Genomic DNA, 40,733 nt, shown 5'->3' with positions numbered 1-40,733 from the left:
GAAAGAATGATTGACGAATAACTCACAGAGATAGATTCTTTTTTAGTTATTTACTAACTTCCACTACGAATGGAACTATAAAGACTTTGTTACTGCGCTGAAACTCTCCCCAAATTTTATAGACGCCAGGTGAAGGAAATGTTGTATGGAACATAGCATTAGATCCTTTTACCCTTTCATCCATTGGGTGTACGTGCAGATATTTTGTTGCGTCTTGATTTAGAATGACAACGTGTCCTACAGCTCCAAGGTATGGTTGTAAATCCTGAATAGGCTGTTTAGTTTTAGCGTCTTCAAAATGAAAATTTAGCATAGTTTCCTGATTCGCTTTTAGCTGGCTATCTATTTTAAGAGACACTTGATTCCCATTCGCAGTTTTTACCAATGTCTTATCAGGTGTAAGGCTAACAGGAGCTGGTGTATTTCCTTTAACAGAAACCGTATGCATTTGAACTGTATCCGATTGTCCTTTCGGTACAAAGTCAGCAATTAACTGAAATGATCCTCCCTGAGTAAACGTAACAGGTACTGTGAACACACCTTTTCCCTTATAAGTAGGATGGATGTGTTGATATTTTGACAAGTCTTTGCTTGCAACAATCAGATGCATTTTCTTTTCGTGATTTACCTCAAATTCAGAAATAGGCTTCCCTTTATTATCTTTGATTGTGATTGTTAACTGGTTGGTTGTATTAGCCTGAGGATAATGTTCAAACTTCCAATCGGTTTGTACTGCAACTTGTTGTTTTTCTTTTGAAGAATCGTTATGGTCCATGTTTGCCATGTCGTGTTTCATCTGCTTATGTTCAGAATCCTTATTACATGCTACCAAAGCAATCATAGTTAAGAGAGATACCACGATAAATAGTAACTTTTTCATATCTACACCCTTTCATTGTATTAAGTACTGCTGTCCACTATTTATACCAAATAGATGTGGAGAAACTATGCAGACCTATCCATACAAGTATAGCCTCTATACTCAAACACAGAATTAAGTAACAACCGATAAGTAATTACGTAAACTTACTTATAATAAATTGTGTTTAATAAAAATAAGAAATCTTAAAAGGCATGCGTATTAATACGCATGCCTTTTAAGTGAGCTTTCATAAAAAATCCCAAAGTATAAATATCAGATAATGCTTATAGGGTTCGTCAAAAATTATTTTATCAAATAAATGCTGACTGTTAAATATGGAAATATAATCAATTAAATAGGTTTATTTGGATAATATTAGTGAATTAGATACAATTACATAACTAGAAAGGTGTGTAAAATGACTATAAACTATACTTCTACCGACAGTATATTTGATACTGTTTCACAACGTTAACGAAATTAAATTTACTCCTTCTTACGAACTTCCACTAGAAATAATTTTTTATCAAAGACTCCTCTTTTATCAGCTTTATGTTGTCTAACTCTCTCTAAATCTTCGATGGAAAATCCATGACACTTTGTTAATCCATAGATTACTTCTAATAAATCTGCAAGTTCTTCTATAGCCTCATTTGAGTTAGAAGCTGCTAAATCCTCATTTAATTCTTCCTGACTTTTCCTTTGAAGTTCTTTTAAATAATCCTGTTCTGTTAAAACTTCAACCACACACTCGCCTTCGGATTCTTGGATAATTTCGGGTATGCGGTCTCTAATTAGTTTATTGTAAATGGTCATTTATCTTATCTCCTTTATAATTAGAATGTTTACTATATAGACGCAGCAGAACTATCTAAACAAAAAAACAAGCCTTTGAAAACAAATGCTTGTTTTTGTTTAGAACTTATTAATATAAACTGTTAGAAGGTATTTTTCAGCTGTATCTACATTGATTAGTTTTTTACATTTTCATATTCAACAACACGTTTCATTGCTTGAATGTGGCCTAAATGATTGGATTCATGTAATACGGCCAAACCTGCTAATTCTTCAAAAGTTTCAAATCCCATAAATGGTTTTTGAAGTGTTGCCTTTAATTGTTCATTTGGAATTTGCTGAAGACGAATGGACTGATCCTTGAGCTGAATAATCAATTCGTCTAAGCTAGGCACCTTATCCTTCCAATCATCTGGTTTTGTACCATTACCAAACAATTCGATATAGTTTGCTGGAAGGTAAGTCGTTTTTTCTGGAAAGCCAAACATTAATTGCTCAGTGAATGTTAATACATGACCAACATGCCAATGAATTGTATTGTTAAAACCATCTGGCTGAACACTCGCTACTTCTTTAGAAATAGATTCTACATTTCTTATAAAGTAATCCTTTGCCACTTTAAACTGCTTAAATACTAATTCATTCATATAGTCTCACTACCTTTCAATCATTATTTTTCACTCTAATATTCCTATACAGGTATTTGATATTTAGGTGAGAAAGAACGTAATCTCACAACAGAATGCTTTAAATGTCTAACTAGCTGATTTACTTCATCTTCAGTGGTTAGTGCTCCTATACTTATACGAATTGAGCTTCTAATTTCGTCATCTGTCCTCCCAATTGCTTTTAATACATGAGATAGTTTTGATGACGTAGAACTACATGCGGAAGCAATAGATACGCAAAATCCTAATTCATTTAACATACTGGCTAAGGATTCTCCTCTAATACCAGAAAATTGAATATTTATTGTGGAAGGAACATTCGCATGTATGTCTCCGTTTATTAAACAATCCTCAATTTCTGTATGGAGATTAGTTAAGAATAAGTTACGTAGGTACTCTATCTTTGTAAGATTGAAGTATAGATCTTCTTGAACTATTTTTGCAGCAATCCCAAAACCGACAATACCTGCTACATTTTCTGTTCCAGAGCGCATACCAAATTCTTGAGACCCTCCAAGGATAAGAGGAGGAATATTCACACCTTCACGTAAATATAAACAGCCTACTCCCTTAGGTCCATAAATCTTATGCGCTGACATAGATAAACTGTCAATTGGAAGTTCCTTTAAATTAACAGGTATTTTCCCAACTGCCTGTACTGCGTCGCAATGGAAATGAATATTGTGCTTTTTACACAGATTACCTATTTCTTTTATAGGCTGTATAGATCCAATTTCATTATTTACCATCATGACTGTAACAAGAACTGTTTGGCTAGTCATAGCTCTTTCGATATCATTAACATCCACAATACCAGCCGAATTGACAGGTATTGTGGTAATTTGAAATCCATGATGCTTTCTTAAGTAATCACACGTTTTTAAGATAGCTGGATGTTCAATTGAACTTGTAATAATATGCTTCTTCTTTGAACTTTTTGCTGCAATGCCTTTTAATATAGTGGAATTCGCCTCAGATCCACCACTTGTAAAAAATACATTACCATCCTCAACACCGATAAGATTAGCTATATCTTTACGTGCTATTTCAATGGCCTCTTTAGTACGATATCCTATAGAATAAGTGCTCGACGGATTTCCGAAATGATTATGAAGATACGGTAACATACCTTCTAATACTCTTGGATCAATAGGAGTAGTGGCATTATAGTCAAAATAAATAGGTGTATGCATTGTTAAAATGCACCTTCCCCTTCTATCAGAAACTCTTTCTGTTCAAATTTCTTTTTTGTTGGATTTGCACACTGATTTAGAATATTTAAAGCAATATCCACACAGTGAAGCTGTGAAGGTTCTAACTCACCTAACCATTCAACAACGTTACTTCGTGTAATAGACGAAATTTCAGTTTTAGACATACCAACTATTTTTTCTGAAACAATACTTGCTGTAGCAATAGATGTAGAGCATCCATAAGCTCTATAAGCCACATCGGAGATAACCTCTTGGTTTAACTTTAAATACATGTGTACTGTATCACCACAAATAGGATTACTGATTTCGATCACATAGTCCGCATCTGTAAGTTCACCAATATTCCTAGGATTCATAAAATGATCACAGATTATATCATTGAACATTTTAAATTCCTCCTTTGATAGCCATGCCTTTTTCTTTTTCTTCAATAAACTTTTCAAGGTTAATTGCACAACAACCTACTTCTACGCCTGGCATCCTTGAAATATATACTAGTGTCTGTCCATTACGACCACATTCGCAAGATGTATCTTTTCTTAAATAGCCAACATCTTCTGTCAGAACGAAGCCTGGATAAGAAATAGAAGTTGGATCATAAATAGCAATAACGCCTCTTTCTCCATATTCAACTTCTTCTAAGACATTGTGTGGGTTACGCATAGAAACGTGGACCCATGGTGGAATATGTTTTTCTTGTTTATGGCATTCTACTGCAAGCATATTAGCTTCCACCAATCCATACATATCCCTTACATTGTATGATTGAACACCTAAATATTCATGGCAAAGCTCATTAAATTCTGCTCGTGGAATTTCTTCACCAGTGAACCTTTTCCATCCTCCAAGCGTAATAATAAAGCTATTCTTTTCTAAATTAAGTTTAATATTGCGATCCATACAATATTTAATTAATCTATATACTAAAAATGGGGGACCTACTATATGTCTAGTATGCTTTCCATCCCAACTTTGTAAGACTTCTACAGCTTTTTCGGGGTTGAATGTTATTTTCTTTACTAAATTAACACTACCATCTAATAAACCAGCAAAAACGTTCAGTGCTTTTACCATTCCCATTTCAGGCATTTCTTCTGTAGGTGGAAAAAGGAATAATCCCATTCCTCTAGAAAGCTTAAAAAACTCTCTATACGTTGTTACAACACTATCAAATGCGCTGTCCATCGTTAAACGATCACGACGAGATACACTAGGAATACCACTTGTTCCAGTGCTTCTCATTTCAAATTCGACCTCATTTAATTTTGATGTCATAAGGAGATGGGAATCACATTGTTTAAATGTTTGAACTGGTATTAAAGGGATTTTTGTTAGATCATCAAAACCCTTTACGTCCTCAGGACGAACATCTTTCTTCTTACATAAATCACGATAAAATTCGTTGTTTTCATAATGATAGTGAAAGTTATCTGCTATAATACTGCCTTTATATTCATTTACTGTATCAAAAGGCATTTTATAAAGATTATGAGCACTGCCCACTAAAGTATTTAATGGAGATAGTCCTAGTTCTTTTAACTGAGTAGATAAGTTCATTTAATAGCCTCCTTAGTGTTTAGAGCTTGTATTTGTTTTACTAACACTACAACGTCCTCAATTGTTTTACACCAGCCATAGTCCTCAGTTGGAATGCTAATATCTAACTTTTGTTCTAAATCTAAAACAAGTTCTAAACGATCAGTTGAATCTAGCGATAAATCTCCAGACAAATTGCTATCCATTTTAATATCCGTTTCTTTTAAAGGTGAAAAAACTAAAATAGACTCTCTTATCATCATAAAAATCTTATCGTTTTCCATAGTTAGGACCCCCACTAAAACTTTTCATATTAATTAAGTTATATGATTTGCCAAGAACTTGGCGTCTTCTCCAACCCCTAATAATAAGGCGGAACCTCGTCGGTATTGCCATGATAACCCTAGAAAGTAAAGACCCTTTTCTTTTGTTATGCCTCGATCATGAATCACATTATTGTTTTTATCAATTATATTAGGGACTTCAATCCATTCGTAATCATTGTGGTAACCAGTGGCCCAGATGATATTCTCTGGTTGGACCTTCTCGCCATTTTGAAAAATTAAACTCTCACCGTCTGCCTTTGAAACTTTTGAAACCTTTTTAACAGCTCCTCTACTTAGCAGTGGTTTTAACTCTTTCCCTATAATTGGATCATGTTTTTTCATAAACTGCCCCAATTTTGAATGGATAGTTGCTTTTGATACTCCAAGCACTTGAAACCACCAAAAAATACTCCTGTTCAGTAATGTATAGGGTAGGAATTTCATTCGTTTACCTACAGATAGATAAACTTCTCTGCTTTCAGCTAACTCCGTTGCAATCTGCACACCTGAATTACCAGCACCTACAATTAAAGTCGTTCCTTCTTTTAATTGAGACGAATTTCTGTAATGAGCTGCATGAATCTGAAAAATGTCTTTTGAGACATCTTTCTCAATATCTGGTACAAAGGGTTTTTGAAAGGGACCAGTCGCAACTACTATATTTTTCGCTACGTAATTCCCCTTATTAGTAACGAGGTGGAACTGTTCATTCTCTTTAAATAAATTAGTAACTGCTGTATTCAGTTGAACTGGAAGATTATAATGATGACTATAATTCTCTAAATAATCGGCAATCTCATCTTTGTTAGGGTAACCATGTGGCGATCCTTCTACGTTCATACCCGGCAGTGCACTATGAGATCTAGGTGTAAACAAGGTTAAAGAATCGTAACGATGACGCCAAGAGTCCCCAACTCTACTATTAGAATCTATAATTAAAAATGAAAGAGATTTTTGTTTTAAATAATAACCAATAGCTAGTCCTGCTTGCCCAGCACCAATTACAATTGTGTTATATAAATCTCCCATTTAACATCCCTCCTTCAACAATAGTAAGTACATTATGCATAGTAGGATGAATTTATTAGGAAAAGAGGGAAAAGAACGAATTTAATTATGCCAAACCTCTAAACCATTATTTAAATACGCGTTTTTACAAGCACGCCTTTGGATTTTTCCACTAGATGTTTTTGGTATACTGCTAGTCTTTAAAAGATAAATAGAATATGGCTGAACTTCATGTTCCTCCATTACTTGTTGACGGATGCTCCTTAAAACATTGTCTAAATAACCTTTTAATTCTCTTTCTTTGTGTGGTCTAGGCCTATATTTACGTTCAATTTCAGCAACTATAATCAACTTTTCTTCCCCATTAATATCAACAGAGAACGCAGCGCTGGCTCCTGAAATAATAGCTTCATCTGCTTTTTCCACAGTTAATTCAATATCTTGTGGGTAATGGTTTTTCCCTCTCAATACAATGACATCTTTTAGTCTACCTGTTACAAAAAGCTGGCCTTCATGAAAGAACCCTAAATCCCCAGTTCTAAAAAAACCATTTTCGTTTGTGTCTTTCACTGTATTATTAAACGCATAATTTGTTTCTTGTTCCCGTCCAAAATATCCTTTTGCTATACTGTCTCCTTTAACCCAAATTTCACCTATTTCATTTAATGCACACTTGGATAAGGAATCAGTATTAACAATTTCTACTTTCTGATCAAGCCAAGTCATACCGCAACCAACTAATTTAACTGAATCTTCAGAATTTGTAGGTCGCTCTATAGCTTTATTTTCTAGAAGACTTTCTTTGCAAAAGCCTTTGGAGACAGGCTTTGTTAATTTTTCATTACCTGTTATAAATAAAGTTGCCTCGGCCATACCGTAGCATGGAAAAAATTGATTTAGTTTAAAATCACAATCTTTAAAAGCCCGGGCAAACTTTTGAATAGTTTCATAACGCACGGGTTCAGCCCCATTAAAAGCAACTTCCCAACTACTCAAATCAAGCTGCATCTTTTGTTCATCTGTAATCTTTTTTAGACATAAGTCATAAGCAAAATTGGGTCCACCACTAATAGTTGCTTTGTACTTTGAAATAGCACTTAGCCATCGAAAAGGTTTTTGTAAAAAATCCATTGGCGACATAAATACACATTTAGCCCCAAGATATAGTGGTTGTAGAATGTTACCTATTAACCCCATATCATGATACATTGGTAGCCATCCGAGCATGACTGTATCCTCGTTATGCTGACAAGCTGCTTTAATCATGGCTTCATTGTGCAAGATATTACCATGAGTGACCATCACTCCTTTAGGAGAAGATGTAGATCCTGAAGTATATTGTAAAAAAGCTAAAGATTCTTTATCTACCTTTGGTTGCGACCACTGATCCCGATAATCATGAGATATATCGTCAATCGGAATCCACTTTAGATTCATATTTGAAAGTTCATCTGAGAAATGAAAACTTATTTTTGAATGCAGTTGAGTAGTTGTCAAGATGATATTAGTAGCTGAATCATCCATAATTGCTTTTAAACGTTCCATATTTCTACTTAACCCGGGAAGGTACACAGGTACGGGTGTTACATTCGCATAGATACATCCTAGAAAGGCTTTAACATAGTCTATCCCCGATGGATACATTAAAAGAGCTCGTTGTCCTTCTAAACCTAAATGTTGTAGGTAAGCAGCGATTTGCTGAGCATACATATGAAGTTCTTGATAGGTAATATTAGTTTCATCTTGGTTATCATTAGATAAAAATGTGTAGACTACTTTTTCAGGATGTATCATCGCTTTATGTGATAACAAGTCTATCATTGAAGAATAATTACTATTTGGAATAGTAGGATTGTCTATCAACTTTTCCATGCGGTCTACACCTCTTTTTAGTGTTCTAAAATCACAAAATCAAAAGTTCTACTCTCTTTCAAAGGCATTGATGGCATTTACACTATGACTAATTGCAGCACCAGCTTTAAGTGCAGCTGCTACAGTCACTGCTTCTAAAATCTCATCCATAGTTCCACCTAGTTTTTTATACTTAGCTACATGAGCTTCAATGCAATATGGACATCCTGTTGTATGAGCCACGGCAATAGCAATCAACTCTTTTGTTTTAGGAGGAATCGTACCCGTATTAAAGACTTCATGTTCAAACTGCATAAATTTTGCTGCAACCTTTGGCGACCTTTCCTTTAATTCACCTAATCTATTTAAATATGATTTTTTATATAAAGTATCGTCTGACATCTTTTATTTCTCCCCTCATTGTTTAAATATAAGTAACTATCATAAAGAATAAAACAAACTACTTTAAAATAATAAAAACTTATTTAATCATCGGACGATTTTCCCACCCCTTTTTCATAATGGTGAAATTTAACTACTCTGAAACAGAAGAAAATTAACCTATAATTACCTCTATTTGTAAAAAAAGCAGCTACAAATGGATTCTACAAACAATATTTTGGGTTGTCAATCACTTTATTTGAAATTTAAGAATAATTTAATAACTATTTCACAAGACTTTTAGGAGGTAAAATAAAGGCTATTTATTCACTAGGATAAGTACATTAGTATGCTTAAAATTATATTAATAAAATCAAAGCAAGACTCATTTCAGGAGGTATTTTTGAGAAGTTTTAAAAAAAATAAGTGGAGTATAAGATATAAGAAAGTTTAGATGTTTTTTTAGAGCAGATGAATCTTTATTTAAAAGTGAGATATTCACTATGTATAATATGTCTCTATAACACTCAAACGCTTTTTTGAATGTTAAAACATATGACAACGCTACCATTTTTACCAAAAAAGAATGTCACAAAAAAATTTTAAAAAAAAATGAAGTTTACATTTGGAAATGAAGGTAAAAGATGAGAATGATAGTGTGAGGGATTATATCTATCTGCATTCAAGATCTCTTCTGGAAGTTATCCTAGATATAATCCCATTTTTTATAAAAGCCTAGGTGATGCTGCTGTTTTTAAAATTGCTTATTGAAGTAAGTTTGGAACTCTTTACAAGTTAAATTTTATCTTATGCTTCAATTTCAAAACCTGAAGACTGTAATGGACCAATTGTAATTAAGCTAACTAACTGCACTGCCATATGTTTAGGAGAGTAGACTAAATCATTATTAACCCACCATTCTACAGTACCAATCAATGCTGAAGAAATGAAATGTATTAATAATTCTGGAGGAGTTGAAAATTTTTGTTCTTGTAAATTTATTGTGGCGAATTCTTTTCTGAATTTCTCTAGAATAACCCCTTGCATTTTGCGATTAAATCCATGTACCCCTTTTTCACTTAACATAATTTGATAAAAAGTAGCATGGTGGAAAATATTTGTGAATATAGCTTCAATCATTGATTGAAACTGTGATATTTTCACCCTTTTCTTTTGAATGTATATACAAGGGTTAATAATATCTGTTAGTTCCTCAAAAACTTCGTCAATTAGTTTATCCACCAAATCTTGCTTATCTACATAGTGAAGATAAAAGGTAGCCCTGTTAATTAATGCATTGTCTGCAATATCCCTAATGGTAATAGATTCATAGCCTTTCTCTTGAATTAAATCAATAAACGATTCTTTAATCATTTTTCGTGTTCGAATAACACGCAAATCTGTTTTTTTAAACATTTTCTCATCACCTGTCTATGATTTCATTTTTAATTAACACTCAGGACTCATGTGTTGTATATATAACAAATAGCGCAATATTGATTATTGAGTATGTGAGAATAAGGAATATAATTACATTGTATATAACAAGGCGTTTCTTATGCAACGCCCTGTCAATGAAAACAAGATGTTCAGGAGGGAGATTACGTGTGCGTATTTAAGAGTTTTTTTTCACAAAAAAGATTTTGGGGGAGCTTACTAGGAATTATCATTGTCGTTATGATTTTTAGTATTGCTTTCATAGGATCAATTGTTAATCCCACTCCGAAGGACTTGCCTGTTGCATTGGTGGTAAATGATAAAGCTGCTAAACTGCCTAATAACACAAAACTAAATGCTGGAGAGCAATATAAAGAAGCGTTACTAGATAATAAAGATATTCCCTTTAAATGGTCAGTGATTGACACAAGAGAAGATGCTATCAGTGCAATGAATGAAAAGAAATACTATGCAACGATTGTGATTCCAGAGAATATGTCTCAACAAATTTTGTCACTTCAATCTCCTTCACCTCAAAAGCCAGAAGTAGAGGTAATTATTAATCAAGGAATGCATTACACGGCTGCTAATACAACAAAGCAGGTTATCGATCAATTGCTTTCTAAAATAAATGGTCAAATTCAGGATACTGTTTTTACCCAGTTAGAGACTAATAAAGCTACTATTACTCCTTCGCAAGCGAAACTTTTGAGCAGCCCTTTACTTGTGAAGAATGAAACAGTTAACGAAGTTGGAGATCATACAGCCAATGGAAATGCCCCTGTATTATTTACACAAATAATATGGATCGCAGTCATTATTAGTTCTGTTATTCATTTTGTTATTATGAAGAAGGTTACAAATGGCCGTATAAGTATCCGATCTGTTTTAGCTCAATTAGTTGCAGGACTACTATTTGCAACCGCCATTGCTTCTACAGTCCTTTTATTTACCGATAATGTATTAAACGTTAATATATCTGACTTCCAGACAACATTCTTATTTTTACTCTTTACTGCATTTATGTTTTATTTACTTCAAAACGCTATTTTAAATTGGTTAGGATTAGTAGGAGTTCCATTATTCATCTTACTTTTTCTCTTCTCAATTCCGGTATTAAATTTACCTCCAGAGTTTCTACCTACAGTAACTCAAGATTGGTTTTATTCATGGGTTCCTTTTAAATATAGTGTAGAAGGTCTACGTAATATCTTCTACTTTGGAGGGCATGATATTGAAAGCTATTTATTTGTTCTAGGAATGATAGGTGTGGCTTCATTTATAATCATATCGCTCTCTATACTCAAAACAACAAGTAAAGAAAAAACAATGGTAGCTGTAGAAAAGTAATTTTTATGTATTAATAAAAAAGACCTTGAGAAGAGCAAGATATATAACTTACTCTTCTCAAGGTCCTATTTGTTTTAAGCAATCTTTTGATATCTTTTTAATTACATGTAAGCTAAAAGCCTATACTTGACCTTAAACTTCAGGAGTTGGTGTTGGTTTTGCATAACCACTTTTATATTTTTCATCAATTGATTGACGAATTTGTTTAATTGATTTGCCAGATTCCAAATCAGGAACGGATTGAGCTGCTATTTCGAGACAAACACCACATTTTGTTCCATGGTCATCCCATACTACCTTTCCATCTCTTTTATTCTCATGGATAAAGCAATCATAGTTATTTTTATCCCCTGTCGATTCACCACAGCCACAGTAGTATGGAATATTCTCTAGTAGCTCTTTATTTTGGGCAGCATTCGCGTAAATGGTTTGCACCTCTTCTGGTTTATCCTTCAAAAATTCAGGTAAAACCTCATTACTAGCTGTTTCTTCGCTTGTATTTGAACTTGAACAGGCTGTAGAAACTATGCTTACTATTAGCATGATTAATACGACTAAAGACTTTTTATGCAACTAATCCTATAATAGTAAGGAAAAGTTTGACCTACAAGGTATATCCATCATTCTTGTCGTTTTTAAAACAACTAATAATAAAATCCCTTTAATGACCATGAAATAGTGAAAGTGAATACTGATAAACGTAAATAATTAATACTCTTAAACCTATAAGCATCCATACATGTAGAAGTCTAAAATGAGTTACAGCCTGGCCTATTACTTTATGAAAGATAACCAAGGACAATGTACCGATTGGTCCCCCAGTCGATAAAGCTTGTAATTTAAGTGAGGAGGCTTGTACGCTTTCTCCAATTAATAAACTCCCACCTAAGGATAAAGATAAGAAGGCTACAATTAGTAAAAAGGATAATTGAGGTACTTTTGCTACAGAAAGAACAGTCATGATTGCCCTGCACTCTGGAACCTGGTGTAAAATGGTGGCTACGAACACAGAAATTAATTGGTGTATATCGGTTATACCAAATGTAATATCAGTAATGACATTATGAAAGAATGGTCACTCAATCGTTTTTTCTATATCAATTAATTGTTGTAATAAAATCTTTTCTCCTTCTGAGCTTAGCACGATATTACCTATATACACTTTATTTTTATCACTTACCTTACCAGTGATAGCACAGGGTTTACTTTCACCACATTTTTCGATAATTATTGCTTCATTTTCTATAGACATCTCCACATAACTCTCACTGCCTTTTATCCCTAAGGTTCGTCGTAGTTCACTAGGGAATGTGACACGTCCAAATTTACCCAGACCTTTAATCAGCCCTATTTTTTTCATTTTCTCACTCCTAATTTAAATTATCTTTTTCTTGTTTATTTTCTTTTAATAAAAGTAATATATGAATTTAAACTAATAACAAAGATTTATTAAGCCTCATTTTATGATACAAACTACAGAATTAAACAAAAATCTACATAAAATCAGCCAATAATATCCATTAAATTATTTATATGTAAAAAAGTATTTAAATCCATATATGATAACATTAAATGTTTCTATATATAAATAATGGAGGATACGCACTTCTTACTTATCGAATCATTCACAAAAAATAATTTAGAAAATTTATAATTTTTGTCGTTTTCTGTATGATTATATAGTTCCTATTATAAATTAAAGATACGATTTCGCTGGGGAGAAATGAAAGCGTTTAATAATAGTTTATCTTTTCTTAATTCTACTTCAAGGGATTGAAGATATTTATAAACTAACTACAGAAAAAAATTGCTCTCATTGTATCCTTATTAATGACTTAAAGGAGTGTCACTATCTCTTCAAGTTACGCTGATGTATCAACTCCTTTTGAAGCTAAGCAGACTACGATATCTACTATAATCCTTCCCTTACAAAGAAAGGGAGGAGGATGTAATAGTCTTTCTATAATTACTACAACTTATATGAGAGAGGTTAAAAAAATGAATCATTTACAGCGTAGGATGGGAACTTTTTCTTTAACAATGGTTGGACTAGGTTCAATCATTGGTTCAGGTTGGTTATTCGGGGCATGGAGAGCAGCTCAAATTGCTGGACCTGCTGCTATTATTTCCTGGATTATCGGTATGATTGTTATTTTATTTATCGGACTTTCTTACAGCGAGCTTGGATCTATGTTTCCGGAAGCAGGAGGTATGGTTAAATATACACAATATTCTCACGGATCGTTTCTTGGATTTATTGCTGCTTGGGCAAACTGGATTGCTATTGTATCTGTTATCCCAGTTGAAGCTGTTGCCTCTGTACAATACATGAGTTCTTGGCCCTGGGAATGGGCAAAGTGGACAAGTAGTTTAGTGAAAAATGGCACGCTTACTTTACCTGGATTAGGCATTGCTTCTGTTTTATTACTTATTTATTTCTTACTAAATTATTGGACAGTAAGTCTCTTTTCCAAAGCAAATTCACTCATCACAATCTTTAAGATAGTGATTCCTGGCTTAACAATTGGATCACTTTTATTTGCCGGTTTTCATAGTGGAAATTTTACGTCTGGAGAAGGCATCGCGCCAAATGGTTGGGCAAGCGTACTAACGGCGGTAGCAACGTCCGGTATTGTATTTGCATTTAATGGTTTTCAAAGCCCTATTAATATGGCTGGAGAAGCAAAGAATCCTGGGCGTTCTATTCCATTAGCTGTAGTAGGGTCGATTCTAATTGCTACCGTTATTTATATCTTATTACAGGTTGCGTTTATTGGAGCAGTTGACCCTTCTATGGTTGTTCATGGATGGAGTCACCTTAATTTCAACTCTCCATTTGCTGATTTGGCTATTGCTTTAAGTATTAACTGGCTTGTTATTGTATTGTACGCTGATGCATTTGTTTCTCCTTCTGGAACGGGAATAACCTATACTGCTACCACATCTCGTATGATATACGGTATGGAAAAGAATAAATATTTACCTGGTGTTTTAGGGAAATTGCACCCTATTTATGGTGTGCCACGTCAAGCAATGTTTTTCAATTTAGCCGTATCATTCATTTTCTTATTTCTATTCAGAGGTTGGGGTGTATTAGCTGAAATTATTTCAGTTGCGACATTAATCTCTTATATTACCGGGCCTGTTACAGCCATGACGTTAAGAAGAACGGGGAAAGAGTTGTACAGACCATTACATCTAAAGGGATTAAGTATTATTGCGCCATTAGGTTTTATATTTGCGTCATTAACTCTGTACTGGGCGAGGTGGCCACTTACAGGACAGGTGTTATTCATTATTATGATGGGTCTTCCTATTTACTTTTATTATCAAGCAAAGTTGAAATGGAAGGGGTTCCAGAAGAACTTCCTAGCTGGACTTTGGATGGTTACTTACTTATTATGTATGATGGTTATTTCATATTTAGGAAGTGAAAAGTTTGGTGGAATAAATGTTATTCGATACGGTTGGGACATGCTTATCATTACATGTTTGTCTCTTGCTTTTTATGTTTGGGCTGTAAAGAGTGGATTTAAAACAGAATACCTCAAGGAAGCCACCAAAGTAAATGAAGAAATGAGATTAAGGGAGAGAACAATAAAATCTCAATTAGATAAAGAAAAAGCTGTATAAAAATTGGTTTCTAATACAAGTATTTTATAAGTATGTGGAGATAGTTGTTATGTTGAAAAATAAGGTAGGAAGGTTAAAAACCTTTACGGTAGACTATTCTATATTAAAAAATAATAAAATAATTAATAATTCCATAGTCATGCAATCCATTAATGATCCAGATAAAATTGTAAGGTTAGCTAAATTGGATATATCTACAAAAGAAAGAGTGTTCATTCAAAATGTAAAAATTTTAAGATTTAAGTCCATCCCATCTCATGAACATAATTTAGAATAGAAGAAACTCTTCCAAAAGGGAATTTGCTTACAACAGCAAAAGCTTCTTTTGACGATGTTATTGAGATATTTTACTTGTCTTATTAGATGCCTAGGGCATCTTTTTTCTCTTTTCTCATATGTTCGAGGGCTATAGGAAGAGTCGAATTCCTATCTATCGTAATGCCACGAGAAGTCAAAACATGAAAAGGCCGAAAAGTTTTCTGAAAAACACTGTACATTCTTTCGGTTTCTTGTTTCATTTATATAACAATAGTGAAAGTTGTTATTTTATGGAGGTTTTATATGTCGGATAAAGTGCCATTTTCATTTATAGTAGTTATTGGTTTAATGTTATTTGCTCTATTCTTCGGGGCAGGAAATTTAATTTTCCCACCAATGCTTGGTCAATCAGCAGGAATAAATATTTGGTCAGCTAATGCCGGATTTTTAGTAACCGGAGTTGGTTTACCGTTACTTGGTGTGTTAGCATTTGGTTTTTCGGGGAAAGATGATGTACAGTCACTAGCGAGTCGCGTACACCCTGTGTTTGCTCTTGTGTTTACAACCGTACTTTATTTAGCGATTGGTCCTTTATTTTCCATACCAAGAGCAGGAACCGTTTCTTTTGAGATAGGCGTCAAACCTTTTTTGGCGGAAGATCTAGACCACATACCTTTATTTATTTTCACCATCATCTTTTTTAGCATCACATGCTTTTTCTCACTAAATCCTGTTAAAACTATCAATATTATCGGAAAATTCCTAACGCCTATTAAGTTAACATTTATTGGAATTCTTGTAGTGATGGCTTTTATTCATCCGATTGGGGATTTCCAGGCACCTACGAAGAACTATAAAATTCACTCATTTTTCAAGGGATTTCAGGAAGGTTATTTAACAATGGATGCTCTTGCAGCTTTTGTTTTTGGAATTATTATTATTAATGCTATTAAAGAAAAAGGCGCAAAAACAAAAAAACACATTATGACTATTTGTGCAAAAGCAACAGGAATTGCTGCGATTATCCTAATAACCATTTATACGGCTCTTTCTTACATGGGTGCTTCAAGTGTAGAAAAACTTGGACACTTAGATAACGGAGGTACTGTTTTGGTAAAAGTCTCGAATTATTATTTTGGAGCTTACGGTGGAATATTATTAGGATTAATGATTACTGTAGCTTGTTTAACAACTAGTGTAGGACTTGTTGCTTCTTGTTCTTCATTCTTTCATAAACTATTTCCAAAGGTACCTTATAAAATACTTGCTATTAGTCTATGTGGTTTTAGTGCAATCGTTGCTAACATTGGGTTAACGCAGTTAATTGCTATTTCTATACCTCTATTGACAGCTATTTATCCATTAGCTATTGTATTGATATTCTTAACTTTTTTTCATCCTTTATTTAAAGGAAAAACTGAAGTTTATCAAGGGAGCTTACTTTTGACATTTATTATTAGTCTATTTGATGGATTAAATACGGGTGGTATTCACATTTCATCTATTAATAGTTTCTTTATTAGAGTTCTCCCTATGTACAAATTAGGACTAGGGTGGATTATTCCAGCTATTATTGGGGGATTAATAGGTTTTAGCATAGTACAAGTAAAAATCCTTCTTAATTACAGGTCATCTAGACTGAATAAATAATAAATATTCTGATGTAAAGGTTATATCCATTTGAAAATAGGAGAAAATCATCAAATGAGTGCTTATGTTTGAACATTTTATAAAGACTGTGATATGTTCTACATATACATACTATATATGCAGTAAGAAATGAGGTATTTACATATGAAAAAAGCTGAATTAATCGATGCAGTTGCAACAAAATCAGAACTAACGAAACAAGATACTAAAAAAGCTGTAGATGCATTGTTTGAAAAGATTTCTAATACACTTGCTAATGAAGAAAAAATTCAATTGATTGGATTCGGCACATTTGAAGTACGTGAACGTGCAGCTCGTACCGGGCGTAATCCCCAAACTGGTGAAGAAATGACGATTCCAGCTTCAAAAGTTCCTGCGTTCAAACCCGGAAAAGAATTAAAAGAAGCTCTTAAATAAGTATAGGATGAATACTTTTCAGAAAGCCTCAAGGTTATTCCTTGGAGCTTTCTTTCATTTTTGACATTAAAATAAGCAAAGTTAAACTTGAAAGCTTACTTCGTTGATCCTGACGCTCCATAATCTTTAATCATTAATTTCACATCGTAGTTAATCGGAACTCCACTAAATGTTTGATCCCAATTCTCTTTAACCCTCATCCATACTCTAGGATGCCTAATTCTCAATCGATTTCCGAAACCCGCAACATCGACTTGATATTCTTTTTGCATTTTTTCTAGTACGTTTCTTACCAGATGCTTTACTTTTTTTTCTGAAGTTTTTTGTGCGTTCTGCAAAAATTGATTGTTAAAAGTGCCCCCTGAGGTCATCCAACTTTCAGATAGCCTTCCCACTGATTCAATGTGTACATCAAAAGAGATATTATTTCCTTTCACATGGGGTTGAATGTGACTTTTCATAGACTCTATTTCATATACGATCAGCTGACCGGTATTTTTATCAAAGCTTTTCACTAGCCCGCCTTTCCCTTTTCCTGTGATCCAAGTCAGACCATCCAGTTCTTCCTCATTCAAAAAACCAATCATTTTGTTTGTTTTTCCTTTAATTATACCTGCACCCGCAAATTTGATTTCTCCATTTGCTGATACTACATTTTGCAACAGAAAACTAGACCGTGATTGGATCTGGCTCTCTAGTTTAATAAGCGACATAGGAGGTAAAATTCTCGTTGTTCGATAGGCATTTTCCACCATTGCAGACAAACGAAATGCTGGGATCATTCCTGCTGTTTTTGATTCGAGTGTGTCGCTTGCTATCCCTTTACTAATAAACATCAGACAACTTGGTCTAAAATCATTGTCACGAAGACTTTGATCCACTAATTGTTCCAAACTATACGATCGTGCAAGGGCCTCACCGATAACCATCACTTTCATATGGGGACTAGTTAAAGGAGTATCACTTCTTAAAGATAATTCACGAAGCATTTGAAAAGCAGAATCTCCTGTTTCAGACACATTCACATAAGATTTCTGTTGAGGACCTCCTTGTTTAGTGGTTGAACTTGCCACTTGTGGGGTGATAAGTTGATAGGTTGACGTAATTAGGTTCTTTCTCGCATATCCCCCTCCTTGTTCATCAAATTCTTTTTCAATCATGGACTCCTTCCCCTTATCAAGCGCCACACCTACCCCTAAACTTCTTTCTTCAATTTCATGACTACTCCAGCAGCCCGCCAGAGGAGCGAGCAAAAAAACTGAAAGTAAAACCAATAAGAACTGTACGTGATTAGAGGTTTGTTTCATACTTTCTCCCCTTTACTTTTGAAATGATGAGAAGAAGCAACGGCAAAAAGCCAAATAAAACCAAGGCAGCGTTGCCAACCATATCCCCTACTTTAAATACATCATTGATGTTTTTGGGGATCATGGAAATAAGATAAATAACGGGAAGCACGCCATACATAAATGGATGAATGTTCTTTTGGAAAAGTTGAGATAGTCCTAATGAAGCAGCGTAATGGTTAACAGTAAAAGAAGTAAACATTTGCATAATCCATACCACCAGCAACAAGGAATCAAAGCGTTCAAATATTAACCCAGTTAATTCATAACTTCTTATTAAATCAAGCGTAGGCCACGTTCTCGTAACCACTCCATCCACTGAGAACGCTCCGATCACCATTACAACAGTAATCACATAAATAAATAAAGGAATAGTAATTCCAACTAGTACAGCTTTTCCTGCTTTGTGTGGTTCTTTCATAAACGCTAAAATGATTAACATGATTTCAGGACCCGTGAATGCAAGAGCAGTTGTTTTTATGCCTTTTAGCACCGGTGTGACACCTGAACCTAATACTGGGCGCAGATTGTCTACTTCAAATATTTTGATACTCATAAAGGCAACAAGTAAAAAAAGAATAACCGTAATAGGTAATATAATCTCAAATAGACGAGCAATTGGATTTATCCCTCCTCTGATTAGGTAGAGACTTGCCCACATAAAGGGCATAATAATAGCCCATTTAGGGGTTCCTTCCAGCAATAGATATCCTGTTACTTCTGCCAATGAACGAGCATGAAACCCACCAAGTACTAAAAAATAACCTATTATGAAGAAACTAAATAACTTGCCCATCCATTTCCCTACAATTTCTTGGCTGTATTGATAAAAGGTTTTTTCAGGGAAGTGTTGACTTAATTTCACCATAATTACTCCTGCTATCATGGCAATTATTCCGCCTAAAATAACACTTAACCAAACATCTGGTGTTTTTACTTGTTCCGCAACTGTTCGGGGCAAGGTAAGAATTCCTGTTCCAAGTATAAAATTGATAACAACCACAGTTGCTTGAGGTGTCGTAATACGATCGTTTGAATTGATCATTACCCACAGTTCACTTCCTTTCATCATAAGCTACCCTTTTCGTAAGGCTGTTTCAATTGGGATTCTGCTGAAGAATCAGTCATCAATGATGACAAAATATGTTTATCAATAAGATCTTTATCTGATAGTCCTTCAACTAAGACAATGATGCTCGAATGCCGGTACGTCCTATAATAAACTCCCTAAAATGAACGTCAGAGTTATGACCAATTTCTTTTCTAACTTCCTTTACATTTGAATTGAAATCACGTGTAAATGGATTAGCTAAATTTTTAGATACAGATTCTTGTTTGTTTTCATTTTCATCACTCTTCCTCTGAAGTACGAGTCCAATTAAACAATCTGGAGATTATATATGGGATGAAAAATGCCATTAACGCTTGCACAAAAACTTGCCACTCTGGAAGATAGGAAACCATTGATTTCCACATACTAATCACCCTATTTATCTTTATATTAAGGAGGGTCTAGACACAAACACCCTTAAAATATCGTTATTTACTCCATGGGAAATTCTTTTATTTACCAGGTAGTATTATTCTTCTCTTTATTTCTTATGCAAAGGGAAGTTAATCTGATTTGAATATAGGAGAAATTTATGAAAAGAAGCCTTTGCTCATGTTGAGCAAAGGCTTCTTTTGACGAGTTTCTTCTATATTATATTGTTTTTATTAAGATACAGATTTTAATTTCTCTGTTAAATGTAAAAAAGCTTCTTTATCTTTATTCTTTAAGGAATGATCAATTTCCTCGAGGATTTTACTTCTTTTGAAGTCATTCATCATTTCGTCCAAAAACAATTCAGCCAACATTTCATCACGTAAATTTGGATCAACTCGCTCCATTCCGTTAAGTACATTATTTTCCATAAAACGTCAACCCCTTTATCTTTTCTCTTTTGCAAACAGTATTCCCTTTTGCCGTTTTTTTATGCAAGGTTGATAGATGAAGTGAGATATAGAGTAATATGCATGATTACGTTCCTATATTCCTTTTAGATATTTTTCATATTTCTTCAATTAGAAAAAAAAAGATATGACCACATAATTAATAACTAATTGATTAATGAGAAATAATGGTGATTAACAATTAATTTTATTTATTAGAGAAAGGATAAAAATTAGCTTTTAAAGATTAATGTTTTATTAATTACACTTATTTACGGAAAATAGAGACTTTTGCCTTTTATCATATACCAATCTATCTTCTACTTTCCTTTTAGAAAATCGATTTATTCCTTCTAACTTCAACATAAAATTCAAAAACACTTAATGTTTATATATTTTTAGTGAAATATTTTCAACTTTAAATACATAATCATTGTATTTTATACAAAGAAGTAAATGTATAAACTAACTTATAAAAATAATAGTTTTATTATTTACTCAAAATGACGACAAATATGGAGTTTTTCTACAATGTGTGTAATAGTTAAATCTACTTTTATTAAAATACGTTAACTATTACTCTTATTGATAACATTAAATTATATTTATCTAAAATAATATTGTGTCTTTCATTTTTTATCATTTACAATAGAACTTTATCTCTTATATGTATAAATAGAAAAACATTATATTTGTCGTCATAAAGAGTAAATAGTGAAACCTAAACGATATAATAAATACTTTACTATTTACTTACCTAATTAAGAAACATAGACAAGGTTATTTGTACCAAAAAATAATTACAATATTTATTTTTAAAGGCATATGTATATGAATCTACAAATCTGGCCAAACTAATAACGTATTCCCCCTATTCCAATAAATTTGAAAATCCTTTGCTTATATGAGCAAAGGGTTCTTTTTTTATGTAGATATTTCTCAAGGTGCAAACCCTTGAAAACTAACAGCAAGATAGATACCAAACGAAAGAGCACATAAGGAAACAAAATGTAATGTTAAGAAAGGGATTTTCTGTTTACCTTTGATAAAGAAAGAATAAATAAACCCGAGGATTGTAACTATAGTTAAAATAGGGACAGTAACCTTAATTAAGGTACCAAAAACGCTTGTTGTAACAACTGATAAAAGAAACAAACCAATTATAGCTACATACAAGATTATTGAAGTAACTAAAGAGGCTATTGACACCTTTAAAGCATTTTTAAAGAATTTCTCCATCTAGTTTCCTCCTAATAAATTTTATAGAAAAAAAAGAAGCAAGCATGCTGCACTCGCTTCTTTTAAGTTTCACCAAAATTCATTGCAAAAAATAGCATACCTAACATAATAAGTAGTGGAATTACAACAAAAGAGGTCAAACTAAAATATTTCATTAAACCTTTTTCATGTTTTCCAAAAGCTATTACTCCACATAAAAAGCCCATAAGGTAAATGACAATTCCTATATAAAGAATATTTGAGCTATATATTGGTGTGAAATATTGTCCTACCCCAATAACAATTCCAAGCAACGATAACCACAGTGAATATTGACTAAAACGTGTTTTCAATTTGGTCCCCCAAAAACTAAATATATGGTTAATGATACCATTTATTTATCTGTCAGTTAACATAAAACGAATTTTCTCCGTTTCTAGTCCCTAAAATTCAATATTTATCTACTACTGCTCCTACACTAGCTGCTTTAACATATGGCTTATTTCGCAAGGAAAGTAGTTCTTCTTTTGTTCCTGTAACAACTACGCCTATAATCAATCCATTTTCCTGTCTATTTTTTAGGTTTTTCGCTTCTCCTGGATCTGTTTTTTTGAGCTCATTCAAAAAGTCTGCTTCTGTTTTAACTTTAGTGGTCGTTAGTTTTGCTCCTAGTTGTGGGGATGGTTTAGAAATACCTAATAACCATCGGCCATTTTCTGGCTCACCTCTGTAACCAGTAGATTTTGCATAATTATCTACCCAATACCACGTTTGGTGAGCAGATGTAGGCAGCATCTTTTGTACTTCTTTTAATGTGTAATTTTTATTAAAAGATATGGCCATCTCCATGTATTTGTCATTTGGATAATCTTTAATCATTCCAAAGTCATTAGCATACATCTTATATTTGTATTTTGGTACGTAAAATAGCATCTCACGTTGCCCATTAGGAATATGATAAACTGTCGTGTCATTGACAATTGTACTACTCGTGGAAAATGATGCATTCAAGTTGCCAAGTAAATCATACGTTATATCTTCTGCACCCCAAGGTATCACTTTGTCTTCAATTACTTTAAATACTTCACTTTTAATAGTCCCCTTTAAAACTCCAATTGAAATGGTATCAGTGTTAGTGTATGTGTTTGGTGACATCATCACCTGATTTTCAGTAATTATCCGATCAGCAATCTTGTCTCCTTTTGAGGCAATAAAATAATTATTTCCTTTGACAAATAAAACAATAACAAAGCTAACTACGAGTGCGGAGATAAAAACTGTTCGTAAAATTGCTCTATACTTTGCTTTTTTAAGCGTTCTATGTAAAGACTTTTCATCAAAAATAGAATCTAACTCATCATTCGTTTTCTTCATTACATTCTCTCCTATACATCTCTTTAAATGTTTTTCTAGCACGAGCTAAATACGTTTTCACAACTTCAGGTTTCATATCTACATATTCCGCAATTTGTTTATAAGACCACTCTAGCTCGTACTTTAAAAGAAGTAGTTGCTTAAAGGTGGGAGACACCTTTTGGAGTATGCTTCTTACTAGAAGCTGATTTTCTTGTACAATCATCATCTCTTCAATTAATCGTTCATTGGTAATAAGGTAATCTTCTACTATCACGTACTGAGATTTTTTGTTCTTTCGACAGTAATCGTAATATAAGTTTATAGCTACTTTAAAAAGCCATGATTTATATTTATCGGTATCAATCGATTCAAGATGAAGAAGTAGTTTACAAACAGCTTCTTGGACAATATCTTTAGCTGTTTCTTGATTTGCACCTTGTTTGATTAAGTATAAATAAAGTTGATTCATGACATTCTTTAATTGATCGTTTGATAACCGATTTTTCAAGTGTTTTTCCTCCTTCCTGTCTTATAACGTATTAACAACGAAAAAGTATACAATGATTTCATATTTTTCTATAAAAAAGAAAAAAGTAGTTGCTTTTTAAGCAATTACTTTCTCAAAAAAAATCAATCCAGTTAACATAAAACTTATTATAAGAACCAAAAGCCCTTAGAATTAATGATTCTAAGGGCTTTTGATATATGTGAGTTTGAAAACCAAGAATGTTTAAATATCTATTTGTATAATCACTTATCCTTCTTTAGTTATTGATTTCTGTTTTAAAATTGCTTGATTTCTTATAAATACAATAATGCTTAAAATAAGAACTACTAAAGGGATTAGAGCCATTAATCCTTGTCCCGCATTAAAAAGAGTGAATATCGCACCTATCATGATTAGCCCTAATCCTCCAGAAGCAGCTACTGCAAGTTTTGGCTTCCAATAACCAATAAATAGTCCAAGTGCACCCAAGACTTCAAGAATACCAATAGTATACATAAATCCTAGCGAAAAATTGTAGACCTTTGTAAATTCCTGTACCACCGTATTATTACCTGTTAATTTCATAATTCCAGATAATAAAAAGTCAATAACTAATAGTCCCTGGATAATTCTTGTAAACCACTTCATAACAAACACCTCCTATAATATTCTTTGTTAAAGTTTCTTTGAAAATATATGCTAGATGATTTGTATGTATGTTGCAGACGTTTTTTATTTAAATAAGGAAGGAAGGGACAGATTCAATTAGTCCCTTCCCATCAATTTAATCCATTTCTCTAGAAAAAATGATTTCAAAATATGCGGCAGTACCATACGAAGCAGTGCCAGGAGCGAATATTTGAACTAATTCCCATCCATCCTTTGCAGCCTCATGAATAATCTCGTGATAATCCTCTTTAGGATCACGCGAGAAGGATTTTAGTTCAATTTTTTCAAAACGATATTCTTTCATATTCTAGACCCCCTTTTCTAATAACTACGGTTAAAATTGGAAAAAGTTTCAAAGGATGATGAATTTGACTCCTTTTAATTGGAGGATAACCGTGAAGTACAGGGAAGCACAGGCTGAGTTTCAAAAAGTATTTGACCATCAACAAACAGTTAGTGTTCCAAAGTTAAAGCCGTTGTTCGAGTCATTAAATATATCCGTAAAGAAACCATTAGGAGATTCGAATAAAGAAATATCGTACTTAAAAGGTGAAATATCTAAGTTGAAGAAGAAAAATAAGCTATTAAGGGAGGGGAAGGGGACCTTTTGATAATAAGTATGAGGAAAAAATTTCAATACAAGAGACTGTTAGAAGACAAAAGGTTTCGACAAACCCTTTGTTATAAGTTGGTGATTGTAATGTATATTAAACCCACTATAATATATAAAACTATGAAACTTACAAGACATCCAAATGATCGTTTATTCTTAGTTCGTCTATTCATTATGTTACTCCTTGTGCTATGTACTAAATATTACATTATATACGAATATATGGAATAGTTGCAAGAAAACTAAAAGATTGTCTTATTAGTCTATTAATATAAAATATTCAAATTGTACGCTGTGAAAAAATATTATTGCGGTAGCTCATTTAGAAAAGAACTAATTAAATCGCTAAAGCCAAAAAAAAGGCTGTTGAGGGAGAGATAACAATGGAAATCATGGTTGGTCAAAATTATAAAATCACATCGGATGCACTTAACATCATCTTAAATAAAAAGTATCTCAAAAAGGATAAGCAAGGCAATGTAACAACGGAAGGGGGTTTCAAACAAATCGGTTATTACACCACTCTTGATGGAGCTTTTAACGCTCTCATAGAGAAAGAAATCAAGAGGAGTGATGCAATTAGTCTAGATGAGTTGAAAAAACATGTAGAAAGCATAAAAGAAGGTATCTTTGAGGGTTTGAAGTCGGTGAAGGTTGAAAGTGCGGTAAATGTGTAAAAGGCGGTCTTATTGCTCACAGTTTAATGGGAGATCCTAACGCTTCGATTCCAACACCACAGTCACACTTGTGACTTATAACGACTTAGCTTTCGGTTGCTCTCATGTAGGGATAAATAAAAAAGACGCTCTGCCAGGAGCATCTGTGTGATAAAAAAGAATTTGTTACAAGGTAGTCTCATTATACACTACCACTTGTGAAATTGAACTAGGAATCTCTTCCCAGTAAACCTAATGCAAAAGACTTAGCCACATCCTTTAACACGTTTGTTTCTTTTTTCTTCTCCATATTCTTCCCTTCTATAATCTATAGGAATTAACTGTATGAAAGCTCCATGCACACTGTCTATATTAGTATATCCTTCAAAAAATTAGTGTATATTATATACACTCTTATTTAACATAATCACAGTTACAGGAACCAAAAATCCCTTTAAATAAACAAAAATATTTTCTTCTAATGTAAAAATATATAGTTTTTATTTGTTAAACAAATGAAGGGGAGTGGTTGAATGAAAAAGGAAAATAACTATATATAAGAGAATGTATGTCAGTGGAAAGAAAATAGATTTATGACATTTTCAACAAGGCATCTTTACATAATTTTGATTTTTCTTGTGAATAGATCGGGAATTTTTTATAAAGGGGATGGAAATCATGTTTCACGCGAAGGATGTTTTAGCCGATCAGCTGTTAGCAAATGCTAATGACCCTAGCTGGTACCAGCCATTTTCAGCTTCAATTGAAAACTTGTCAGAAGAAGAAGCTTTTTGGAAGCCTAACAAGGATAGTAATAGTATAGCTGAGGTTGTGCAACATCTACTTTACTGGAATGAAACATGGCAAACTAGGTATCAAAAGTCTCATGTCAATGCAGTACCTTCTATAGGAAATAATAATAAAAGCTTTATAATTGCCGAAAATCAAACATTTGATCATTTAAAAGATCGACTATTAGAAGTACTGTTACAATGGCAAGAGTTATTAACTGAGGAAAAAGTCGAAAGAGATGTAAATGGTTTTTCTGCACATGTGAAGTGGTGGGAGGTACTTGGAAATTTAACTACTCATAACGCATATCACATTGGTCAAATCATTTATATTCGGAAACTACAAAAAAGTTGGAAAGAAAATAGTGGTGAAGAGGATTAATCGAAGTCGATAATTGATGTCTCTGAATGAAATGGAGCATAAAGTTCTCCTTTCTTATGTAGAACGTATTATTTAGCAAAAGCTCGAAATGTTAATAAATCAACGATGTATAAATGATAAATTTAGGCGAGCCCTTATGCATCAAGGGCTCGTTTGCTTGCTTAGTTCCGTAAAGAGACATTATGTTATGTTTACATAATGTCTCTTTACGGAACCCAAGTCCTAGAGTAATTAACCTAGTTCTTTTTCTTGCTGTTTTAGTACCTTACTTTCGAATTCTAATTGCCTCATTCTTCTTTGAAGTTCTAAATTATTCAATTCTTTCTCTAACTCTGAAGATAACTTGATTCTTTGCTTAGCATTCTCCATTAATTCTCTAGTAATTGTTAGTCTTTTTTCGTTTTTATCAAATTGATCTTTTAGATTCATATTAACAGCCCCTTCCCCATGACTTGCTATGTTCGACACTAAAGGACAAAAAATCTTTAAAACAGATGGATATTAGCCGCCTACTAAGCATAGGAGTTCTGATGTGAAAAATTCTCCTTTGTCTACACTTAAAGTAAATAGTAAAATTAATGATTTTACTATTTACTTTATCATTTACTTAACATAACGACTGTTCTCGGAAATAATACACGAAAAGGCTCTTTATGGAAAAATAAATAAGTACCTTGATAAAACAGGGGTGCTTTTACGTATTTATTTCTTCTTTACCATAAAGTAGTTCTTTCTTTAACGTGTCAAAGTCTCTTTTAGCTACTTTTTCAATCCTATCAAATAATTCATCACCTTTGATTAATCCTTTTTCTTCTAGTATTTCTTCTAACGCTTTAAATCTTACTCTAGATAAAACAACCTCATCTACGGCATTAACCATCAACTTCTGATCTTTTGTAAGTTCTTTTTCTTTGGCTGGTTCTTGTTGTAACTTAATTCTAAATACGACTTTTGTGTCATCGGATATCTCTGCTGCTTGATAAAAAGTACTGTGTGAAATATTTTTCATTTTAAGTTTCTCATTTGTATCAACAATAGTAAGTTCAAAATCGGGGCTCTCGAAAAATAAGTCATATAAGTTATAATCTTTTTTTCCTATAACCGAAAATGCAAAACCAATCCTTTTTAGCTGCTCACCTGTAGTGGAATGTGTAATTGTTTTTTCTTCGAAATTTTCAATGTTAAATTCAACATTATTGATAATTAATTGTTTCAATTCAACCACCTCTTTATCTATATTAATACGACGAGTCTTAAAAGATTCCCTGTTTTCTCAAAATAAAAAAGGAAACTGATGGATCAGTATCCTTAAAAGATTATTTAATTAAATCTTCCTACCGTTGGTTTTCGATATTCTCTAATTGAGAAATAAGTCAATGTCTCTAATCTCCCAGACACTTTTGTAGTTCTTTTACTGGTTAATATTTCTTTAAATTCAAACCAACCTTCATGGCTTGAAATTTCTTGTTTTAAAACGTCCTCATTCTCCATCTTAATAATATCAGATTTAGAGCTACCACCTATAAAAAAATCACCTGCTTTTCGTAAGTGCTTGCCACTGATGACACGTCATGGAATCAAAAAGCTCTAAACCTTATAGTGTTGCTTATTTCTTAAATCAGTATTTCTATCAAAATAAAAAGCACCCCAATTAATAGATGCCTATCTTTATTATTCTTATTTTTCTTCTGTAACCATAAACTGTACCACATTATTTAAATTGATGTGCACTAGCTCTTTTTCATTCGAAATGAATCTTTCATATTTTGTTATATGACTGATGACTTCTTTCTTTGATGTGGCTTCAAATTTTAATTCCTTTGTCCTGCCATTTATAAATTCAAAAATAACTTTAAATTTAAGCATAGGTGTAGCACCTCTTTATCTACTTATTATTCTTGTTTCATTAATTCTTCTTCAAAGAAAAAAGTACTTGGATATTTATTGACCGTATAAGAGTATCTTTTCATGTTTTTTACATAATGACTTTTTAAGATTGTCACTAATTCATTCGATACTCTTATGTTTACTATTTCTCCATTAGTAAATAGTTTTACGCTCATAGCCCTCATCCTCTCTCGTATCAGAAATAATAAAATTTATCTTAAGACATAATTAAAATCTCCTAAGATTCTTTATTTTTACCCAGTTCTTTTGCCTGATATTTTTTTAGTTCTCCACAATCATAAGGATTAACAATTAAAGTTGCCGTGTGATTCTTATAATGGAGCTGAGAAAGGCTTACATCAATTCGTATAGGTTTTCTGGTATATGTGTTAAAAAAGTAAGCAACCTTTCTTCGGTAGTTGGTTCACGAAGGGATAGTTGTATTTTGACACCTTACGGTGTGATAAACCTCAATACCTAATAATGAAGTACATAGTCATAAAACAGTAAGGGATTATTTTCTATACTTTTTTTCACGCCATACTGTTTCTTTTCTGCCTCTACTTCTCTTATGCTCCGTTTTTGCCTTTTCATTACGAAGTGGTGCCACTTCAGTTAATTGGACAGGAGCCATATTGGATTCTTTTGTTAAGAGCTTTAAAGTGGCTGACAATAAAGTAACAGAATCCACTTCTTCTAATAACTTTTCCGCCACATGTTTATATTCCCCGAACTCTTTCTTGTCGATGGTGTTCAAAACGCGGTGTATAATTGCTTCCTGATTTCCTGCCATTACTTCACTAGAAGTAGGAGGTGATTGTCTAGACATTCTTGTTTTTGTGACATCTTCAATCACTTTTAAGTGATTACGTTCTCTCGAGGTTATAAATGTAACCGCCAATCCCTTAGTACCTGCCCGTCCTGTTCGACCAATACGATGAACATAGCTTTCAGGATCCTGAGGAATATCAAAGTTATAGACATGACTAACACCTGTAATATCAAGTCCTCTTGCTGCAACGTCGGTTGCGACCATAATCTCAATCGTATGCTCCTTGAATTGACGAATCACATCGGCACGTTTTGATTGGGTAAGGTCTCCATGAATGCCTTCTGCTGCATACCCACGTTTTTTTAGCCCTTCGGCAAGTTCATCCACACGTTTTTTTGTTCGTCCAAACACAATAGCAAGATCTGGTGCTTGAAGATCTACAAGATTACAAAGAACATCAAACTTTCGATTCTCTGGAATTTCCACATAACGTTGCTCAATATTCTTTACTGTTAACTCCTTCGCTTTTACTCTCACGAGTTCAGGATTGTTCATAAATTTCTGCGCCAAACCTTGTACTTGCTTGGACATGGTTGCTGAAAATAGTAAGGTTTGATGGGGAGAAGAAATCCCACCAAGGATTGTTTGGATATCTTCAATAAAGCCCATATTTAACATCTCATCTGCTTCATCCAGAACAGCAGTACGAATATGATTTAAACGAATCGTCCTTCTTTTCATATGGTCCATAAGACGTCCAGGGGTTGCCGAGATAATATGCGGTCTGTTCTTAAGGGCCTTGATTTGACGATTAATGTCCTGCCCCCCATAAATGGGTAACGTTTTAACTCCTTTTACCTGCCCAATTCGATTTAATTCCTCAGCTACTTGAATCGCCAGTTCACGCGTCGGCGCTAGAACGATTCCCTGAATCGCTTCTTCATCAAGCTCAACTCGCTCAATAAGGGGTATACCAAAAGCTGTTGTCTTTCCAGTCCCTGTTTGAGCTTGTCCAATTAGATCTTTACCCGTCATAGCTATTGGAATAGCTTCAGCCTGAATTGGCGTAGCCTCTTCAAAACCCAAGTTATGAATGGCCTTTTCAATGTCCTTACTTAAGTGAAAATCAGAAAAATTTTTCAACTGTTTCGTGCTCCTTCTTTTACTCAAATTCAAGAACGAGCAAAGCACTCTTCAAAAAGAGCTGTTGCTTTTTCATCCCTGCGTATTAATAAATCAATGTTACTATCAACGAACATCTTGTTCTAACGTATCCGTACAAGGCGAATTCATGCCTTATTTTATCCACGCCTAAGTGTATTTATAATTTCTTATAGTACCTATAAAAAGTGGTTTAATTTAGAAAGATAGGGGTCCTGATATTTCTTTTTTAAAAGGTATACTATTTAGGAGGAGGGATGATGTAGTTAAGTATTATAACCATAGGAAGAAAAATCAAGAGCCCTTACCTAAAGAACGAACAGAAATTTGGGAATGTCAATCAGAAGAGTGTAATGGTTAGATGAGAAAAAAATTTCTCTTATCAAAATCATCAAAAGTGTCCTTTGTGTGTCCATAAAATGAGAGCTCGAGAACGGTTTTTAGATGAGTCCCCTAATCCCCATCAAAAATAATTCATACCCCACATTTTTGTGTGAATTACCAAAAACTTCTGATTTTTTTAACTACAATTAAACTTCTTAACAAATTGGTATACCTTATTTTCTTTATGTTTCCAGTGTATGTTTTAACTAGTCTAAACCTTGTACCGTTCGTTTTTCTATTATGCCGAGATTTTAAAAGTAGATAGGGATCCTTTATCAGAGTTCGTTCTCCAATTTTTAAACTTATTTTCCAAGTAATCCTTTTAAAAATCACGTCTTCTTAAGTTATTGAACAAAAACCTGTTTTTTTTAGCTAGTGGAATCAAAAGTAAAAAAAGACTCCCAGGTGGAGTCTTTTTTACTCATTTTGATTATGCTACTTTATGAACGTTAGCAGCTTGTGCTCCACGTTGCCCTTGTTCGATATCAAACGTTACTTTTTGACCTTCGTCTAATGATTTAAAGCCTTCACTTTGAATAGAGCTGAAATGTACGAATACATCGTCTCCGCCTTCAACTTCTATAAAACCGAACCCTTTGTCCGCATTAAACCATTTCACTGTACCTTGTTCCATAATATTGCCTCCTGGTGTGGAATATTCCACACTTGTATTACTACCCTTGTCCAAACATACTATCTTAAGATGAAAATTTCTATGGAAGAGATTTCTCTTCTCTTAATCCTACACCGAACAAAAATAATTAACTTAATTGTAACATATAAAACCGAATATAGCAAATACAGGAAAAATGGCCCTTTCAAGTGTGGAAATTCTATTGTAAAAAGATTAATTTAAGATCTACTAGTAGTACATAAATTCAATTGACTTTCACCATTTGTGCACCTATGTAGATTACATACAAAAGAGTAAGCGTATTAAGAAACCTGATGTTTTGTGTAGATGAAATTTTTTATAAAATTGATATCTTGGGTATAATACCGGGTATATACGTGATAGAGGGGGAGGATTATTTGAGACTGAAGGATGGAGATTTTTATACAGATAGTAGAAACGATAAGGTATAAAGGTTAAATGAAGATGACAAGGGCAGCTGGTATGTGAGTACATATGAAGATGAAGGTAATGATAAACTGTCTAGAACATCGGGGCGTGAGATGATGAAATTGTTAAAGAGTTTTTATACCAAAATGAACGACAGTTGAACATTCATAGCTCTGAAAAACTACCATCCTTAGTCATCATAGGGGAGGTAGTTTTTTGTTCGCATTATATTTAAAAAGTAGTGGCTCAAAGTCTGTTGGAAAGGTACACATTTATGAGCACTTTTAAATAGTTGTAACTAAAATAATGCTAATACTTTAATGAAAATGAATTTTTCTTCACACCCTTTTCCTTTCATTAAGAAAATACATACACACATGTATGACAGTTGTCATACTAGTTACTTGACGTTTATATCTTTCATTACCAGGTACTATGCTCTACTATAAAGACAAAGAAGAGCTGAATATTAAACACGGTAAAGATGTAAGGAGGAACACATGAGTAAACAAAAAACGACTGAATTAAGAAAAAATGTAGCACCTTTTGAAAAATCCAATACGAAATCGAGTATAAAGCAATTGATAAACACATTCCTTCCTTTTTTACTACTTTGGTTTCTAGCTTATAAAAGTTTATCCGTTTCTTATTGGCTAACACTGCCAATAGCTATTTTTACAGCTGGGTTCGTCGTCCGAATCTTCATTATTTTCCATGATTGTTGTCATCAATCATTTTTCAAAAGCCGAAAAGCGAATAATATCCTTGGTACAATCAGTGGGGTTATCACCATGTTTCCTTATGAACAGTGGAAACGAAGCCATTCCATTCATCATGCTACGAGTAGCAACTTAGATAAACGAGGAACTGGTGATGTGTGGGTCATGACAGTTGATGAGTATGTTGCAGCTTCCTACTGGGGCCGGTTAGCATACCGAGTTTACCGCAATCCAATTGTTATGTTTGGATTAGGTCCGATTTATCTTTTCTTCGTTTCTAACCGATTGAATCGAAAAGACGCGAAACGAAGGGAACGTTTGAACACATATTTAACCAATTTCTCAATTGTTGCGGTGTATGCACTTTTATGTTGGGGTATTGGTTGGCAAGCTTTTCTGCTCGTTCAAGCTCCTATCCTTTTTGTAGCAGGATCACTTGGAATTTGGCTATTTTACGTACAGCATCAATTTGAGGATTCCTACTTTGAAAACGAAAAGGAGTGGGATTACGTGAAGGCTGCGGTTGATGGTAGCTCCTATTACAAGCTCCCTAAAGTTTTACAATGGGTAACAGGTAATATTGGTTTCCATCATGTACATCATTTGGCTCCAAGAGTTCCCAACTATAATTTAGAAAAGGCGCATGAGTCTACGCCACCATTACAGAAAGCAACAACCATTACACTAAGCACAAGCTTGAAGTCTCTTCGTTTTCGACTTTTAGATCAAAAAAATAAACGTTTTGTAAGCTTCAAAGAAATTAAGCATCTACTAGACAATAAAAAATCGCGTGTGAATTTGAATAACAAAAGACCAAACCTCGATAAAAATTGAATATCCATACGATAAAATCATTCAATTTTAATAAAAAAATACCTGGATTAGCTGAACTATAACCCGAATAAGGGTCACTACATAAAAAGTGTCCCTTATTCGGGCTTTTTCACTTGAGCACTTTGTCAGATTTTCTTACTATTAAATCATTTCTTTTCGTCTTTTAGTATCATCACTCATGAAGTTCTGGTTTTTGTACCAAGAGTGGAGGAGATAGTTGGAAAAATAACGAGATATTGGTATTATAACTATTGTTTTTGCAAAAGACCCTGAAGGGAATCTTATCGAAATTCAAAATTGGAGAAAATAAATAGGATATACTTATTTTGTACGGGAACCATTGTAAATAGTGAAGTTGTTTTATTACCTAAAATTGCCTAGATAAGGTATAGTTAAAGCGATCCAATACAAAAGAAAGAAGTGCTAACATGCGTAAGCATACAAAATCATTTGAAGATCTAGTAAAAGAGAATAAAGAAGAATTGCTTAAAGATAAACAAGCAATTGAAAAACTTGAAAAACTTATAGAAAAACGCCATGAAAATATAAAGCTAGCTTAACACAGCTAGCTTTATTTGTAGTTTATAGAGCTAGTTAACATAAAGCGAATTCTCAAAATTAAAGAATTAATTAAAATGACTTTTACTACCTTGGGAACAATCTAATTATCTTAAAAAACTAATTATGTAGCCATTATTTTAAATGTTAAAATAATGAAAATTACCTTTTTAGATAAGGAAAGATCGGAGGCCAAAATTTAATGAATAATTTGCACTTTCTAGGAGAAAAAATCGGAGAAAAAAAGTATGAAATTGCGCATAAAGTACATACAAATAGAATGGTAGACCTTAAACAAACAAGAAATTACAATCTTACAAATGAAAAAATTATTGAAATGAGAGCAAACTTCATCAACTATTTTGGAGAAGCTATTATGTTAAAACACGATCAAAAAATAATTTTTGATCAAATAGTAAAATGGGGAAAAGAGTCAGGAGAATTGGCATCAAATCTAGGTATTTCTCTGAGCGAGGCTTTAGAAGATACGACCTATTACCGAAAATTCATATGGGAAGTACTTAAAGAAGAAATAAAAAAGCACAACATGTCAATAGACATGGTATTTGAATTAAGCTCAATTATTGACCCTTTATTAGATAAAGCTGTTTATGCTTTTAGTTTGACTTATGTTAAATTCCATCATGAAACATTAAAAAAAGCAAAGAGTGCCTTCCTTGAATTATCTGTACCTATGGTCCCTATCACAAAAGGAATTGCCATACTCCCTCTAATTGGAGAGGTAGATACGGAAAGAGCTACTCTCTTACTAGACGAAACGTTGAAGAAAGCAAATGAATTGAAATTATCTCATCTTCTATTTGATCTCTCTGGTGTTATGATTGTGGACACTATGGTTGCCCATCAAATTTTTAAAATCATTGAGGCATTAGATTTACTTGGGGTAAAAACAATGTTAATTGGTATCCGCCCTGAAGTTGCTCAGACCATGATACAACTTGGAATTGATTTTAGTAAAATAACTGTAAAATCAAACCTCGAACAAGCACTTCTTAGTTTAAATTTAACTATAGATACTTTAGAATAAATATTCTCACCTAATAGTGTATGAATTGAATTCTATTTATCTTCAAAAAACTACTTAACATAAGACTATTTCTAGGCACAAAAAGCCTTATATCTTACTATAAGGCTTTTCTGAATACTGATTTATTTTTTCAAAAACAATTCTAATTTCATAAATTCATTTTCATTTCTGTGTGTAGAGTAAACTTCCCTAGTCCTCCTACATCTGGTAGAGTTCTAGATATTCTTTTAATGTTTGCTGTAACGTCCCTTTTGTTTCTGCCCTTTCTTCAAAGGAGATTCCTGAGTGAATCATTGTCCGCACCAGGTCCGCACGTAAACCTGTAAGAATAGCCTTACATCCCATCATTGAAATTCCAGTTAATATCTTTTGAAAATGATCAATGACATGCATCTCCATGTTAGCAATTCCAGAAAGATCTATAATTAATGTTTGAATCTTTAAATCTGATATGCCTGTCAGTACTTTCTCCTCAATCGTTTGGATACGATATGTATCCACCATTCCTGTCAACGGTAATACAGCTACAGATTGGCTAAGGGGTATAATAGGCACCGATAGATGTTCCACTAAGTCCCTCTGGGAGGCAATTAATTCATCTTTATATTTGGAATAACTAATTAGAAAAGTGTTAAGAAATTGATCAATCTTATCATTAATACGCTTCTCTAAGGCATAAAATTCTTCACGGCTATTAAAATGGTTATTTATTCGATCATATTGATAGATAAAATGCCACAATGTTCGCCTAATGGCCTGTACCCATTCTAGTTTGAAGGCAAGAGTTAAGGCGTGCTTCGCCCAGGCTACGCCTTCTTGCTGAGCGAAAGTAATGAGTTGTTCCTCTTTTTGCTCCACGACATATAGAGATAACTTTTGAGCATTTTTTAAAAGATCAATATTTCCAGTTTCTAAAATGTCATTAATCTTAGAGGCAACGTTAACCGCCTCTGATAAAAGTTTATCCTGAAAATTCTGTTTGTTGTCTCTAATAAAATCAGTCATTTTCTCTCTCTGATTATAAATAATATCCATTTTAAATCCCCCTTATTTTTTTGATTATAGTTAGCTTTAAATAATCAATATCCCAAAGTGAAATGTCATTTTTTCATTGTCTATAAAGAAAAGTCTTCCTTGTACTATCCCCAATAGATATGGCTTTGGATAAGAAATGCTAATACTTTTATAACCAATTGGTAAATCTTGAACATGCCCATGGTAGTGACACTTCTTTCACCATGATAAAGGGTCAATGGAGGTTATTTTCACTGGCTGATATCCATTCAGATAGTTCATCAAAAATGTTCTGCACTTGTTCTTTATTTAACGTGTTAACATTCTCCCATGCATTAGAAATATAAACCTCTAGATGATCAGGATAGGAAATGGATTCAGTAATAAGGGATTTATAAAATAAAGGATTACCGCCTTTATCTACTTCACCCTTACATCTATAGTTTTCAAACGTCCAACCCCCTTCTGTTTTTTTAAAATGATAAAGGTCCTTAAGTCCCCACCGAGGGCTGTAAATTCGCATTTTGAATCTAGATGCACTACTCAATTTCAGATACCTCCTACCTCCTTAAAAATATCATTTTTAAATGAGACTCTTTTTATTTTTACCCTCAAAACATGTATTTTACATCCATCTTTTTTACCATATATATTGAAAATTGCTAACTATGTTGCATCCGTCATATAGCACCTATCCTCAATATAACATTACATTTTTTTGTTTTTTTACAAATTTATTTCATTTTTGAAATCTTTATTTCAATTATTGGAGGTAATAACTTATAAATATACCCTATGTTAAAATGGATTAAACTTTAATTAGTAAAAATTTTTTAAATAGTGAGAAAGGGGTTTTGGTGATAGATGACAATAATTAAAATCAAAGAAATGTTAGAAACTTTATTACGGTATGAAGATAGTGAAATCACTCATGCCTTTTGTAGTGGAAATAATACCTTTTCTCTCAATTATTCTAAAGAACTACAGACTTTTCAATTGAAGAATGTTGAAACGGGCCACATTGAACATTTTCCGGATATGGAAACTACATCTTTAGCTTGGTATAGAATAATAAGTATTGTGGAAGAAGAAGTCACTGATTAATAATCCACTTTTAAAGTTAACATAAAACGTGTTATCGGTCGTGAAAAATAAGCAGTCCTCTTATTAAGGACTGCTTATTTTTCTTATAGGTCTTTGTATAGTTCTCCTGATTTAGAAGGAACAAAAACAATCGGATAGTCTATACCTAATTGTTTTTTTACTTGTCCAAAGAGCTGTAGACCTTTTTTGTTATATTCAGTTTCCATTTCTATTCCATTTTCCCTTAAAGAATCGGTATCAAAATCAATCCAGTTTCCATAATCATCAATCCACTCTTCAAGCTCACCTTTAAGGTTTTCAGACAAAGGAAATTCTTCAAGATCAAGGTTTTCTCCACAATCATTACACCAGATGGGATCTGCGGAGAAATCAGCTTCTAATTTATATGTATTATGTTTGCATTTTTCCTTATTAAATAAGTTTGTAAAGAACATAATTTGATTCATCAATGTCTAATATTCTTCCCTGATTTTTTCTAACTAAATTGAAGCATATATCTTTAAAATGTTTCTCATCTATTTCATTCGGTTTATTATCTATTGAACTATGAAAACCGGTTACTCCATTAGGAAGGTTCATTAAATAACTCCTTTAAGGACGCTTAGTTACGTATATTTTATATGTATAAAGTATTTAATTCTCCCTTTTAAAGCTCACGATTCATACTCCTTTTCTTCATCAATCCATCTATCTTCAGTCAATAGCCCACACTTAGGGCATTTATATTTCGGATCTATTTGAGTTGTTATTTCCTCAACATTACAAGGTTCACATAAATGAATTAAAAACAAATATCATCACACTCCCAATAAATAGCAACCACATCATTATTATTATGGGTTTCATAAGTGATAATAACATCTTTTTCATAATTTAGAAGGTTACGTAAGATCAAATTAGCTTCTCCTTTTAAAAAAGAGAGCATTAAACGCGCCCTTTAATAGAATAACTGTTTTTTAATAATTTTAGGTAAACCATCTTTATTGTTTGACAAAGGCTAAATTTTCCATTATCATCAACTCAAACTTATTTACGGGGAGAGCTAAAGATGAAAATTTATGTTGATGCAGATGCTTGTCCGGTAAAAGATATCATTATCTCTGAAGGTACGAATGCCGAAATTCCTGTTATCCTTGTTACTAGCTTTTCTCATTTTTCTAATGTGGAACAACCATCAGGAGTGGAAACCATTTATGTTGATTCTGGAGCAGATGCTGCGGATTACCGGATTATGAAGTTAGCAGGGAAAGGAGATATAATCGTTACGCAAGATTATGGTCTTGCTTCGCTAGGTTTAGCAAAAGGGTGCGCGGTACTTCACCATAATGGGTCTAGCTATACAAATGAAAACATTGACCAATTATTACAAACACGTTATTTGAGTGCAATGGCTCGAAAAAGCGGAAAGCGTACAAAGGGGCCAAAACCATTTACATCTGAAGATAGGGAGAAATTTAAGGGGCTTTTTAAAAGAGCCATTTCACGTTAAAAAAGAACCATCCATTTTTAAGAAAAACCTAAAAAAATAAATTGTCCCAATATTAAACTAACCTGCCCCGTTAGCTTAAGTACATTTCTTCACAATCTTCTCTATTTACTTTAACAAAATTTACCTAATTATCTCATTAAGTATTATTCCACAAAAGGGCCCTTAACAAAAAAAGAGCAAAATTCTCGTTAAGATAACCACCGTTATAAGAACCTGTAAAAAAAGAGAAGATCATATTCCTAATCTTCTCTTTTTCTATATTTAAACTGTTCCTCTTTATAAATAAAATTCATTATTAAACAAAATCCTGCTAGAAGCCAACCAATAATAGGGGAATAAATAAAAACATTTGTTAATAATAATCCTCCACAAATAAAGATTACCGAAAACATTAATAAAAAAACGTTAGTGCCTTTATTTCTATTCATATAAAACACCTCTCTAATTAATCAACTAAGTGAAAAAATAAAAACTTTCGAAAGAATTCCATAAAATTTCCTAAGCAAAAAAGGACATTTCTTTTATGCCCTGTTCCCTCGTATCAGCCCCACCTACGCTAAATACTATGACAGCCACTCATGCCATCCAACCTACACTTAGTATAAATGAAAGCGATTACAAAGTAAAGTAATTAATAAAATATTCTGTCTATTTTTATTATATTAAACTTGCCTATTTCGAATAATATTAAATACAATGAGCAAACTACCCAAGACACTATAAGGTGTCAAATACATCTATTTAGACATTCACCAGAAGAACTATCTTACTCGCATAAGGTAGTTTTTTCTGTTTTTAAGGTGTATAAGATATACAATTATAGTTTACATAATCACCATTCTAGGAAATAAAACGGAAAAAGGCTTCAAATAAGTATGAAACCTTTATATTTATAAAGAAAAGCTTAATTCTTTAGAATATGATGCTTTACTAAACTTCGATAATAGCCATAAATAATAAAATACGCTATTAAATAACTGATAAAGGTTCCTATAATATTCCATCCATTGAAATATTCTACTTTTCCTAAGACTAAACCGATGCCTTCAAAACCTGTAGTAAAGAGAGTAAAACAAAGTAAAAGGATAATCGTATTAATCTTCTTTTTTATCTTAAAATAAATTAAAAAAGAAGATAAGACAGGATAGAAACCAATATTTAAAGGGAGTGCTGATAAACTTAGATCTCTAAAAGTCGGTTTGAATTGCCAAAAGTAATTACTTCCCCAATCATTTAGTATAAAAGCTACTGTCATTCCTATTGGTGCAATTAAAAGAACGATTATAGGTTCTTTCTTGTATAATATGAAACCAAAAACCCAAGGTACAATAAATCCCATAATAATATTTACTAATATTTTCTCTCTTCTCCTCTCACTAAGATTACCTTTTAACAGGATTGTCCAAAACTTAAGAAAATAGTATGGACTAGTATTATATAACTTGCCCAACATGAATATTTTCTTATATAGTGAGCAAACTACACAAGACGCCGTGAGGCATCTACGGACTTTCTTATTCGAATTTTACACAGAAAACTTCCTTAACGCATTGGGGGAGTTTTTCTGTTTTTACGCTGTATATGATATACAAAGCTAGTTTACATAATGTCTCTTTCCGGTACACATCACAAAAAAGAACCCTTGTCGCAGAACGGTTCCGCCGAGGGTTCTTTTTCCGGAGTATGCAGCTTTTTATACATATGCTCATTTCTATAAGAATAGTCTTTTTGAGTGATTACAGATGAGGAAATAACCCGTGAATACCTTCTGCAATCATTTGTATAGCCATCACTGCCAGTATTAATCCCATTAACCTTGAGATGACATTTAAACCATTCTGTCCGAGCTTGTTGATAATAGATG

At 33.1% G+C, this 40,733-nt stretch carries 47 protein-coding genes and 1 pseudogene (1 of these 48 only partly in view); 14 read left to right on the top strand and 34 right to left on the bottom strand.

Annotation, left to right across the window (positions count from 1 at the left end; genetic code table 11):
• Positions 1–46: 46 nt before the first annotated feature.
• The 11 genes from MKY06_RS28905 to MKY06_RS28855 form a co-directional block, all read right to left on the bottom strand.
• Positions 47–880: a hypothetical protein gene (locus MKY06_RS28905; RefSeq protein ID WP_098400030.1), complete on the bottom strand. Its 834-nt coding sequence runs from the start codon at positions 878–880 to the stop codon at positions 47–49.
• Positions 881–1,348: 468 nt separating this feature from the next.
• Complete coding sequence (locus MKY06_RS28900) at positions 1,349–1,678, bottom strand: nucleoside triphosphate pyrophosphohydrolase (RefSeq protein ID WP_098278684.1); 330 nt, start codon at positions 1,676–1,678, stop codon at positions 1,349–1,351.
• Between the two features lie 155 nt (positions 1,679–1,833).
• Entirely contained in the window at positions 1,834–2,304 is a 471-nt protein-coding gene (locus tag MKY06_RS28895) for a DinB family protein (RefSeq protein ID WP_098278683.1), read from the bottom strand.
• Positions 2,305–2,348: 44 nt separating this feature from the next.
• Positions 2,349–3,518, bottom strand: coding sequence for a cysteine desulfurase family protein (locus MKY06_RS28890; protein ID WP_098278682.1), 1,170 nt, complete (start codon positions 3,516–3,518; stop codon positions 2,349–2,351).
• Between the two features lie 2 nt (positions 3,519–3,520).
• On the bottom strand, positions 3,521–3,925 hold the full coding sequence (locus MKY06_RS28885) for an iron-sulfur cluster assembly scaffold protein (RefSeq protein WP_098278681.1): 405 nt from the start codon (positions 3,923–3,925) through the stop codon (positions 3,521–3,523).
• Position 3,926: 1 nt separating this feature from the next.
• Positions 3,927–5,096 (bottom strand): LuxE/PaaK family acyltransferase, encoded by a 1,170-nt coding sequence (locus tag MKY06_RS28880; RefSeq protein WP_098278680.1) that lies wholly within the window; start codon positions 5,094–5,096, stop codon positions 3,927–3,929.
• Positions 5,093–5,359, bottom strand: a complete 267-nt coding sequence (locus MKY06_RS28875) for a phosphopantetheine-binding protein (protein ID WP_053488334.1) — start codon at positions 5,357–5,359, stop codon at positions 5,093–5,095. The genes MKY06_RS28880 and MKY06_RS28875 overlap by 4 nt, the downstream gene beginning before the upstream one ends.
• Positions 5,360–5,392: 33 nt before the next feature.
• Positions 5,393–6,430 carry a flavin-containing monooxygenase gene (locus tag MKY06_RS28870; protein WP_098322428.1) on the bottom strand — a complete coding sequence of 346 codons (1,038 nt, stop codon included), beginning with the start codon at positions 6,428–6,430 and terminating at the stop codon, positions 5,393–5,395.
• A gap of 81 nt (positions 6,431–6,511) precedes the next feature.
• Positions 6,512–8,281 carry a fatty acyl-AMP ligase gene (locus MKY06_RS28865; protein ID WP_340962113.1) on the bottom strand — a complete coding sequence of 590 codons (1,770 nt, stop codon included), beginning with the start codon at positions 8,279–8,281 and terminating at the stop codon, positions 6,512–6,514.
• Positions 8,282–8,329: 48 nt separating this feature from the next.
• Positions 8,330–8,662, bottom strand: coding sequence for a carboxymuconolactone decarboxylase family protein (locus tag MKY06_RS28860; protein WP_043980830.1), 333 nt, complete (start codon positions 8,660–8,662; stop codon positions 8,330–8,332).
• Between the two features lie 786 nt (positions 8,663–9,448).
• Complete coding sequence (locus MKY06_RS28855) at positions 9,449–10,057, bottom strand: TetR/AcrR family transcriptional regulator (RefSeq protein WP_338789697.1); 609 nt, start codon at positions 10,055–10,057, stop codon at positions 9,449–9,451.
• A gap of 189 nt (positions 10,058–10,246) precedes the next feature.
• Between MKY06_RS28855 and MKY06_RS28850 the strand changes: the two genes are divergently transcribed.
• A complete protein-coding gene (locus MKY06_RS28850) occupies positions 10,247–11,428 on the top strand; it encodes a YhgE/Pip domain-containing protein (RefSeq protein WP_340962112.1) in 1,182 nt (393 codons plus the stop codon).
• Between the two features lie 132 nt (positions 11,429–11,560).
• Here the strand turns inward: MKY06_RS28850 and MKY06_RS28845 are convergent, their stop codons facing one another.
• From MKY06_RS28845 to MKY06_RS28835, 3 genes are all read right to left on the bottom strand, one after another.
• Positions 11,561–11,971 (bottom strand): PCYCGC motif-containing (lipo)protein, encoded by a 411-nt coding sequence (locus MKY06_RS28845; RefSeq protein WP_146274553.1) that lies wholly within the window; start codon positions 11,969–11,971, stop codon positions 11,561–11,563.
• Positions 11,972–12,089: 118 nt separating this feature from the next.
• Positions 12,090–12,389 carry a hypothetical protein gene (locus MKY06_RS28840; RefSeq protein WP_340962108.1) on the bottom strand — a complete coding sequence of 100 codons (300 nt, stop codon included), beginning with the start codon at positions 12,387–12,389 and terminating at the stop codon, positions 12,090–12,092.
• Between the two features lie 114 nt (positions 12,390–12,503).
• Entirely contained in the window at positions 12,504–12,788 is a 285-nt protein-coding gene (locus MKY06_RS28835) for an AbrB/MazE/SpoVT family DNA-binding domain-containing protein (protein ID WP_035439552.1), read from the bottom strand.
• Positions 12,789–13,426: 638 nt separating this feature from the next.
• On the opposite strand from MKY06_RS28835, the gene MKY06_RS28830 reads away from it, so the two are divergent.
• From MKY06_RS28830 to MKY06_RS28815, 4 genes are all read left to right on the top strand, one after another.
• The gene (locus MKY06_RS28830; protein WP_098278686.1) at positions 13,427–15,061 is read left to right on the top strand and encodes an APC family permease; all 1,635 of its coding nucleotides are present in this window, start codon (positions 13,427–13,429) and stop codon (positions 15,059–15,061) included.
• Positions 15,062–15,110: 49 nt separating this feature from the next.
• The gene (locus tag MKY06_RS28825) at positions 15,111–15,338 is read left to right on the top strand and encodes a hypothetical protein (RefSeq protein WP_194758253.1); all 228 of its coding nucleotides are present in this window, start codon (positions 15,111–15,113) and stop codon (positions 15,336–15,338) included.
• A gap of 284 nt (positions 15,339–15,622) precedes the next feature.
• Positions 15,623–16,969 (top strand): branched-chain amino acid transport system II carrier protein, encoded by a 1,347-nt coding sequence (brnQ, locus tag MKY06_RS28820; RefSeq protein WP_098278674.1) that lies wholly within the window; start codon positions 15,623–15,625, stop codon positions 16,967–16,969.
• Between the two features lie 144 nt (positions 16,970–17,113).
• Positions 17,114–17,386, top strand: coding sequence for an HU family DNA-binding protein (locus MKY06_RS28815; protein WP_029325297.1), 273 nt, complete (start codon positions 17,114–17,116; stop codon positions 17,384–17,386).
• 95 nt (positions 17,387–17,481) lie between these two features.
• Here the strand turns inward: MKY06_RS28815 and MKY06_RS28810 are convergent, their stop codons facing one another.
• From MKY06_RS28810 to MKY06_RS28770, 9 genes are all read right to left on the bottom strand, one after another.
• A complete protein-coding gene (locus tag MKY06_RS28810) occupies positions 17,482–18,693 on the bottom strand; it encodes a Ger(x)C family spore germination protein (RefSeq protein WP_098602905.1) in 1,212 nt (403 codons plus the stop codon).
• The gene (locus MKY06_RS28805) at positions 18,677–19,804 is read right to left on the bottom strand and encodes a spore germination protein (protein WP_029325295.1); all 1,128 of its coding nucleotides are present in this window, start codon (positions 19,802–19,804) and stop codon (positions 18,677–18,679) included. Before MKY06_RS28805 ends, MKY06_RS28810 begins: the two co-directional genes overlap by 17 nt.
• Before the next feature lie 644 nt (positions 19,805–20,448).
• Positions 20,449–20,646: an IDEAL domain-containing protein gene (locus MKY06_RS28800; RefSeq protein WP_029325294.1), complete on the bottom strand. Its 198-nt coding sequence runs from the start codon at positions 20,644–20,646 to the stop codon at positions 20,449–20,451.
• Positions 20,647–21,603: 957 nt separating this feature from the next.
• Positions 21,604–21,903, bottom strand: coding sequence for a hypothetical protein (locus MKY06_RS28795; RefSeq protein ID WP_098278671.1), 300 nt, complete (start codon positions 21,901–21,903; stop codon positions 21,604–21,606).
• A 62-nt stretch (positions 21,904–21,965) separates the two neighbouring features.
• Positions 21,966–22,235 (bottom strand): hypothetical protein, encoded by a 270-nt coding sequence (locus MKY06_RS28790; protein ID WP_098278670.1) that lies wholly within the window; start codon positions 22,233–22,235, stop codon positions 21,966–21,968.
• A gap of 97 nt (positions 22,236–22,332) precedes the next feature.
• Complete coding sequence (locus MKY06_RS28785; protein WP_098278669.1) at positions 22,333–23,256, bottom strand: anti sigma factor C-terminal domain-containing protein; 924 nt, start codon at positions 23,254–23,256, stop codon at positions 22,333–22,335.
• On the bottom strand, positions 23,240–23,746 hold the full coding sequence (locus MKY06_RS28780) for an RNA polymerase sigma factor (RefSeq protein WP_098278668.1): 507 nt from the start codon (positions 23,744–23,746) through the stop codon (positions 23,240–23,242). The genes MKY06_RS28785 and MKY06_RS28780 overlap by 17 nt, the downstream gene beginning before the upstream one ends.
• Positions 23,747–23,992: 246 nt before the next feature.
• On the bottom strand, positions 23,993–24,373 hold the full coding sequence (locus MKY06_RS28775; protein WP_098278667.1) for a DoxX family protein: 381 nt from the start codon (positions 24,371–24,373) through the stop codon (positions 23,993–23,995).
• Between the two features lie 136 nt (positions 24,374–24,509).
• A complete protein-coding gene (locus MKY06_RS28770) occupies positions 24,510–24,698 on the bottom strand; it encodes a DUF4177 domain-containing protein (protein ID WP_053488349.1) in 189 nt (62 codons plus the stop codon).
• 91 nt (positions 24,699–24,789) lie between these two features.
• On the opposite strand from MKY06_RS28770, the gene MKY06_RS28765 reads away from it, so the two are divergent.
• The 3 genes from MKY06_RS28765 to MKY06_RS28755 all read left to right on the top strand — a co-directional run bounded on the left by MKY06_RS28765 (position 24,790) and on the right by MKY06_RS28755 (position 26,836).
• Positions 24,790–25,005: a hypothetical protein gene (locus MKY06_RS28765; protein WP_053488350.1), complete on the top strand. Its 216-nt coding sequence runs from the start codon at positions 24,790–24,792 to the stop codon at positions 25,003–25,005.
• A gap of 385 nt (positions 25,006–25,390) precedes the next feature.
• On the top strand, positions 25,391–25,684 hold the full coding sequence (locus tag MKY06_RS28760; RefSeq protein ID WP_053488351.1) for a hypothetical protein: 294 nt from the start codon (positions 25,391–25,393) through the stop codon (positions 25,682–25,684).
• A 657-nt stretch (positions 25,685–26,341) separates the two neighbouring features.
• Positions 26,342–26,836, top strand: coding sequence for a DinB family protein (locus MKY06_RS28755; RefSeq protein ID WP_053488352.1), 495 nt, complete (start codon positions 26,342–26,344; stop codon positions 26,834–26,836).
• A gap of 231 nt (positions 26,837–27,067) precedes the next feature.
• Here the strand turns inward: MKY06_RS28755 and MKY06_RS28750 are convergent, their stop codons facing one another.
• From MKY06_RS28750 to MKY06_RS28735, 4 genes are all read right to left on the bottom strand, one after another.
• On the bottom strand, positions 27,068–27,265 hold the full coding sequence (locus MKY06_RS28750; RefSeq protein WP_053488353.1) for a hypothetical protein: 198 nt from the start codon (positions 27,263–27,265) through the stop codon (positions 27,068–27,070).
• 265 nt (positions 27,266–27,530) lie between these two features.
• A complete protein-coding gene (locus MKY06_RS28745; RefSeq protein WP_223269028.1) occupies positions 27,531–28,061 on the bottom strand; it encodes a hypothetical protein in 531 nt (176 codons plus the stop codon).
• A 452-nt stretch (positions 28,062–28,513) separates the two neighbouring features.
• Positions 28,514–28,702 carry a hypothetical protein gene (locus MKY06_RS28740; RefSeq protein WP_053488355.1) on the bottom strand — a complete coding sequence of 63 codons (189 nt, stop codon included), beginning with the start codon at positions 28,700–28,702 and terminating at the stop codon, positions 28,514–28,516.
• A 535-nt stretch (positions 28,703–29,237) separates the two neighbouring features.
• Positions 29,238–30,638, bottom strand: a complete 1,401-nt coding sequence (locus MKY06_RS28735) for a DEAD/DEAH box helicase (protein ID WP_053488356.1) — start codon at positions 30,636–30,638, stop codon at positions 29,238–29,240.
• A 256-nt stretch (positions 30,639–30,894) separates the two neighbouring features.
• Between MKY06_RS28735 and MKY06_RS28730 the strand changes: the two are divergent.
• Positions 30,895–31,129 (top strand): annotated as a pseudogene (locus MKY06_RS28730) (cold-inducible protein YdjO-related protein).
• A gap of 341 nt (positions 31,130–31,470) precedes the next feature.
• On the opposite strand, the gene MKY06_RS28725 reads toward MKY06_RS28730, so the two are convergent.
• Complete coding sequence (locus MKY06_RS28725; RefSeq protein WP_053488357.1) at positions 31,471–31,674, bottom strand: cold-shock protein; 204 nt, start codon at positions 31,672–31,674, stop codon at positions 31,471–31,473.
• A gap of 929 nt (positions 31,675–32,603) precedes the next feature.
• Between MKY06_RS28725 and MKY06_RS28720 the strand changes: the two genes are divergently transcribed.
• The 3 genes from MKY06_RS28720 (at position 32,604) to MKY06_RS28710 (ending at position 35,262) form a co-directional block, all read left to right on the top strand.
• Positions 32,604–33,656, top strand: a complete 1,053-nt coding sequence (locus tag MKY06_RS28720; RefSeq protein WP_098278664.1) for a fatty acid desaturase — start codon at positions 32,604–32,606, stop codon at positions 33,654–33,656.
• Positions 33,657–34,084: 428 nt separating this feature from the next.
• Positions 34,085–34,216 (top strand): FbpB family small basic protein, encoded by a 132-nt coding sequence (locus tag MKY06_RS28715; protein ID WP_074684494.1) that lies wholly within the window; start codon positions 34,085–34,087, stop codon positions 34,214–34,216.
• 200 nt (positions 34,217–34,416) lie between these two features.
• On the top strand, positions 34,417–35,262 hold the full coding sequence (locus MKY06_RS28710; RefSeq protein WP_098278662.1) for an STAS domain-containing protein: 846 nt from the start codon (positions 34,417–34,419) through the stop codon (positions 35,260–35,262).
• A gap of 198 nt (positions 35,263–35,460) precedes the next feature.
• Here the strand turns inward: MKY06_RS28710 and MKY06_RS28705 are convergent, their stop codons facing one another.
• Positions 35,461–36,297, bottom strand: coding sequence for an STAS domain-containing protein (locus MKY06_RS28705; RefSeq protein ID WP_098197827.1), 837 nt, complete (start codon positions 36,295–36,297; stop codon positions 35,461–35,463).
• Between the two features lie 214 nt (positions 36,298–36,511).
• Positions 36,512–36,823, bottom strand: a complete 312-nt coding sequence (locus MKY06_RS28700) for a hypothetical protein (protein WP_041816897.1) — start codon at positions 36,821–36,823, stop codon at positions 36,512–36,514.
• Positions 36,824–37,140: 317 nt separating this feature from the next.
• Between MKY06_RS28700 and MKY06_RS28695 the strand changes: the two genes are divergently transcribed.
• Entirely contained in the window at positions 37,141–37,380 is a 240-nt protein-coding gene (locus MKY06_RS28695) for a hypothetical protein (RefSeq protein ID WP_098278661.1), read from the top strand.
• 83 nt (positions 37,381–37,463) lie between these two features.
• Here the strand turns inward: MKY06_RS28695 and MKY06_RS28690 are convergent, their stop codons facing one another.
• Entirely contained in the window at positions 37,464–37,826 is a 363-nt protein-coding gene (locus MKY06_RS28690) for a hypothetical protein (RefSeq protein WP_223269032.1), read from the bottom strand.
• Between the two features lie 602 nt (positions 37,827–38,428).
• On the opposite strand from MKY06_RS28690, the gene MKY06_RS28685 reads away from it, so the two are divergent.
• Positions 38,429–38,869 carry a YaiI/YqxD family protein gene (locus tag MKY06_RS28685; protein ID WP_011106179.1) on the top strand — a complete coding sequence of 147 codons (441 nt, stop codon included), beginning with the start codon at positions 38,429–38,431 and terminating at the stop codon, positions 38,867–38,869.
• A 239-nt stretch (positions 38,870–39,108) separates the two neighbouring features.
• Here MKY06_RS28685 and MKY06_RS28680 read toward each other — a convergent pair whose 3' ends face one another.
• The 3 genes from MKY06_RS28680 to MKY06_RS28670 all read right to left on the bottom strand — a co-directional run.
• Positions 39,109–39,297, bottom strand: coding sequence for a hypothetical protein (locus tag MKY06_RS28680; protein WP_011106177.1), 189 nt, complete (start codon positions 39,295–39,297; stop codon positions 39,109–39,111).
• Between the two features lie 476 nt (positions 39,298–39,773).
• Complete coding sequence (locus tag MKY06_RS28675; protein ID WP_011106175.1) at positions 39,774–40,322, bottom strand: hypothetical protein; 549 nt, start codon at positions 40,320–40,322, stop codon at positions 39,774–39,776.
• Positions 40,323–40,605: 283 nt separating this feature from the next.
• Positions 40,606–40,733 carry the end of a MarC family protein gene (locus tag MKY06_RS28670; protein ID WP_035439610.1) on the bottom strand. It continues 511 nt past the right edge of the window, so 128 of the gene's 639 nt are visible here — the last part of the coding sequence; its start codon lies beyond the right edge, outside the window — the gene reads right to left on this strand; it ends in the stop codon at positions 40,606–40,608.

It is taken from the genome of Priestia sp. FSL P4-0332 (assembly GCF_038005845.1).
Classification (GTDB): domain Bacteria; phylum Bacillota; class Bacilli; order Bacillales; family Bacillaceae_H; genus Priestia.
This window is presented reverse-complemented; position numbering and strand designations above follow the sequence as displayed.

Coding starts and splice junctions, on each gene's coding strand:
- MKY06_RS28890 (WP_098278682.1), bottom strand. CDS start 3,518: ATGCATACACCTATTTATTTTGACTATAATGCCACTACTCCTATTGAT.
- MKY06_RS28785 (WP_098278669.1), bottom strand. CDS start 23,256: ATGAAGAAAACGAATGATGAGTTAGATTCTATTTTTGATGAAAAGTCT.
- MKY06_RS28675 (WP_011106175.1), bottom strand. CDS start 40,322: ATGTTGGGCAAGTTATATAATACTAGTCCATACTATTTTCTTAAGTTT.
- MKY06_RS28810 (WP_098602905.1), bottom strand. CDS start 18,693: ATGAAACAAACCTCTAATCACGTACAGTTCTTATTGGTTTTACTTTCA.
- MKY06_RS28795 (WP_098278671.1), bottom strand. CDS start 21,903: ATGGAGAAATTCTTTAAAAATGCTTTAAAGGTGTCAATAGCCTCTTTA.
- MKY06_RS28770 (WP_053488349.1), bottom strand. CDS start 24,698: ATGAAAGAATATCGTTTTGAAAAAATTGAACTAAAATCCTTCTCGCGT.
- brnQ (WP_098278674.1), top strand. CDS start 15,623: ATGTCGGATAAAGTGCCATTTTCATTTATAGTAGTTATTGGTTTAATG.
- MKY06_RS28880 (WP_098278680.1), bottom strand. CDS start 5,096: ATGAACTTATCTACTCAGTTAAAAGAACTAGGACTATCTCCATTAAAT.
- MKY06_RS28775 (WP_098278667.1), bottom strand. CDS start 24,373: ATGAAGTGGTTTACAAGAATTATCCAGGGACTATTAGTTATTGACTTT.
- MKY06_RS28685 (WP_011106179.1), top strand. CDS start 38,429: ATGAAAATTTATGTTGATGCAGATGCTTGTCCGGTAAAAGATATCATT.
- MKY06_RS28845 (WP_146274553.1), bottom strand. CDS start 11,971: ATGCTAATAGTAAGCATAGTTTCTACAGCCTGTTCAAGTTCAAATACA.
- MKY06_RS28905 (WP_098400030.1), bottom strand. CDS start 880: ATGAAAAAGTTACTATTTATCGTGGTATCTCTCTTAACTATGATTGCT.
- MKY06_RS28710 (WP_098278662.1), top strand. CDS start 34,417: ATGAATAATTTGCACTTTCTAGGAGAAAAAATCGGAGAAAAAAAGTAT.
- MKY06_RS28680 (WP_011106177.1), bottom strand. CDS start 39,297: ATGAATAGAAATAAAGGCACTAACGTTTTTTTATTAATGTTTTCGGTA.
- MKY06_RS28885 (WP_098278681.1), bottom strand. CDS start 3,925: ATGTTCAATGATATAATCTGTGATCATTTTATGAATCCTAGGAATATT.
- MKY06_RS28800 (WP_029325294.1), bottom strand. CDS start 20,646: ATGGAAAATAATGTACTTAACGGAATGGAGCGAGTTGATCCAAATTTA.
- MKY06_RS28715 (WP_074684494.1), top strand. CDS start 34,085: ATGCGTAAGCATACAAAATCATTTGAAGATCTAGTAAAAGAGAATAAA.
- MKY06_RS28840 (WP_340962108.1), bottom strand. CDS start 12,389: ATGACTGTTCTTTCTGTAGCAAAAGTACCTCAATTATCCTTTTTACTA.
- MKY06_RS28690 (WP_223269032.1), bottom strand. CDS start 37,826: ATGAATCAAATTATGTTCTTTACAAACTTATTTAATAAGGAAAAATGC.
- MKY06_RS28750 (WP_053488353.1), bottom strand. CDS start 27,265: ATGAATCTAAAAGATCAATTTGATAAAAACGAAAAAAGACTAACAATT.
- MKY06_RS28830 (WP_098278686.1), top strand. CDS start 13,427: ATGAATCATTTACAGCGTAGGATGGGAACTTTTTCTTTAACAATGGTT.
- MKY06_RS28875 (WP_053488334.1), bottom strand. CDS start 5,359: ATGGAAAACGATAAGATTTTTATGATGATAAGAGAGTCTATTTTAGTT.
- MKY06_RS28825 (WP_194758253.1), top strand. CDS start 15,111: ATGTTGAAAAATAAGGTAGGAAGGTTAAAAACCTTTACGGTAGACTAT.
- MKY06_RS28705 (WP_098197827.1), bottom strand. CDS start 36,297: ATGGATATTATTTATAATCAGAGAGAGAAAATGACTGATTTTATTAGA.
- MKY06_RS28835 (WP_035439552.1), bottom strand. CDS start 12,788: ATGAAAAAAATAGGGCTGATTAAAGGTCTGGGTAAATTTGGACGTGTC.
- MKY06_RS28740 (WP_053488355.1), bottom strand. CDS start 28,702: ATGCTTAAATTTAAAGTTATTTTTGAATTTATAAATGGCAGGACAAAG.
- MKY06_RS28855 (WP_338789697.1), bottom strand. CDS start 10,057: ATGTTTAAAAAAACAGATTTGCGTGTTATTCGAACACGAAAAATGATT.
- MKY06_RS28760 (WP_053488351.1), top strand. CDS start 25,391: ATGGAAATCATGGTTGGTCAAAATTATAAAATCACATCGGATGCACTT.
- MKY06_RS28720 (WP_098278664.1), top strand. CDS start 32,604: ATGAGTAAACAAAAAACGACTGAATTAAGAAAAAATGTAGCACCTTTT.
- MKY06_RS28900 (WP_098278684.1), bottom strand. CDS start 1,678: ATGACCATTTACAATAAACTAATTAGAGACCGCATACCCGAAATTATC.
- MKY06_RS28755 (WP_053488352.1), top strand. CDS start 26,342: ATGTTTCACGCGAAGGATGTTTTAGCCGATCAGCTGTTAGCAAATGCT.
- MKY06_RS28860 (WP_043980830.1), bottom strand. CDS start 8,662: ATGTCAGACGATACTTTATATAAAAAATCATATTTAAATAGATTAGGT.
- MKY06_RS28695 (WP_098278661.1), top strand. CDS start 37,141: ATGACAATAATTAAAATCAAAGAAATGTTAGAAACTTTATTACGGTAT.
- MKY06_RS28725 (WP_053488357.1), bottom strand. CDS start 31,674: ATGGAACAAGGTACAGTGAAATGGTTTAATGCGGACAAAGGGTTCGGT.
- MKY06_RS28895 (WP_098278683.1), bottom strand. CDS start 2,304: ATGAATGAATTAGTATTTAAGCAGTTTAAAGTGGCAAAGGATTACTTT.
- MKY06_RS28805 (WP_029325295.1), bottom strand. CDS start 19,804: ATGATGAAAGGAAGTGAACTGTGGGTAATGATCAATTCAAACGATCGT.
- MKY06_RS28865 (WP_340962113.1), bottom strand. CDS start 8,281: ATGGAAAAGTTGATAGACAATCCTACTATTCCAAATAGTAATTATTCT.
- MKY06_RS28870 (WP_098322428.1), bottom strand. CDS start 6,430: ATGGGAGATTTATATAACACAATTGTAATTGGTGCTGGGCAAGCAGGA.
- MKY06_RS28815 (WP_029325297.1), top strand. CDS start 17,114: ATGAAAAAAGCTGAATTAATCGATGCAGTTGCAACAAAATCAGAACTA.